Source organism: Microbulbifer aggregans (assembly GCF_001750105.1).
Taxonomy (GTDB): domain Bacteria; phylum Pseudomonadota; class Gammaproteobacteria; order Pseudomonadales; family Cellvibrionaceae; genus Microbulbifer; species Microbulbifer aggregans.
The window spans coordinates 3,713,944-3,771,614 of the sequence record NZ_CP014143.1; the positions used below are offsets into that span (position 1 = coordinate 3,713,944).

51 protein-coding genes (2 of these 51 only partly in view) are annotated in these 57,671 nt (G+C 58.3%); 23 read left to right on the top strand and 28 right to left on the bottom strand.

Annotation, left to right across the window (positions count from 1 at the left end):
- From AUP74_RS16270 to AUP74_RS16285, 4 genes are all read right to left on the bottom strand, one after another.
- Positions 1-447: the beginning of a cellulase family glycosylhydrolase gene (locus tag AUP74_RS16270; RefSeq protein WP_145924434.1), read on the bottom strand. The gene continues 1,188 nt to the left of window position 1, outside the view; the window shows 447 of its 1,635 coding nt (coding positions 1-447); its start codon is at positions 445-447; its stop codon lies beyond the left edge, outside the window.
- The gene (locus tag AUP74_RS16275; RefSeq protein WP_226999826.1) at positions 431-1,774 is read right to left on the bottom strand and encodes an AGE family epimerase/isomerase; all 1,344 of its coding nucleotides are present in this window, start codon (positions 1,772-1,774) and stop codon (positions 431-433) included. Before AUP74_RS16275 ends, AUP74_RS16270 begins: the two co-directional genes overlap by 17 nt.
- Complete coding sequence (locus AUP74_RS16280) at positions 1,774-2,949, bottom strand: glycoside hydrolase family 130 protein (RefSeq protein WP_069948480.1); 1,176 nt, start codon at positions 2,947-2,949, stop codon at positions 1,774-1,776. Before AUP74_RS16280 ends, AUP74_RS16275 begins: the two co-directional genes overlap by 1 nt.
- Positions 2,950-3,043: 94 nt before the next feature.
- Complete coding sequence (locus tag AUP74_RS16285) at positions 3,044-4,924, bottom strand: sodium:solute symporter family protein (protein ID WP_069948481.1); 1,881 nt, start codon at positions 4,922-4,924, stop codon at positions 3,044-3,046.
- A gap of 227 nt (positions 4,925-5,151) precedes the next feature.
- Between AUP74_RS16285 and AUP74_RS16290 the strand changes: the two genes are divergently transcribed.
- The gene (locus AUP74_RS16290) at positions 5,152-6,147 is read left to right on the top strand and encodes a LacI family DNA-binding transcriptional regulator (RefSeq protein WP_069948482.1); all 996 of its coding nucleotides are present in this window, start codon (positions 5,152-5,154) and stop codon (positions 6,145-6,147) included.
- Positions 6,148-6,406: 259 nt separating this feature from the next.
- Positions 6,407-7,549: an AGE family epimerase/isomerase gene (locus tag AUP74_RS16295; RefSeq protein WP_226999827.1), complete on the top strand. Its 1,143-nt coding sequence runs from the start codon at positions 6,407-6,409 to the stop codon at positions 7,547-7,549.
- Between the two features lie 430 nt (positions 7,550-7,979).
- Here the strand turns inward: AUP74_RS16295 and AUP74_RS16300 are convergent, their stop codons facing one another.
- A complete protein-coding gene (locus AUP74_RS16300) occupies positions 7,980-8,564 on the bottom strand; it encodes an NUDIX domain-containing protein (RefSeq protein WP_069948974.1) in 585 nt (194 codons plus the stop codon).
- A 272-nt stretch (positions 8,565-8,836) separates the two neighbouring features.
- On the opposite strand from AUP74_RS16300, the gene AUP74_RS16310 reads away from it, so the two are divergent.
- Positions 8,837-9,766: a hypothetical protein gene (locus tag AUP74_RS16310; protein WP_145924435.1), complete on the top strand. Its 930-nt coding sequence runs from the start codon at positions 8,837-8,839 to the stop codon at positions 9,764-9,766.
- An 11-nt stretch (positions 9,767-9,777) separates the two neighbouring features.
- Here AUP74_RS16310 and AUP74_RS16315 read toward each other — a convergent pair whose 3' ends face one another.
- Entirely contained in the window at positions 9,778-10,455 is a 678-nt protein-coding gene (locus tag AUP74_RS16315) for a spermine/spermidine synthase domain-containing protein (RefSeq protein WP_069948486.1), read from the bottom strand.
- A gap of 221 nt (positions 10,456-10,676) precedes the next feature.
- On the opposite strand from AUP74_RS16315, the gene AUP74_RS16320 reads away from it, so the two are divergent.
- Together AUP74_RS16320 and AUP74_RS16325 are read left to right on the top strand one after the other, a co-directional pair.
- Positions 10,677-11,555, top strand: a complete 879-nt coding sequence (locus tag AUP74_RS16320; RefSeq protein WP_069948487.1) for a DMT family transporter — start codon at positions 10,677-10,679, stop codon at positions 11,553-11,555.
- A gap of 262 nt (positions 11,556-11,817) precedes the next feature.
- Positions 11,818-12,339 carry a nucleoside deaminase gene (locus AUP74_RS16325; protein WP_226999828.1) on the top strand — a complete coding sequence of 174 codons (522 nt, stop codon included), beginning with the start codon at positions 11,818-11,820 and terminating at the stop codon, positions 12,337-12,339.
- A gap of 103 nt (positions 12,340-12,442) precedes the next feature.
- On the opposite strand, the gene AUP74_RS16330 is transcribed toward AUP74_RS16325, so the two are convergent.
- Positions 12,443-14,311, bottom strand: a complete 1,869-nt coding sequence (locus AUP74_RS16330; protein ID WP_069948489.1) for a cation:proton antiporter — start codon at positions 14,309-14,311, stop codon at positions 12,443-12,445.
- Positions 14,312-14,468: 157 nt separating this feature from the next.
- On the bottom strand, positions 14,469-15,434 hold the full coding sequence (locus tag AUP74_RS16335) for a DUF4862 family protein (protein ID WP_226999829.1): 966 nt from the start codon (positions 15,432-15,434) through the stop codon (positions 14,469-14,471).
- 275 nt (positions 15,435-15,709) lie between these two features.
- On the opposite strand from AUP74_RS16335, the gene AUP74_RS16340 reads away from it, so the two are divergent.
- From AUP74_RS16340 to AUP74_RS16360, 6 genes are all read left to right on the top strand, one after another.
- Positions 15,710-17,098 carry a glutamine synthetase family protein gene (locus AUP74_RS16340; RefSeq protein ID WP_069948490.1) on the top strand — a complete coding sequence of 463 codons (1,389 nt, stop codon included), beginning with the start codon at positions 15,710-15,712 and terminating at the stop codon, positions 17,096-17,098.
- A gap of 91 nt (positions 17,099-17,189) precedes the next feature.
- Positions 17,190-17,906 (top strand): nitroreductase, encoded by a 717-nt coding sequence (locus AUP74_RS16345; RefSeq protein WP_226999830.1) that lies wholly within the window; start codon positions 17,190-17,192, stop codon positions 17,904-17,906.
- Positions 17,907-18,192: 286 nt separating this feature from the next.
- Complete coding sequence (locus tag AUP74_RS17115; RefSeq protein WP_083261064.1) at positions 18,193-18,369, top strand: PLDc N-terminal domain-containing protein; 177 nt, start codon at positions 18,193-18,195, stop codon at positions 18,367-18,369.
- 98 nt (positions 18,370-18,467) lie between these two features.
- Positions 18,468-19,154, top strand: a complete 687-nt coding sequence (locus AUP74_RS16350) for a DUF6512 family protein (protein WP_145924436.1) — start codon at positions 18,468-18,470, stop codon at positions 19,152-19,154.
- A gap of 192 nt (positions 19,155-19,346) precedes the next feature.
- Positions 19,347-19,886, top strand: coding sequence for an NlpC/P60 family protein (locus tag AUP74_RS16355; RefSeq protein WP_069948492.1), 540 nt, complete (start codon positions 19,347-19,349; stop codon positions 19,884-19,886).
- Positions 19,887-19,978: 92 nt separating this feature from the next.
- Positions 19,979-20,365 (top strand): DUF2750 domain-containing protein, encoded by a 387-nt coding sequence (locus tag AUP74_RS16360; RefSeq protein ID WP_069948493.1) that lies wholly within the window; start codon positions 19,979-19,981, stop codon positions 20,363-20,365.
- A 39-nt stretch (positions 20,366-20,404) separates the two neighbouring features.
- Here AUP74_RS16360 and AUP74_RS16365 read toward each other — a convergent pair whose 3' ends face one another.
- Entirely contained in the window at positions 20,405-22,756 is a 2,352-nt protein-coding gene (locus AUP74_RS16365; protein WP_226999831.1) for a DUF305 domain-containing protein, read from the bottom strand.
- A gap of 620 nt (positions 22,757-23,376) precedes the next feature.
- Here AUP74_RS16365 and AUP74_RS16370 point away from each other — a divergent pair.
- The gene (locus AUP74_RS16370) at positions 23,377-23,853 is read left to right on the top strand and encodes a TrmH family RNA methyltransferase (RefSeq protein WP_069948495.1); all 477 of its coding nucleotides are present in this window, start codon (positions 23,377-23,379) and stop codon (positions 23,851-23,853) included.
- Between the two features lie 51 nt (positions 23,854-23,904).
- Here AUP74_RS16370 and AUP74_RS16375 read toward each other — a convergent pair whose 3' ends face one another.
- Together AUP74_RS16375 and AUP74_RS16380 are read right to left on the bottom strand one after the other, a co-directional pair.
- Positions 23,905-24,525 (bottom strand): flavin reductase family protein, encoded by a 621-nt coding sequence (locus tag AUP74_RS16375; RefSeq protein WP_069948496.1) that lies wholly within the window; start codon positions 24,523-24,525, stop codon positions 23,905-23,907.
- Positions 24,526-24,687: 162 nt separating this feature from the next.
- Positions 24,688-25,575, bottom strand: coding sequence for a dienelactone hydrolase family protein (locus AUP74_RS16380; protein ID WP_069948497.1), 888 nt, complete (start codon positions 25,573-25,575; stop codon positions 24,688-24,690).
- Between the two features lie 196 nt (positions 25,576-25,771).
- Between AUP74_RS16380 and AUP74_RS16385 the strand changes: the two genes are divergently transcribed.
- The 3 genes from AUP74_RS16385 (at position 25,772) to AUP74_RS16395 (ending at position 29,177) form a co-directional block, all read left to right on the top strand.
- Positions 25,772-27,229, top strand: a complete 1,458-nt coding sequence (locus AUP74_RS16385) for an amidohydrolase (RefSeq protein ID WP_069948498.1) — start codon at positions 25,772-25,774, stop codon at positions 27,227-27,229.
- Between the two features lie 149 nt (positions 27,230-27,378).
- Entirely contained in the window at positions 27,379-28,344 is a 966-nt protein-coding gene (locus AUP74_RS16390; protein WP_083261066.1) for a transporter, read from the top strand.
- A gap of 218 nt (positions 28,345-28,562) precedes the next feature.
- A complete protein-coding gene (locus AUP74_RS16395) occupies positions 28,563-29,177 on the top strand; it encodes an SOUL family heme-binding protein (protein ID WP_069948499.1) in 615 nt (204 codons plus the stop codon).
- Between the two features lie 162 nt (positions 29,178-29,339).
- Here AUP74_RS16395 and AUP74_RS16400 read toward each other — a convergent pair whose 3' ends face one another.
- From AUP74_RS16400 to AUP74_RS16415, 4 genes are all read right to left on the bottom strand, one after another.
- On the bottom strand, positions 29,340-30,914 hold the full coding sequence (locus AUP74_RS16400) for an AMP-binding protein (protein WP_069948500.1): 1,575 nt from the start codon (positions 30,912-30,914) through the stop codon (positions 29,340-29,342).
- 107 nt (positions 30,915-31,021) lie between these two features.
- Entirely contained in the window at positions 31,022-31,858 is an 837-nt protein-coding gene (locus AUP74_RS16405; protein WP_069948501.1) for an SDR family NAD(P)-dependent oxidoreductase, read from the bottom strand.
- Between the two features lie 84 nt (positions 31,859-31,942).
- The gene (locus AUP74_RS16410; RefSeq protein WP_069948502.1) at positions 31,943-32,956 is read right to left on the bottom strand and encodes an NAD-dependent epimerase/dehydratase family protein; all 1,014 of its coding nucleotides are present in this window, start codon (positions 32,954-32,956) and stop codon (positions 31,943-31,945) included.
- A 12-nt stretch (positions 32,957-32,968) separates the two neighbouring features.
- A complete protein-coding gene (locus AUP74_RS16415; RefSeq protein ID WP_226999832.1) occupies positions 32,969-33,502 on the bottom strand; it encodes a 2,4'-dihydroxyacetophenone dioxygenase family protein in 534 nt (177 codons plus the stop codon).
- Between the two features lie 148 nt (positions 33,503-33,650).
- On the opposite strand from AUP74_RS16415, the gene AUP74_RS16420 reads away from it, so the two are divergent.
- Entirely contained in the window at positions 33,651-34,661 is a 1,011-nt protein-coding gene (locus AUP74_RS16420) for an AraC family transcriptional regulator (protein ID WP_069948503.1), read from the top strand.
- Between the two features lie 10 nt (positions 34,662-34,671).
- Here the strand turns inward: AUP74_RS16420 and AUP74_RS16425 are convergent, their stop codons facing one another.
- From AUP74_RS16425 to AUP74_RS16435, 3 genes are all read right to left on the bottom strand, one after another.
- Complete coding sequence (locus AUP74_RS16425) at positions 34,672-35,580, bottom strand: hypothetical protein (RefSeq protein WP_069948504.1); 909 nt, start codon at positions 35,578-35,580, stop codon at positions 34,672-34,674.
- Between the two features lie 137 nt (positions 35,581-35,717).
- Entirely contained in the window at positions 35,718-36,179 is a 462-nt protein-coding gene (locus AUP74_RS16430; RefSeq protein ID WP_069948505.1) for a Spy/CpxP family protein refolding chaperone, read from the bottom strand.
- Between the two features lie 107 nt (positions 36,180-36,286).
- A complete protein-coding gene (locus tag AUP74_RS16435; protein WP_069948506.1) occupies positions 36,287-36,955 on the bottom strand; it encodes a DNA-3-methyladenine glycosylase I in 669 nt (222 codons plus the stop codon).
- A gap of 233 nt (positions 36,956-37,188) precedes the next feature.
- On the opposite strand from AUP74_RS16435, the gene AUP74_RS16440 reads away from it, so the two are divergent.
- Together AUP74_RS16440 and AUP74_RS16445 are read left to right on the top strand one after the other, a co-directional pair.
- Positions 37,189-38,472: an acetyl-CoA C-acetyltransferase gene (locus tag AUP74_RS16440; RefSeq protein WP_069948507.1), complete on the top strand. Its 1,284-nt coding sequence runs from the start codon at positions 37,189-37,191 to the stop codon at positions 38,470-38,472.
- Positions 38,473-38,495: 23 nt separating this feature from the next.
- Positions 38,496-39,854: a 3-oxoacyl-ACP reductase gene (locus AUP74_RS16445; protein WP_069948508.1), complete on the top strand. Its 1,359-nt coding sequence runs from the start codon at positions 38,496-38,498 to the stop codon at positions 39,852-39,854.
- 11 nt (positions 39,855-39,865) lie between these two features.
- On the opposite strand, the gene AUP74_RS16450 is transcribed toward AUP74_RS16445, so the two are convergent.
- The 3 genes from AUP74_RS16450 to AUP74_RS16460 form a co-directional block, all read right to left on the bottom strand.
- Complete coding sequence (locus tag AUP74_RS16450; protein ID WP_069948509.1) at positions 39,866-40,678, bottom strand: metallophosphoesterase; 813 nt, start codon at positions 40,676-40,678, stop codon at positions 39,866-39,868.
- A gap of 182 nt (positions 40,679-40,860) precedes the next feature.
- The gene (locus tag AUP74_RS16455) at positions 40,861-41,517 is read right to left on the bottom strand and encodes a hypothetical protein (RefSeq protein ID WP_069948510.1); all 657 of its coding nucleotides are present in this window, start codon (positions 41,515-41,517) and stop codon (positions 40,861-40,863) included.
- A gap of 95 nt (positions 41,518-41,612) precedes the next feature.
- Positions 41,613-42,989, bottom strand: coding sequence for an SLC13 family permease (locus AUP74_RS16460; RefSeq protein ID WP_069948511.1), 1,377 nt, complete (start codon positions 42,987-42,989; stop codon positions 41,613-41,615).
- Between the two features lie 275 nt (positions 42,990-43,264).
- Here AUP74_RS16460 and AUP74_RS16465 point away from each other — a divergent pair, with 275 nt between their 5' ends.
- The 4 genes from AUP74_RS16465 (at position 43,265) to rrtA (ending at position 46,851) form a co-directional block, all read left to right on the top strand.
- Positions 43,265-43,891, top strand: a complete 627-nt coding sequence (locus tag AUP74_RS16465) for an MliC family protein (RefSeq protein WP_069948512.1) — start codon at positions 43,265-43,267, stop codon at positions 43,889-43,891.
- A 115-nt stretch (positions 43,892-44,006) separates the two neighbouring features.
- On the top strand, positions 44,007-45,353 hold the full coding sequence (locus AUP74_RS16470; RefSeq protein ID WP_069948513.1) for a Na+/H+ antiporter NhaC family protein: 1,347 nt from the start codon (positions 44,007-44,009) through the stop codon (positions 45,351-45,353).
- Between the two features lie 149 nt (positions 45,354-45,502).
- Positions 45,503-46,159 carry an SLATT domain-containing protein gene (locus AUP74_RS16475; RefSeq protein WP_158514577.1) on the top strand — a complete coding sequence of 219 codons (657 nt, stop codon included), beginning with the start codon at positions 45,503-45,505 and terminating at the stop codon, positions 46,157-46,159.
- A gap of 62 nt (positions 46,160-46,221) precedes the next feature.
- Positions 46,222-46,851, top strand: coding sequence for a rhombosortase (gene rrtA / locus AUP74_RS16480; RefSeq protein WP_069948515.1), 630 nt, complete (start codon positions 46,222-46,224; stop codon positions 46,849-46,851).
- 44 nt (positions 46,852-46,895) lie between these two features.
- Here rrtA and AUP74_RS16485 read toward each other — a convergent pair whose 3' ends face one another.
- The 7 genes from AUP74_RS16485 to purL form a co-directional block, all read right to left on the bottom strand.
- Entirely contained in the window at positions 46,896-47,774 is an 879-nt protein-coding gene (locus AUP74_RS16485; RefSeq protein WP_069948516.1) for an aldo/keto reductase, read from the bottom strand.
- Between the two features lie 95 nt (positions 47,775-47,869).
- The gene (locus AUP74_RS16490; RefSeq protein ID WP_069948517.1) at positions 47,870-49,303 is read right to left on the bottom strand and encodes an RtcB family protein; all 1,434 of its coding nucleotides are present in this window, start codon (positions 49,301-49,303) and stop codon (positions 47,870-47,872) included.
- Positions 49,304-49,309: 6 nt separating this feature from the next.
- Positions 49,310-49,729, bottom strand: a complete 420-nt coding sequence (locus AUP74_RS16495) for an archease (protein WP_226999833.1) — start codon at positions 49,727-49,729, stop codon at positions 49,310-49,312.
- 228 nt (positions 49,730-49,957) lie between these two features.
- Entirely contained in the window at positions 49,958-50,281 is a 324-nt protein-coding gene (locus AUP74_RS16500; protein WP_069948518.1) for a TfoX/Sxy family protein, read from the bottom strand.
- Positions 50,282-50,306: 25 nt separating this feature from the next.
- Entirely contained in the window at positions 50,307-50,657 is a 351-nt protein-coding gene (locus AUP74_RS16505; RefSeq protein ID WP_069948519.1) for an iron chaperone, read from the bottom strand.
- A gap of 201 nt (positions 50,658-50,858) precedes the next feature.
- Entirely contained in the window at positions 50,859-51,629 is a 771-nt protein-coding gene (locus AUP74_RS16510) for a carbonic anhydrase family protein (RefSeq protein WP_069948520.1), read from the bottom strand.
- A 268-nt stretch (positions 51,630-51,897) separates the two neighbouring features.
- Complete coding sequence (gene purL / locus AUP74_RS16515; RefSeq protein WP_069948521.1) at positions 51,898-55,761, bottom strand: phosphoribosylformylglycinamidine synthase; 3,864 nt, start codon at positions 55,759-55,761, stop codon at positions 51,898-51,900.
- Positions 55,762-56,214: 453 nt separating this feature from the next.
- Here purL and mltF point away from each other — a divergent pair, with 453 nt between their 5' ends.
- Positions 56,215-57,671, top strand: the 5' portion of a protein-coding gene (gene mltF / locus AUP74_RS16520; protein ID WP_069948522.1) for a membrane-bound lytic murein transglycosylase MltF. 25 nt of this gene lie beyond the right edge of the window; 1,457 of the gene's 1,482 nt are visible here — the first part of the coding sequence; its start codon is at positions 56,215-56,217; its stop codon lies beyond the right edge, outside the window.

A 57,671-nucleotide genomic window follows, 5' to 3' on the forward strand; every position in this document is an offset into this window, starting at 1 on the left:
TCCGGTTTCCGGGCTCTGCACAATATGAGCTGGCATATTAGCCCGCACGGACTCGGGCAAGGTTATGTCATCAACGGATAAAGTGTAAATCCTGGAAACTGTATGACCGCTGTAGACCAGTGCCTGAATCCAGTTATTCTGCTCCCTGGCGGTGGGCCAGCGGAAGTGATCCGCCTTTCCAATGCTGCTACCTGCAGAGGCTACATCATCTTCAATACGATGGAGCTCCGTGGCGTGCAGCCCGATAAATCGTAGCGGCCGATCGCCGTCCAGCAGCCGGATGCCATCGCGCGTGACGAAATGCTGAAACCCTGAAAATGGCTCCACATTAGGATTTGCTGCAGGGACCAGACAATGGTCCGGCAACGAGTGGGAATCAGCAAGTTCGCAGCCCCCCAGAAGCAGGACGCCAGTGAAAACCATTAAAGTGTTATGCAGTCGCCGCACTTCCTTTCAGCTCCTGTGATTCAGTTGTCGTTGCCGTGCCGATACTCTCGAGACGTCGCAGTACTTCCATCATGGCGCGCCCATTGTGGTAGGGGCCCTTCCAGAATCCAAGTTTGTAACCCTGATGTGCTTTAACCCGGTCAATAGCGGCGTAATACAGCCACTCACCCTGGCTCCAGTCAATTTGGTGGTTTTTGATAAACGTCCACACATTCTCGAACGCGGTCTTGAAGCGGGCCTCCCCCGTGGTCTGCCACATATTCAGAAAGCCCACCAGCGCTTCGGCCTGAACCCACCATTCAGAGTCCAGGTGTCGGGACCGAGTTTCGAAATCAAAAGTATCGAGCACCTGTCCCAGGCAACCGATGCCCTCTTCTACACAGGATCGTCCCAGCGCCTCTACTGTCGCACGGTATTTTTCTGAGTATGAGGTGTCGCCCAGAACCTCCAGTGCTTCCGCCAGCAGCCAGCTTGCTTCAATATCGTGGCCATAGGAATAGCTCGCGGAGACATCTCGCCAGTCATGCTCTAAAAACAGCCGCAGGTGGCCATTCTCTTGATTGAAGATTCTCCCGCAGAACCAGTCGATGCTGTTTTTCAGGGCTATGGCAACCTCTTCATTAGGAGAGATGCGATATAGCGCGGTATAGGCCTCGAGAACATGAAGATGATTATTCATGGTCTTCGGGACGTTCAGGTCCTTGTCGCTGAGCCGGTAGTCAGTTACCGGTTTCCACTCCCTCGTCACAGCCTCCAGGTATCCTCCCAGCTCGCGGTCTACACAGTGCTGTTCAATCAAGCGGAAGTAAGACAACGCAAGATCCAGCGCGCGCGTGTCACCGGTCAGGCGGTAGTAGCTGGCATAGGCATAAATGCTGAATGCCTGTGCGTAAGTCTGCTTTTTACCTTCCTTCACTTTACCGGTGCAATCAAGTGACCAGAACGCACCACCGCAAGTCAGGTCGTTGAACCTTGTTGCAAGATAGTCATACGCGCGAGTCGCCAGAGTACGATACTCCTCGATCGAGGAGCGATCGGCTTCCGGGTCTTCATTTAACTGCAGGCACAGTTCGCTGAAGAACCAGAGAATACGCGCATTGAGCACAATGCCTTTGTCTGCTTGTGGAACCGGACTGCAGGCAGCACACACCTCACCGAGAAAACCACCATGCACCTCATCGACGGAGTGGCTTTTCCACCACTCCCCAATGAGGATCAACTGCCGACGAAACTCCGGCAAATACTTCGTCAGGCCAGTATCCGACTGCGCGACGCGAGTAACTTGCATTGGGGTGATGCCTCCCATGTTATTTAGCGAAAGCGCCATCACAGATCCCTTAGTATCGCGGCGTTACGTTCAATCAGTTCGATGCGAGTTGCCACCGAAGTCGCAGAGCGCATGCCGTCTTCCGGTGTATTCATGCAGTAGTCCACAAGCTTCTCGACTGTGGAAGTGGCGACGTGCATGCGGGTATCAGACGATGCGTAGTAGATGAACACCTTCCCTTTGTCCTCAATCCAGCCGTTCGCAAAGGCGACATTGGATACATCGCCAACACGCTCTCTGCCCTCAGGTGCAATGAAGTGACCTCCCGGCAAGTGCGTGATTTCCCATGGGCGGTCGGGATGGGTCATAAACATGTAGAGCACGTAACGCAGGCCCGCTGCGGTATTGCGTACCCCGTGAGCCAGGTGCAGCCAACCTCGATCAGTCTTGATTGGAGCAGGCCCCTGACCATTTTTTACTTCCTTGATGGTGTGATACTTCTTGCTGTCTACCAGCACTTCTTCCCGTATCTCCGCTTTCTCCATGGAGTCGGTCAACCCCCAGCCGATACCACCACCGCTGCCCACACTGATAAACCCATCCTGTGGGCGGGTATAAAGCGCATATTTTCCGGCGACAAATTCCGGGTGCAAAACCACATTGCGCTGCTGGCCACTGTGGGTCACCAGATCCGGCAAGCGCTCCCAGACTTGTAGATCGCGGGTACGGGCGATTCCACACTGGGCAACTGCTGCCGTAGTGTCGTGTGGCGCTGAAGTATCCTTGCGCTCGGTGCAGAACAGACCGTAAATCCAGTCATCTTCATGCCGGGTCAGCCGCATGTCATAGACGTTGGTATCCGGGTCTTCGGTTTCCGGCATTAGCACCGGCTTGTCCCAAAAGCGAAAGTTGTCCACGCCGCTATAACTCTCTGCCACCGCAAAGAAGGATTTTCGGTCCACACCTTCCACGCGAACAACCAGCACAAATCTGTCATCCAGCTTAATGGCTCCGGAGTTCAGGGTGGCATTCACACCGAGGCGCTCCATCAGGAATGGATTGCTGGCCTCATTCAGGTCATATCGCCAGCTAACAGGTGCATGGTGGCGGGTGATAATGGGGTTCTTCCAGCGCTGGTAAATGCCATTCCCACCTGCCAGCGGTTCATTCTTAATGGTCAACCGGGCTTCCTGCTGTGCAATCAGAGCGCGGACTCTTTCCAGATGGCTAGACATAATTCACTCGGCAAATTGTAATTTTCGATGATGGTTTGTTGTCACAGATAACACCTGGGCGGCAAATCATTTCCATGCAGGCGATGTAAGCGGCTTAAACCGTGGCAGCTACCGGACCGCGCCCTGAGCTCGATCCCGACATTTGGATTTGCTCGCCCAGTTCTGCATCGGGATCATCTCGCATCAGCCGGTACCAGTTTCTCCACAGCAGATAACTGGTCAACGCAATCACGGCCAACGCGATGGTGAACTCTGACCACTGCTTTATGACCATAAAGATTGGTGCGGCAGTCAGTGCGGTGTGCCATACAAGACCGACCGCACAGTTGATCAAATCACGTTTGCAGTCGTTGTTACGCTTGAGGTCGGGTCGCTCAGCCAGCAAGGCCTGGTGCACGGGACCCCAGAAGCCCCAGGGACGAGTTTTAAAGTAAAAGGCCTTCAGGGTTTCCATGTCATCCGCCTTCGTCAACAAGGAGCCGGCGATGCTCGCGGTCATACATAGAGCAAACAATGCAGGGAATGCATAGAGAGGTGAAATATTGGTGAACATCATGGGGATAGCAGTCAGCAGGCCGGCAAGCATGCCATAAAAGTATCCGAAGCCGTTCATGCGCCACCAATACCATTTGAGGATGTTCGCCGCGGTGTATCCACCGTACAGAGCACTTACAATCCAGAGGATGATAGAGTTCAGAGACGGTGCAAACAGGCCGATACCAGTGCCCAAAATCACAAAGGTAATAGACACCAGGTAGCTCATCCGAACATAGGTCTTTTCATCGGCGTCTTTGTTGAAATAGCGCTTGTAAATATCGTTGACCACGTAGGCAGGTGCCGAGTTTGTGGTTGCGGCAAAAGTCGACATGAAGGTGGCTAACAGCCCTGCCACCACTAACCCGAGTAGTCCTGCAGGCACATAATTGGCGAGCGCAAAGGGCAAAATCTGCTCAAAGTCCACACTATCACCCATCGCCCGCAGATCGCCGACAAAAAACACCAGGGCTAAAATAGTCAGGCCTGTGATCATCATGTAACGCGGAAAGAGGAGCACCAGATTTACCAGCCAGCTCATCTTCGCTGCTTCAACCGGGGTGCGGGCAGACAGAATACGTTGCATATCATAGTTGGGTGCCGGCCCAGCCATACTCTGCAGAATCCCTTTCAGCAGAACCAGCATGAAGAATACGGAGAACAGGGACCAGCCATCGTCAACGATACGCTGGTTGGCGCTGTCGAGAATGCCACTCCAGTCCAAGTCTAGGGTGTGCCCGAAGCCCATGCTGAACCAGCCTTCCGGTACTGCAGCGCGAAGCATCTCCGGAGAAACCTGATACATGGCAATCAGACCAATAGCTACACACGCAAGAGTCATGATGACGAACTGCATCACCTCGGTGAGCACCACCCCGAACATACCGCCTTTCACGACATACACTGCAGTGATCGCGGTCAGGATCAGGCCATAGAAAATCTCGTTGTTGTGTGCATCTGCCGAAAGCTGCCAGGGCATGAACGCGGCAGCAAATTTTCCAATACCGACGAAGCCGTAGGCGAGATAGCCGAGCACCACCAAAAGCGCGAACCCGACAATGACCAAATGAGAAAGCTCGGCGCCGCGCCCCTCGCCAAACCGAAAGCGAATCCAGGCAGCACCAGTCATGACGCCGGAGCGGCGTAGCCAGATGGACAGGAAAACCATCAAGAAAACCTGGTTAAATGCCGGCCACAGCCAAGGGATATAGATACTTTTCAGGCCATAAATGAACAGCAGGTACACCATCCACATGGTGCCCGAGATATCGAACTGCCCGGACGCGTTGGAAAGCCCCAGGTAGTACCAGGGCAGTTTGTTACCACCAAGAAAGTAGCTCTGAATGTTTTCCGAAGCCTTACGGGACACCCAGAACCCGATAAACAGCGACGCCAACAAATACAGCCCGATAACCAGCAGGTCTATTGGTGCAAGGCTCATAGGCAACTCTTCTCATCTATCATCGCTTGGCGCGGCAATGAGCCAGCGCTCTTTATTATTAAGGGCGACCCGAAGTAACCCCATAGCAGGCCGCCTGAAACACCAATGTAACCGGTTACACCCAAATTTGCTAGAGCTTTGTTACTTTTTCCGGTAACTTTTCAGCGCCCCAGGTGAGCCGGCCCAGGCTCACTTAGCGGCAATCCAGACACCGATGGTCAAAAACTATGTCGAGCATTAGGGAAGTGTCGCGGGTAGCGGGCGTCTCCATCGCCACTGTATCCCGGGCACTCAGCACACCGGAAAAAGTTTCCAAGGAAGCGCTGCGCAAGGTTCATGAGGCCGTTGAAAAGGTGGGTTACCGCCCAAACATGATGGCGCGTAATTTCCGCGCGGCCCGAGCCTATTCGATCGTTGTTCTGGTGCCTAACCTCTCCAACCTCTTCTTCGCCACCGTGATTCGGGGGATTGAAGATGCGGCCCAGCAGAAGGGCTACAGCGTACTGCTCGGCGACACCCGCGACTCGAGTGCGCGCGAAGAGGAGTACACACGGCTGGTAGAGACACGCCAAGCCGATGGCATTCTTCAGCTTCGCCCACATACTCCGGGCAAGTCCCTGCAGCCGAAGGCCGATATCCCGATTGTCTCCGCCGCCGGCTGTGAAGATACCCCCTACCCTTCCGTTCGTATCGACAATGCGGGCGCCGCCGAAGAGGTGGTCAATTACCTCATTGCGCAAGGCCACGAGCGAATTGGCGTGCTGGCGGGGCTTGCGGCTAACCCGCACTCCCGGGATCGCCTGCGGGGATATCGGGCCAGCCTGGAGCGTGCGGGAATCCCGTTTGATGAAGATCTGCTCGTAAATGGCGACTTCACCATGGGCTCTGGCCTGATGGCAGCCAACCATTTTGCACGCATGAAGAACCGTCCCACCGCCATTTTCTCCATGAATGATGAGATGGCGATCGGCTGCATTAAAGGACTGAAAACGGCAGGGATCCGAGTGCCGGAGGAAATGTCCATCACCGGATTCGACGACATCGAATTTGCCCGTTACAGCGACCCGCCCCTGACGACCGTCGCCCAGCCCGCAGAAGAGCTGGGTCGAGCCAGCTTCAACACCCTGCTGGAACTGATTGAGGGTCAGGAACTACAGCAGACTGAAACCGTACTGCCCTACGATTTCGTGGTGCGGAAAAGCACGCCACCCCGCCCACGCTAGCGCGACCATATACGCACCAATGGGCGATGCGCCCCCTGCCCCGGGCAGAAAATCAACCGCCTTAGTTTCAGGGCAATTCTCAGCACGTCCCCAAACCGACATTTGTAACCGGTTACACTATACTGCATAATGCCGACTTAAAACCGGGAGGCAGCACTTGCCAAGACAATGTAACCGGTTACTAACCACAGTACATTGCCAAAAGACCAATCTCATGGCTCTCAATATTAATCATTGGGCACAGCAGCTGGAGAGGTGGATGACAACCGCCGCCCTCCCTCTCTGGGTGGAAAAAGGCTTTGACCGCGCAAGTGGCTGCGCCCACGAACGCCTTAACTTACACGGACTCCCCGACACCGATTGCCCCAAGCGGGTGAGGGTCCAGGCGAGACAGATGTTTGTGCTGTCGTGCGCAAGCCGACGCGGCTGGGTGGCAGGTGCGGACGCTATCGTGGCAGATCTCGATCGCTTCGTTGCCCGCTACGCACAACACCCCAGTGCACCAGATGTTTATGTACACGTACTCAACAGCCAGAATGGTATCCACGACCCGCGTCAGGATGTCTATGATTTAGCCTTTTTTCTTCTGGCCTGTGCCTGGCGATTTCGCGCGTTCAATGACGTCACAGCACTTCGCAAGTCAGAGGCGCTGATTCAGCACCTGGACGAGTACATTAAAGGTCCCAGAGGCGGCTGGCTGGAGGGAGATTACAGCACCGGAACTCGCCGGCAAAATCCCCATATGCATTTACTTGAGGCCTTTATCGCCCTCTACGATGTTACTGGCGATGGCCGCTGGCTGGCCCGTTCCGGTGAAATTTTCGCACTGTTTGAAAACAGTTTTTATGACAGCCATAACGGAGTCCTGCTGGAATATTTCCGTGAAGACTGGAGTCCAATTAGCGAAGACGAAGGCCAGGAAGTCGAACCTGGACATATGCTCGAATGGGTCTGGCTGCTACATCAATACAGCAAGCGCAGTGGCGCACCCGTCGGGCGCTATACCGAAACCCTGTACAGGCGCGCGCTGGAGCTGGGAATGGAACCTGAAACCGGCCTGATTTACGACGCCGTCTCCCCCCAGGGCAGAATACTCAAAGCCAGCAAGCGTTGTTGGCCACTCACCGAGCTAATCAAGGCGAGCCTTTGCCAGGCAAGCAAAGGCGACCAGCAGGCAGAAGCTCATGCCGCGCGTGGCATTTATCTGCTCTTCGAATACTACTTTGACAAGAAAATTCCCGGCCTCTATGTCGACCAGCTTGACACAGAGAACCGGGTGATCAATAACCTGGCTCCAGCCAGCACTCTTTACCATTTAATGGTAGCCACCACCGAAGCCGTGGACTATAGCGCAGCAGCAAAACTCAAGATGCGAGCCGCGTATGGAGCCGTTTCCGGTTGATACCTCAATGCCTGGATCATTCGCGACCGATCGCGAGAAGAACGTAATCAGTCCATCGTCTCGCGGATTGACCACGGCCTTGCAAAGCCACTGAAGGTATGAACCCCTGCGCTCGGCCAAGAGTGCCGGCTAACTCGACCTGCTACCATCGGCACCGCTATGCTTGGAATTATTGCTGCAGGTGCAACACGTTGAATATTTACCAGCGGGATACTGAATGATCTCACTTGAGCGTCTATCCTTATCAACGTGATCGAAGCCGATATCCCACTGATAAAAACAGTGACTGCACTCACTCCAAGCAATCGGCGGGTGCACAAGCTCTCTGCCTGGAGCTGCCCACCCCCAGATGCGGGGTAAGCCGCTCTTTCACGAGTGTAAACGCAGGTATTTCGCTATATTCAAAAATCAGGGGCGACCCGGGGCCTAACTATCCCTCCATTAGCCGAGAAATCTTCAGGTGCTGGAGCAACATAATCGTCTTGGCATCTCGAATTTCACCATTCCCAATCATGCAGAACGCTTGGTCGAATGGTAATTCCATGACCTCGATATATTCCTGTTCTGTATCCAGCCCGCCCCCACCGGAGACTTGATCGTCTTCCTGATACCGCGCGATATAGAAGTAAAGCTTTTCAGTCACCGATCCAGGCGACATATAGACCTCAAACACTTTCTCTACCGCCGATATACTGTAACCGGTCTCTTCTCTGGCCTCACGAATAGCGGACATCTGTGGATCTTCGCCCTCCAGGGCACCAGCACAGGCCTCAATCATAAGTCCCGATTGATTGCCGTTGAGGAAGGTTGGCAGCCTGAATTGCCTGGTAAGCACCACCGATTGCTTATCTGGGTTGTATAGCAAGACCACCGCGCCATCGCCCCGGTCGTAGACCTCTCGCTGCTGGATTTCCCACGTCCCTTCCGGATTCCGAAATTCGAATGTGTATTTTTCAAATCTTGACCAGTCACTGGACAACACCTGACTTTTTAGATTTCTGACGGGATCGGTCATGCGAATCTCCATGGCTACGCTGCTGCTTGGAAAGCATCCAGTGAAAAGCACAGTGCAGAGCAATTTTCACTAACGTTAAAGACTATTAGAAACAAGAAAAAATGAAAGACTGCGACCAGCAGATTTCAATCAAAGTGAAAGCTGAAAAACTTCTGAATCGTGCCAGCATGTGAAAGATTCCGAGCAAGATCAATCTGGCGTCCCCGGGCCGGGCAATCAAGGCGTGGACAAACCGGAGAGCGCCGGCGGTGTCGATTCCGAGGCGCCAAGGAATGTCCAGCAGCAGGGTGACTGCGCCCTCGGGCGACGCACGCAGCTGCCTGTGCACTGCATTGGCAGAGTGGGCTGAGAAAAAGATCACGCCGCCACAGGGCGGCGCAGAGCGGGCCTGGAAGCCAAACATCCTGATGCCGGTGAGTGAACCTGAACGGTTGCGGGGCGCATTCCAGTTCGTCGGTGAGCTGGCCTATCCGGTGGGTTCCATCAAGTTACTGGGCATCGCGCCCGCCGACCGCGCAGAGGAACTCGAGGGACACTTGGTCGATACGCAGCACGCATTCACCCGCGACAATATCTTCACCATCTCGACAGTACTGGTCAGTGAAAGCTTTCCCGACGGTGTGCGCATTGGCATGCAGGCACTGGCGGGTTCTTTCTTCCGGCCCAACCTGCTGTTCCTGCAACTGCCCAGGGGAAAGGAAACCCATGAATCACTGCAGGAATTGATCCGGGAGGCCGGGCGCCAGCGGATGGGCGTCTCTTTGCTGGTGCGGCACGAAACAGCGGGCCTCGGGCGACGCAAGAGAATCAACCTGTGGATTCCGGACCAGGGGCCAGAGTGGAGTATGAAAATGGACTTCCAGGACTTGGACCTGGCCATCCTGCTGGCCTACCGCATGCTGGATAGCTGGGAGGATGCGGAGTTGACCGTGATCGCGGCGGTTGAAAAAGCGGGAGAGAAAGAGAAGGCGAGAAAATTCCTCGACCGTCTGGTGGATCTCGCGAGGCTGCCTGCCAGTACGGCCGCCCATGTCGCCGACGGCGATTTTGACCGCTATGCCAGCAGTGCGCCGAGGGCGGACCTCAATGTGTTTCCCCTTCCTGCGGAGCTGGATGCCGACTTTCTCTGGAGCCTCCGCGATGCCACCGGTTCAACCTGCCTGTTTACGCAGGACAGTGGCGATGAGAGCGCCCTGGCTTAAAATCCCGCGCATCACACTTTCTTTGCCAAGAAGATCGTATGCCGCGCCCCCTTGCCGGGGCGCTCCCGTACGGTCTTGACCTCGACTTTAAAACCGGCTTTCTTCAGCCGATTGACGTAATGAGTATCCTGCCCCGCCGACCACACCGCCAACATGCCGCCCGGTGTCAGGCTCTCGTAGATACAGCTGGTGCCTTCGAGAGAGTACAGCCAGTTGTTGTCGCTGTGAGTCAGCCCCTCGGGGCCGTTGTCCACATCCAGCAGTACCGCGTCGTAGTCACTGTCGCCCTTCTCCAGCAGCTCACCGACATCGCCGATATGCACTTTGCAGCGACTGTCGTCCAGTGGCCGGCCGGCGCAGGCGCCCAGCGGCCCGCGGTTCCATTCCACTACCTCGGGAATGAGGTCGGCGACGATGACCTCGGCACCCGGTGGCAGTACCTCCAGGGCGGCCGCGAGCGTGTAACCCATCCCCATACCGCCCACCACCACACGGGCATTCTTGTGTTTCTTCAGGTGGGCGCAGCCCAGCAATGACAGCTCCCGCTCACTGTTGAAGCGGCGGCTGTTCATCAGTTCGCCACGGGGCCCGGACAGGGAGATGGAGAATTCCTGGTCGCGCTGGCGGAGGGTGAGAATGCCGCCGTTATTGGGAATCTGCGCAGTACCGAGTTCGATCCAGGGTTTCATGGCGTGTGCTCGCGGGAAGGTCAGTGGGGTAAGGGTCGATGATTCTACGTCACCCACTCCCAATCCAATAGGACTTGGGTCATCGAGTGTTCATTCACCGGAAAGCCTCCTAAGTCGGCCCCCCACCTGTGGTATGCCACCAGGGATCAAGCGCTATTGGCTGGGAGTCACCTGGAGTCTGATCTAGTGTGATAGCCACGTTATCGGCAAATGGAGGTCAGGTGGCAAGCGCAGGTGCAGCTCTTGTAGCCCTGGCAGCGCTGTGTTGGGGCCTATCCGGTGGTATTGCGGGCATGCTGATAGCGGGTGGCTGGGACCCGTTCGTCGTGTCGTTCTACCGCGGAGCGATCGGGTTCCTGCTGCTGTTCACCTGGCTACTCCTGCGCCCGCACAAGAGTGGCCTGGGCAATGCCCGGCTGTGGTGCTGGGCCGTGCTTGCCGGTTTCGGCGTTGCCGGCAACTTTGCCTTCTATTTTGTCAGCATCGCCCAGGGTAGCGTGGCGGTTGCCGTGACACTGATGTACAGCGCGCCGGTGATTGTATATCTCGTATCCTTTGCGCTTGGGCTCGAACGCCCCACTCCCGCCAAACTGGTCGCCATCACGCTGGTGATACTTGGCATCCTGTTGCTGACACAGGTGTATGACGCCCGCCTCGATGGCATCACTCCGCTTGGCATGGCCGCAGGGCTGCTGGCGGGGCTCTTCTACGCGGTGTTCATTTTCGGCTTCAAGTATGCGGCGCCCCACGGCAGCCCACAGGCCATCCTTACCATTGCCTTCGCCGTAGTTGCCGCGACCCTTTTCTGGTCCGCTGACCTCAATCGGACCATTGCCGTGCCGGATGCAGCAGAACTGCCATCATTCGTACTGCTGGGTCTGCTGGGCGCAGGCTTGTCGTTCACGCTTTATGTCATCGGGTTAAAGCGCATCACTCCGACGGTGGCCTCGATTGTGGCGATGGTTGAGCCGGTCACTGCCGCGCTATTTGGCGTCATTGTCCTGGGTGAAAACCTGGCTGCTCCACAGGTTCTGGGCATAGCGCTGATCGTGCTCACGGTGAGCATTCTAAGTATGCATTCGCGGGTGTCACCGCCTTGAATACGCCAGCGGATAGTGGGAGGGAAAGATAACTTCTGGCTTCAGAGGCCAATATGGGTGCTTGCCGGGGCTTCGTTGGCTTCCGGGCGCGAGCGGATTACCGTTCGCCATTGCCTGGCTGCTCCTACTGCCGCCGTCTAGCCTGATACAGCCCCCGGTTAGCCGCCGCAGGTACAGGTCGAATCACTGAGAATGGAAAATGAAGCCCCTTTTCAATAGGCAGACAGAGAAAAGTGACAGAGCATTGAGGGCGATAGCCCATATGCCGACCAGGAGTCTGGATATCCTGATGGACGAGGAGTTTGCTCTAGGGTTATCCGATGCCGAGCTTATGCGCATCGCGATATTTCTTGCAGCAAAGAGCTATGACGAGGGAGGCTGCCCGATTGGGGCGGTTATCATCGATAACTCGACCAGAAAAATCCTCGGCAAGGGACACAATACCCTGGTGCAGGAGAACCACCCCTACAACCACGGCGAAACCTCTGCCATCCGGGACGCCGGACGTGTCGACTTCAGCAAGACAACCCTGTTCACCAGCCTGAGTCCGTGTGACATCTGTGCAACGTTGATTCACATGAGAGGGTTCAGTCGTGTGGTTGTAGGCGATGTCACCAATGTCGCCGGCAATGAAAAGCTTCTGCAGCAAAAAGGGATTCCGGTGGATATCCTGGAGGACCAGTATGGCATCGCACTGTACGCCCGATTCAGGGCTGAAAAGCCCGACCAGGAGCTGGAAGACTGGCAGGGTCTAAGGGCCGTGAAACATCGGAACGACAGATAATCGGCTTTTTGGCCACCCAGTGGTAGTAACCCGCTCGCTGCCAATCTGACTCTCTGCGCCCCTTATCCATGCTTTCCAACACGGCGAATAACACACTACCCGCCTAGCCCATCGAAACATCGCCGTCCGGCAATGGCGGGCTGCCCGCAAGTTTTTCCGCTGGCTTTTCTGCCGTCTCCTCCGGCGCGATCAGGCTGACAATCTGCCATTCGTCCTTGAGGGCAAACTCGTGTGAAATCGTATTGATATGCACCCTGCCCTGCGGGTCGATGGCATAGAGTCGCGTAGCGCGGTTGCCGTAGGTTTCCTTGTAGTCCTCGATGGTGAATGTGTCCGTGAGACGCGTGGTGCGGATAGTCGCGCCCTTTGCCACCAGGCTGGCGAGACGGCCGTAAGTGGCGTTCTCGGCAAACAGTTCCAGCTTCCTGGCGTACTCTTCAGAGACCTTGTGGCGTGCCCGCCCCTCCTGGACTCCCTGGCTCAACCCGAACACCGTGCCATCACCCAGGACATGCTCGAAGTGATAGGTCACCAGCGGGTTGAGCTGTTTGTAGGGTGACAGCACCAGCACCTTGCCCACCGAGGACAGGTCCATGGTCATACTCGCGTGTTCGGAGATCGGGTTACCGTAGTAGGTGGGGATGTTGTCCATTCGCGCCTCGCGGATGGCATCCCAGTTGGTATCCGCGATGATGACCGGCACATCCTTTTCCATCAGGTCTTTCGCCAGCATGCGCGCAAACTTGCTGCCGCCGAAGATCAGGTAGCCGTTGGGGTAACGGGCGCGTACACCGAGTAGTTTGGCGATGCCCTTGGAGGTCAGGCTCTGCAGGACGACGGTGGCGATGATCAACAGGAACACCATCGGCACCAGCAGTTCGGATTTTGGCAGGCCGAACTCATCCAGCTTCAGAGCAAACAGGGCGGACACCGCGGCCGCCACAATGCCTCGCGGCGCAATCCAGCTCAACATGGCCAGCTCGCGCCAGCTCAACCCAGACCCGGGCGAGGACAGGAACACGGACAGCGGCCGGGCGACAAACATGATCGCCACCAGCACCAGCAGTGCGCCCCAGCCCAACTGGGTCAGCGTGAACAGCTCCAGCCGCGCCGCCAGCAGGATGAATAGTGCCGAGATCAGCAGCACGCTGAGGGTTTCCTTGAACTCGAGGATGTCATCGACATCCAGGCCCTTCATATTGGCCATCCAGATACCCATCACCGTCACCGTGAGCAGGCCCGATTCATGACTCATCAGGTCAGACGCGGCATAGGCACCGAGCATCAGGGTGAGCACGGCGGTGTTACGCAGGTAGTGGGGCACCCAGTTGTTCCTGAGCAGGAGACCGAGGAAATATCCCATCAATGAGCCCAGCCCGAAGCCGATCGCCACCACCTTGAGAAAAATCACCAGGGTATGCTCGAAGGCGCCTTGTGCGGCCACCACGTACTCGTACACCAGCACCGCCAGCAGGGCGCCGATGGGATCGATGACAATGCCCTCCCAGCGCAGGATGTTGGAGATACGCGCATTGGGGCGCACCGAGCGCAACATCGGCACGATCACGGTGGGCCCGGTAACGGTGACGATGGCGCCAAACAGCGCCGCCAGCTGCATGGGCATGCCGAGGAAGTAATACGCAGCGGGTGTGGCAATGACCCATGTCACCAGAGCACCCAGGGTACACAGGTTGCGCACCATGGTGCCGTGCCCGGCCAGGTCAGAGAATTTGAGCGTCAGCGCGCCTTCAAAGAGGATAATCGCGACGGCGAGGGAAACGAGGGGGAACAGCAAATCGCCGAACAGGGCATCCGGGTCCAGTATACCGGTCATCGGTCCCAGTATGAGGCCGGCCAGCAGCAGCGGCAGGATCGCCGGCAGCTTGAGCATAAAGGCCAGGTACTGACACGCAATCGAGACGATCCCGACCATCACCAGCAGGGCCATCGGATTCGTGAGGATCTGTTCCATAGAGACGGCCAGCCGATTGCGTTATGAATGTAGGCGCGAGTTTATAAATTAGCGGATCGGCCCTGGAATTCAATGAGTCGAACCCGGGGCCATGCGCTATCAACCGGCCCCCTTGCCCCCGATGATCTGGCCTCCCACTTTTTCGGGCGCCCGGAGGCTAACCGTTGATCTGATCCAGGATATGCAGCGCCCCGGCGATATAGGCCAGCCGCTCATCGACACTGAGGGCATCCGGCCGCACCGAAATCTTGACGCCCATAAAGTCGAGCGCGTCCGCATCAGCGACCTGTAGGCAGCGGCGGAATTCCGTTTCGGTCAGCAGTGAGCAGGGCTCGAAGGCCGGGATATCGAAGGCTTGCGCCGGTGGCATATGGGTATCGCGCCAGGCTCCATAGGCACTCTCCTGCCCCGAGACACCGGAAAACATCAGCCCGCGCAAAAGTCCCGCGTCCCGTGCCGCCTGAAGGTGCGCCACAGGCCCATCCACGCTGCGCGCCTCCAGTGCCGAGCGGCCCCAGTTGATGCACAGCCCTATCGGGTTACTGGCCTCGCGGTTGACGGTGGTCACCGCTTCGATTTCCGTTTCGATGTGCATAAAGCCCTTATCGGCGCTCTGCCCCGGTACCTGGGCATCGCAGTGCTCCAGCACCAGTGTGGCGCCGTCCCAGTCCCGGGACGCCAGGGTTTGCAATGACTTGGTCAGCGCCGTCCCGTCGGGCCCGATTTCCGACGTCACCCGCGGCGCGGCGTGGACCAGCAGTGCGGTGACTGCCTTACGGCCGAGGTGGCGGTTGAGTTTGAGAATGGCCTGTCGCGCCTGCTGGTAAAACTCCAGCGCCGCCTGGCGCCCCGCTTCATCAGTGGACGCGAGGCCGAAACTGGCATCGTTGCCCAGCCGCTGCATGACACCCGGCAGTCCGGTAAAGACGAAATCCCAGTCCGGGTCGATGTTTGCCAGGAACCAGTCGTCATCCTCCTGGTGCAGCGTACCGGTAAAGGGATGTTCCAGTCCGCGCACATTCGGCATCGCCTTCAGTCCCTGCAGGTATTCGCCCTGAACGGCGGGATCCCAGGATTCGGTGATCGGAGCAGTGGCGTAGGCCCCAACGAAATAACGCATCATTCTCTTTCCAATGGTACTGATCAAAATTTCGGCCCGACGGCCGTATTGCGGGCTGCGGGACGGTGAAACCCAGGAGCCGGGGATATTAAGGGCAGTCTATCACTGCCGCAGACAAATCTAGTCGCTCTCGATGCCCGCCCTGCTCCTGCCCGATGAAAAGCTTGCTGGCTAGTGCACTGCCGGCGGGCCTTTCTCCCGCCTTCTGTCCAGATCCCCCTCGTGGATATATTTCGTTTACACTGCGGGCTTCGTTTATTTCTGCCGTCGGAGTCACCATGAGTCAGCCTGAAAGCCGTTCCTGGCTGGACGAATTACCCCCAGCCTTCCAGGCCTACCGCAATGGCCGCAGACTGGACGAGGTCGAATGCATTATTCCCGACCTGAACGGCATGTCCCGCGGCAAGGCAATGCCGCTGAAGAAGTTTTCCCCGGATACACCGATCTTCCTGCCGATTTCCATTTTTTATCAGACCATCACCGGCCAGGATGTGGAGATGGACATCGCCAATCAATGGGCCGAGAGCGACATGGTGCTGGTGCCGGATATGTCCACGGCGATGGCCGCACCCTGGGCCAAGCAGCCAACGCTGCAGATTATTCACGACCTGCAGGATTTCGATGGCAAGCCGATTTTCTGTGCACCCCGGAACATTCTCAAGCATGTAATCAGCCTGTATGAACAGCAGGGCTGGAAGCCGGTGATTGCGCCGGAACTGGAATTCTATCTGACCAAGCCCAATGTCGATCCCAACGAGCCGATACAACCGCCTGTGGGCCGCAGCGGGCGTTCCGGTACGGCGCTGCAGTCCTACTCGATGACGGCCGTGGATGAATACGGGCCGGTGATCGACAATATTTACGATTATGCCGAGGCCGCCGGCCTGCATATCGATTCGGTGATTCAGGAAGATGGCGCCGGCCAGGTGGAGTTCAACCTCACCCATGGCGACCCGCTGTTGCTCGCGGACCAGGTGTTTTATTTCAAGCGCATCATCAAGGAAGCGGCACTGAATAACGGTATGTTCGCCACCTTTATGGCCAAGCCTATGCGCGACCAGCCCGGCAGTGCCATGCATGTGCACCAGAGTGTGGTGGACATTGCCAGCGGCAACAATATTTTCTCCGATGCCGAGGGCAATGCGACCGACCTGTTCCGCTATTTTATTGGCGGTACACAGAAGCACCTGATCGAGGTGATGCCGTTGATTGCCCCGAACGTCAATTCATACCGACGCTTCGAATCAGAGGCCAACTCCAGTGCGCCCACCAATACCGCCTGGGGCTACGACAACCGCGCTACCGGTCTGCGCGTACCCCACTCCGGCCCCCAGGATCGCCGCCTGGAAAATCGCGTGATCGGTGTGGACACCAACCCGTATCTGTCGATTGCAGCCAGCCTGGCCTGTGGCTACCTGGGGATGATGAATCAGATTGAACCGGGCGCGCCGGCAGAGGGTGAGCTGGATGACGAGCAACAAGTCCAGTCCTACATCCCCAGCACTTTCGATGAGGCGCTGCGTATCTTCACGGAATCGGTGGAGATCCAGCAGACGCTGGGCAAAGACTTCTGCCATCTGTATGCGGAAGTCAAAATGGAGGAGCTGCGCCAGTTCCACCGGGAAATCTCGCCATGGGAGCGGGAGCACCTGATGCTGAATGTATAACTCATTGGAGGCGACCGGCGTTTCTGTATCAACTCGGAAGCGGGAGCCAGGGCCTTCGGTACCCAATGCAAAAATAACACGAGGTAAAACGATGGATTCTGTAGTCAGTGAGGCAGCTACTGCCAAGACGCCTTTCACCAGTGCAATGAGCCTTGAAGCCGCCATCAAGACGCGCCGCTCGGTGCGTGGTTACCTGAACAAGCCGGTGCCTCAGGAGGTGCTGGAACGCATTTTCAAGCTGGCCCAGCACGCGCCTTCCAACTGCAATATCCAGCCATGGAAAGTATGGGTGGCATCCGGCGAGTTGAAAGACCGGCTGCGCCAACAGCTGGTGGAGAAGGTCATCAAGGGTGTGCCGTTCAATGCAGATTATGAATACCCGGGCAAGTTCGACGGCGAGTACCGCCGCCGCCAGGTGGAATGTGCCATGGAGCTCTATGACAATATGGGCATTGCCCGGACTGACAAGGAGGGCCGCATGCGGGCGTCGCTGAGAAACTTCGAACTGTTCGATGCCCCCCACGTGTGCTTTATCGGCATGGACAAACGCTTTGGCGCGTCGGTGGCGCTCGACGTGGGTATGTATGCCCAGAGCCTGATGCTGGCCATGACTTCACACGGTGTTGCCAGCTGCGCCCAGGGCGCCCTGCGCTACTACCCGGATCTGGTGCGCGAGACGTTCAAAATTGGTGACGACACCAATATCCTGCTGGGCATCTCCTTTGGCTATGAAGACACCGAGGTACCCGCCAACAATACCCGCGTGGGCCGCGATGATATCAGCCAGAGCGTGGTGTTTGCAGAATAGTCCAGCTAAAGACCTATCCCCCAGTGAAAACTGATAAAGCCACCGTCGCGAACCTGGCAGTGGCTTTTCCTTTCCCTTTCCCTTTCCCTTTCCCTTTCCCTTTCCCTTTCCCTAAAAGCAACGATAAAAATTCATACAAAATCAGTCCGCCGCGCTGCTATTACAGAACTTTTAGCGCCATGTCGCTATGCTCATCATTAAACTTCCACGCTGACCTGAGGCCCTGGACTCAGCATCTATAATTGGGCATTCATCACTTTTTACATTCATGTAGGGCGAGACCATCATGGAAGGCATCCTTGGCGTCCTGATTTTCATTGCGGACATCTACGCCATCATCAAGATCCTGCAAAGCTCCGCTTCCGGGCTCAAGAAGCTGGTCTGGGTTCTGATCGTGCTGTTACTGCCGGTCATTGGCCTGATTATCTGGTTCTTCGCCGGACCAGGAAGTAAGGGCCGCTGACCGACGGCGGCCCTCACTCAACCCCTTTGCTACTTACCGGCAACGCTCTCACCGCGCGGCCATCGAGTATTGCAGCCCACGTCTATTCATAATCTTGTATGAAGCAGGCGCCATCATCAGAAAGGCATTTGAATCAACGCCGTAATGGCCACATTCTGGTCTGGGAACTGATGGGCGCTGTATGGATTCTGGTCGCGGGGAGCTTTCTGCACTTTGCATTTGCATGGAGCGGGCACTGGCGACCGATTGCCGCATTCGTTCCGGTGAATGAGAGTGTCTGGGAACACCTGAAGCTGCTCTTCTGGCCGGGCCTGTTCTTTGCGCTTCTGGAGTGGCGCTTTATCCCTGTCGACCTGCGTCAATTCGTTACCGCGAAATGCCTCAGCCTGACTGCCATGCCCGTTGTGCTTATCACTCTGTTTTACACCTATACCGCCATCCTGACTGACAATTATCTGGCGCTCGATCTCCTGTCTTTTATGGTTGCGATCGCCGCCGGGCAATGGATCAGTTATTCGCTCCTCACCCGCCCCTCTGAAGCCCGGAGCTCGTGCATGCCGGGGCTTGTAGGCATGGCATTCTTCCTGATCGCCTTCCCCCTTTTCACCTTTGCTCCACCTCACATCTCCCTGTTTGAACACAAAGAAACCGGGCTGTACGGCATCCCCACGAATAGGTGGCCTCTGAATACCACTCCCACCGGACTCCAGGGTCCCGGATCCACGCCCATGACGTGTGAAGCGCTTTTCCATACCCCACCAGGCAATCTGGCGCGCTATCCGTGACCTGCGTCTTGGCTGTTCAGTAAATGTTCAGGTAAACATTGTACTGTGGTTCCAATTTTCTGCCGGATGGCGGCTGTAGCGTCGCCAGCATGCCTGATGAATCCGCCATCCGCCCTAATCGCCACACAGGCCGGTAGCTGCTTGTCACCCAAGCCACCTGTGGCCAGCCGGGTCTCCCGGAGGGAAGTTCATATGTATAAGAAACTGTTGCCCACCCTTCTTCTGACGGCTATGGCCAGCGGATGTAGCCTCGCGCCATACCAGGGAGCCCCTGTCGAGGACAGTGTTCCCCAGATCGAAGGCAAAGAACTGCAGCCGGGGGCTCCCGATAGCGACCAGCTCAAGCAAAAGCTCTATTCACAACATCAGGAGTGGAAGGGTATTCCCTATCGACTGGGCGGACTCAGCAAGCGGGGCATCGACTGCTCCGGCCTGGTGTATACCACCTACCGGGATCACCTGGGCATTGAGCTGCCCCGCACCACCCGCTATCAGGCTCAGGTGGGCACATCCATTCGCCGCAGCGACCTCCGCACCGGGGACCTGGTCTTCTTCAAGACCGGTCACAAGGTCCGTCATGTGGGCATCTACCTGGAAGACGGCAAGTTCTTTCATGCGTCAACCTCCAAGGGGGTGACCATCTCCAGGCTGGATGGTTATTACTGGCGCGACAGGTACTGGCAGGCACGGCGCGTGGACCTGGATAGCTATGGTCTTGCGATGGGGAAATAGGGCTGCCCAAGAGGGGGTAGTAAGGTAAGCTGTGCGCTTCGGGACCGCGCCAGTCCTGCCCAAAATGCAGTATCCAACCAAAGAAGCACACCATGGATAAAGAAGAACTCGAGGCAATCCTCGGCCTCAGTTGCGAAGACCGCTACGATTACTTTCTCGATCTGGTCGGGGAAGAAAGGGAAGTCTGGATCCTGATCAACAGCGAGGAGCACTTCCTCAAGCTGCACTCCGACGAAAAAGGCGCTCCTGACTACTTGCCAGTCTGGCCCAGTGCTGAATTCGCCACTGCTTACGCCAGTAGTGACACGGACCTGACCCCAAAGAGCATCGCCCTGCCCCAGTTCCTGAAGAAGTGGCTCCCGGGCCTGGATCGGGATGGTATCAAAGTCGGTGTCTTCCCCGGCTCGGACGACAGCGTCTGGATCATGGGGGCGCAGGAACTGGAAAAGGACCTGCGGGAGGAACTCTCCCGCTTCTGACTGCGCGCCAGCTATCGCAAGCTGCCGACATGGACCCGCTTAACGTAGGTCCTTGGCAATTTCCTTCAGGGAGTCGGTAAACGCCCTGGTCATTTCCTCCACTTCGTCATTCTCGTTATTCACGTTGGCCAGTGATGCGAGTATGACCAGCCTACCGGCCACCTTCTGGTCCTTGGCGCGCTGCGCCAGCAGCGAATCCGAGCTATCCAGTGCCTGATACAGCTCCGCCGCCATGGTCTCTGCTATCGCCCCCCGGCGAGTCAGTTGATCCAGGTAAGCCTTGGCGACCACCGGCTTTGATGGCCAGCGCACCGGAAATTGCTGCTGGGGGTTGAACAGCTCGCCCATATCGGCCACTTCTGCTGCCCCCACCTCATTAGCGGTCAGATACTGGCTCGGTTGCAGGGAGAAGACGTCGATTCCCCGGGCGATCTCGGTACCGTAGATCTTGCCGTTGTACCAGTAGACGGACCAGTAGCCGCCCAGCACCATGTTTTCGTCGTCAATAGGCCCGCGGTCGAAGTAACCGATCTCCACCGGATTGACAGAATCGGTGAAGTCGACCAGTGACAGTCCGCCCTGGTACCAGGCCTGAACAAACACATCGCGACCCGGCACCGGCACGATGGAGCCGTTGTGGGCCACGCAATTTTCCTGCTCGCTCTGGGGCGCAGGCAGCTTGTAATGGCTGCGGTATTCCAGCTTGCCATCCACGATGTCGTATATAGCATTCGCGCCCCAGTCCAGCGGATCCTGTGCACGGCAGCGGGGCCGGCCACCACCACCCCACTCGTCGGTGAAAATCACCTTGGTGCCATCGTTGTTGAAGGTGGCGGAATGCCAGTAGGCAAAGCCGGCATCGCTCACCGCGTCAATGCGTTGCGGCTTGAGGGGATTGGAGATATCGAACAGGATGCCATTGCCCGAGCAGGCGCCGGCAGCGATCTTGCGCTCGGGGAAGACAGTAATATCGTGGCAGTGATCGGTGCGTGCGGTTTCCTGGGTATCGTCACCGTGGTCCCCACCGCGCCAGAGACCGGCTACGACTCCGGTCTCGTCATCCGCGAATACAGCCGGACTATCGACGATACGCGCCTTGGACGGCTCTGCCACCGGAATCTCGATCACGTCGATACGGAACAGCGCGGTGCGGTTATCGCCCGGGGTGCTGTCCACACAGGCCGGCATCTCCTCCTCATCCCGTATCGGCGCGGTACCGGAGTTATAAACAATAATCTTGCCGTCCTCGCCCGGCCCGGAAACGACAGAATGCGTGTGGGATCCGCGACAGGTCTGTACCGCACCCACCTGTACCGGCCGCTTCAGGTCACTGATATCGAAAATGCGCAGACCACGGAAGCGCTCCGGACTGGCATCCTCACTGACCCCCTGCAGGCCACAGTCCAGGCGGGCACGGGTCTGCTCCACGGACATGATCAACAGGTCACCGACCACGGAGACATCGCCCTGTCCGCCGGGGCACACCACTGAACTCACCTGTTGCGGCAGGCCGTTCTTCTGCAAGCGGTAGATATTGAAGCCGTGGTAGCTGCCGGCAACCATGACGTCACCAGAGAAGGCAATATCAGTATTCGCGAAATCCATGAACGGAGAACGCTCCCACTCGTCCTCGTTTTCCTTACCTTCCTCTTCGCCCTCGCCCTTGTTCTTTTTCGGCATCTCCGGTGGCAGGCCCGCCACATTGTCAGGATCGAAGAAGCCTGCGGGCTTGGATAGGAGTCCTTCGTGATTGAGGTTCAGGATGGCCTTACCGGCATCGTGATAGCCGGCAGCCAGTCCCGCGCGAGGGTCCTGTGAGAGTCCGGCGAGGAGCTTGCCCATGCGCTCTACCTCCGCCGTCTGGTCATTGGTGATATCCGAGATGAACTCGAACAACACAGGATCATAGGCCGAGCCCGGCTGCTCCTGTAGTTCTTCCACCATGGTGACCGCCCCCTCGTGGTGGGCGATCATTAACTCCAGGAAAAGGCGATCAAAATCACTGGCTTTGGACTGCGCCAGCTCCTCCATTTGCTCCTGCGTGGCCATGCCGGCCATTTTATGGTCCATCTGCATGTGCTGGTGATGTTCGGGTTTGGGCACACTTTCGCCGCGCTCACGCAGCCAGTTCTGCATAAACTGGATTTCGTCCTCCTGCGACGCGTTAATGCGCCCGGCCAGATCGACGATCTCCGGTGTGTTGGTGCGTTCACCGACGAGCTCAGCCATCTGCAGCGCCTGGTGATGATGGTGGATCATGTCCTGCATAAACCGCACGTCATCCGGCGAATAGCTGGTAACGGCAACTTGAATGGCTTCTTCCGCACTCAGTTCCCGTATAGGCTCGCCTGGCGCACCCGGCTGGATAATTGTCACCTCATCGGCAGGCACGGCTGCTGCGCCTAAGGTAAGACAGCTACAAATCGCTGTAGCGAGAATTGAACGACTGGAACATCCCTTAAACTTGGTCATTGATATCCCCTGAATTGAGTGATGCCCTGCACTAGCTACAGTCAGTCCCAAGCCAATATTGATCAGGCACATCCAACGCTTGGAGTTATCAGGAAGGGCAATTGAGATCTTTTATTTTTAAACCCGGGAAATTTATACAAATTTGCATCAGGACAATCAACCACACCGAGACAGCTTAAGATCAGCTCAAAGCCCATTTCCAGCACCAGAATGACGAGCAACTTATCCTTTCACGCCAAACGTGCCGGTTCTGCGGATATGCTCTTAATCAAGAAAGAAATGTATCTAATTGATATACAAAAGATTTATAGGAGCCCAAGGGCTATCTCCTAACTCTGTCGCATAAGACACTCAAAAAAAACCCTCTTCAAATAGCTCGCAGTGAATGACTATGGACTTATGCTAAAAGACTCAATAGGACGCTATCGTACCGATCATCCTCAACATTCTGTGGTTTAATTGGAAATCCTCAAGAAATCAGCCCCAACTGCTTGCGAACCCTGATAGCGCAATTCAGGCCTTTAGAGTACGACCCGACAGTGAACACCTTTCCCTTGTGCTATCTGGCAGTGGACTTCAGAACCCCATCCAATGTGGGGGCACTCTTCCGGCTCGCCGATGCACTGGGCATCGAGAAAATCTACCTGACCGGCACCTCCATCACCCCGCCCAACCCCAAACTCAAGCGGCTCTCACGCTCTACGGAGCAGTCGGTTCCGTTCGATTACCGGGAGAGTGCGGTGGGAACCGCCGCTGATTTACGTGAGCAGGGCTACAGGCTTATATGCCTGGAGATTGGCGTGGACAGTATCGAGCTGGATGCACTGGAAATCCGCCCATCCGAAAAAATCTGCCTGATCCTCGGCTCGGAACGGGAAGGCGTACCGATCGAGCTGCTGGAGATGGCCGATGTGGTGGCACATATCCCCATGCGGGGGATCAATGCTTCCATGAATGTGGTTACCGCCTGCGCGATTGCCAGCTACGAGATCACCCGCCAGTTACAGGGTGTCTGACCGGTATTGGCCACACCCAGCAAACTTTTTAATCCCGACAAAAGATTCAGGTTATTGCGGCCGGAACATCTGAAAACGCTGAGCGGCGTCGATGGAAAAATAATCCCCGGCTCCGCCGGCGCGGAGGATGGGCTCGGCGACCGCAGTATCATAGACACCGTCTTTTAACAGGTGCTGGGCAATATGCACCCCGACCACTTCCCCAAACACCATCCAGGTTTCCACCTTTGTCCCATCGGCCGCTGCCAGCTGCAAAATCTGACTGACTTTACATTCCATCGCCACCGGGCTCTCGGCAACACGGGGTACGTTGATCAGGGAGGAGGGCTCCCCAGACAAGCCCGCCAGGGCAAATTCATCCACACCGGGCGCCACCGCAGCGGAGGTCTGGTTCATGGCTTCGGCAAGCTCTCGGGTAACCAGATTCCAGCAGAACTCGCCCGTCGCCTCGATATTGCGCACAGAGTCTTTGTGGCCGACACTGGCAAAACCGATGATCGGCGGATGGTAGTTGAAGGCGTTGAAAAAACTATAGGGAGCGAGATTAAGATTCCCCTCTTGATCCCTGGAAGAGATCCAGCCGATCGGTCTGGGTGCGATAAGCGCATTGAACGGATCATGGGCCAGGCCATGCCCCTTGCCCGGCTCGTAGAAATACATCGGTTCAGACATCAGGAAACCTTTTTCTAGCTTTTACTGTCTGCCTGAGGGAGGGCCACAACATGAAAAGTCGCACTCCAGTTTGCTATTTGCGGTAACGGGCAGACGTGATCGATATTCGCGCAGGCTGAGCGCTGGCTCGGCTGCATTTTTACCGCAGCCGGCGCCACGCCATCAGATCAGGTTCCTCTCAAACAGGACCAGCAACTCACGCCAGGCCCGCTCCGCCTGCTTGGGGTTATGGGCCATGGAGTCCGGCGGGCACCATCCGTGCAATGTGCCTTCGTACACTTCGATTTCCGCCGGCACGCCAGTCTGGTCAAAAGCCTTGCGCAATTCCACTTTGGCCTCCGGATCGCGCTCATCATCATTCTCTGCAATGGCCACCAGGAAGCCGGCCTGGATTTTGGGAACCAGGCGGTGCGGGCTGTCGGGTTTATCGGTGACGAGCCCGCCACCATGGAATGATGCTCCGGCGCCGATCCGCTCAGGCATATCTGCGGCCAGGCGGAAGGCATAGGATCCCGTCATACAGTAGCCCAGGGTACCGGCGGGCTTGGAGGTATCCACAGCGGGCTGCTGGTCGAGAAATTTAATGAAGGCGCGGCCGTCGGTGACGCAGGTCTCGGGGGACAGGGTGCCCGCCTGCTCACGAGCCTTGGGCCAGATTGCCTTGCGTAATTCCGGGCCGATCAACTGTGCATCGTCCGGTACCAGCTGGCCCTTCATGGTGCGGTAGTAAGGGTTGACCACCAGTACTGCATAACCGGATTCCGCCAGCCGCTTTCCCATCTGCCGGAAAGCCGGACGCAATCCAAAGATATCCGGCCACAGGACCACAGCCGGGTGCTGCCCCTTGCTCGGGTGGACGAAGTAGGCATTGGCCTCACCATCCGGGGTCGGCACCGTGACGGTAGACTCTTTCACCGCCAGTGCATTGGCTGTGACCGGCATCATGCTCGCCAGTGCAGCGCCCAGGCCAAGCCTGCCGAAATCGCGGCGACTGAGGCCACGACGGAAAAAGTACGCCTCAGCGGCCCTGCTCGTCAGTTCATCACACATGGTCACAGCTCTCCTTAGTGATTATGTTGTTCTCCTGCTTACTACGCCGGTATGACTGGCCTGGTTTGCCACGCTCAGCAATCACTCAGCCGTCGCTCGCCGTGAAACCGAACGCCACATTGTGCACAATGGCAGCAGGCTCTTACTGTGTCAGCAAAGCGCGACAACCACAAATAGCATAAAAACAGGAACCACCATGATCCGAAAACTCTTTGTCTCTGTGGCGCTCGCCGGTGCCATCCCCGCGGCCCACGCCTATGACAAGGCATCTCTCGCCAGCGATGCCAGCTGGGTCGACGCCCAGTCCGAACGTATTGCCCCCCAGGCCACGGGCCTCGCCGACAACCTGTGGAATTGGGCCGAGGTAGGCTACCAGGAGACCCTCAGCAGCGCGGCGATCCAGGATCACCTGAAAGAGGCTGGCTTCACGATCGAGACCGGTATCGCGGAAATACCCACGGCCTTCGTCGCCAGCTATCGCCAGGGCCGCGGCGGACCGGTCATTGGCCTGTTGGCGGAGATGGACGCCCTCCCGGGCGTTGCCCAGAAGGCAGTGCCTGAACACAGTCCCATCGAAGGACAGGCAGCCGGCCATGCCTGCGGCCACCACCTGTTCGGCGCCGGCTCCACCGCCGCGGCGATCATGCTGAGCCGCTGGCTCGAGGAAACCGGCACTTCCGGGGAAGTCCGCCTGTACGGCACTCCGGCCGAAGAAGGCGGTTCCGGCAAGGTGTATATGGTCCGTGCCGGCGCCTTTGAGGGCACGGACGTGGTGCTGCAGTGGCATCCGGGCGACCGCAACGACGCCCTGCCCCGCTCCACCCTGGCCAATCGCTCAGCCAAGTTCCGCTTCAAGGGGGTGGCCAGCCATGCGGCTGCGGCACCGGAGCGCGGTCGCTCGGCGCTGGACGGCGTGGAGGCGATGAACTTTATGGTGAATATGCTGCGTGAACACGTGCCGGACAGCACCCGCATTCACTACGTCATCACCAACGGTGGCGGCGCTCCCAACGTGGTCCCGGCGGATGCCGAAGTGTTTTACTACGTACGGGACAACACTGCCGCTGACCTGGAGCCGATCTGGGAGCGTGTGGAACAGATTGCCCGTGCGGCGGCGCAGGGCACCGGCACCAGCGTGGAGTGGGAGGTGATTCACGGCAACCACAGCCTGCTGCCCAACCAGACCCTGAACCGCTTGCTGGACGCCAGCATGCGCCAGTTTGGCGGTCTCGAGTATTCCGCCCAGGAACTTAAGTTCGCCAAGAGCCTGGACGGGCTGGCCAATCGCCCCGGCCACGAGATTGGCGACCAGGAAACCATTGCCCCCTACGATCCCAGCGAGGCGCCTCTGTCCGGCTCCACCGACGTGGGCGATGTCAGCTGGAATGTGGCCACCGGTGGCTTCGGCACCGCCACCTGGGTACCGGGCACCTCCGCCCACACATGGCAGGCCGTCGCCGCCGGCGGCACCAGCATCGGCCACAAGGGTATGCTGCTGGCGGCGGAAACATTGACCCTCGCCGGTATGCAACTGCTGCGTGACCCCACCCTGGTGGAAAAAGCTCAGCAGGAGTTTGAGCAGAAACGCGGTGACGACTTCAAGTATGTACCGCTGCTTGGTGATCGCGAACCGCCGCTGGATTACCGGAAGTAATTACCTCTTGTTGCCTCAGGGGTCGTCACGCGGCCCCTTCCCCACCTTTCCCCCTCCGAACACCAGACGACCCGAGAAGCTCTCGGCAGCGCCATAAAGCCAGCCACGCGGCTACCCTGTAACTATTCACCGCGGCTGTGCCTGCTGAAATGAACACCAAAGGACTATCCATCAACCATCAGGGACGCGCAGGCCGTCGGCCGATTACTCTGGTCTTACTCATCACTTTTGCGGCCGCTCTGCAGGCACCACTTTCCTGCAACGCCCTGGACCCGGAGCCCAGGCGGTGGAGCCATCTGCCAATCGATGAAAACTATCTTACGCTGGCACTGGTCAAGACCAACGCCGACATCTACTTCAACCCGACACTGCTGCTGGAAGATGTTGAACAGCATCTGGATACACAGGCGGCGCAATACGTTCGTACTTTCGAGTGGATGAACAAGTCCTACCGATTTGAGCTCCTGCAGGCTCACCAGAGCGCAAAGTGGGCCGGCCTACTGGATGGCATCGCGGCGACAACGGCACGGGAGGGAGCCTCGGACACCTTTGTGCGAGTCGCAATGAACCTCTATGGGGCACCACCTTTACGGGGCGAAGCATTCAGGGAGTACCGCGCCAGCGAAACCACTGAAACGATCGTCGGGGTTGCACTGAATGCTCGGCTTCCCACCGGGCACTACCAGAAAGACAGGCTGCTCAACCTGGGACAGAACCGGTTTGTGTTGAGGCCCCAGCTGGGAGTCGTGCACTCCAGAAGGCAGTGGTCCGTCGAACTCACCGGTGAAATTGCCCTGCACGGCGAGAATGATGAATTCGTCCGTTCCAATACGCTCAAGCAACGACCGCTCTACATCCTCCATAGCCACTTGATCTACGCATTCTCCGCGGGCCAGTGGGTATCGATCAGTCTCGGCTTCGACTACGGCGGTGAAAACCAGTTGAATGGTATCGCTCAAGACGACAAGCAGCAGAACGTTGGCTGGAAGCTGAGTTATGCCCACCCGCTCACTCCTACACTGGGGCTCAAAGCTTCGTACCTTGGCTCACAGACCCGGCGCCAGACAGGCCTCGACTCGGAGACTTTTGCCCTTAGCGTCTCCTTTACCTGGTGAGCCGCTTGATGAAAAAGGCGCCGTTTTCCCTGAACACGCAACCACAAAATGCTTCCACCGAGAAAGCCGGCTCATCAAGAGGATTTCACTGGGGCTTGTATCTGCCTGCCATGCCAAATGGCGGCGCAAAGGGGCTCACCACCAGACAATCTGCAACGGGCAATGATCCTTGCCACCTATACTCTGCGTAACACCGGTGAGAGTGGAGCACGATATTTATGCAATTTTTACTGGGATTATTGCTGTCACTGTTTGCAGGTGTTGCCATGGCGATCGAGGAGCCGGAATACGCGATTATCGAGAAAGCCAAGCCTTTCGAGCTGCGCGCCTATAAGCCAAGGATTGTTGCCGAGGTTCAGGTAACCGGCTCGATGGATGAAGCTTCAGGCAGGGGCTTCAAACTGCTGGCCAATTATATCTTCGGCAACAACACGGCCCGTGCCGGTGGCAGTGAAAAGATTGAAATGACTGCCCCTGTGGCAATGCAACCCCGCTCCGAAAAAATCAGCATGACGGCACCAGTCAGCATGGAGCAGTCCGGTGGCCAATGGCGGGTCTCTTTCGTCATGCCCAGTCAGTACACCATGGAAACCCTGCCACGTCCCAACAACCAGGCCGTCACACTGCGACAAATACCGCAACGTACTTACGCAGTAATCCGCTTTTCCGGCCTTGCGGGCGAGGACAAGGTGGCAGAGAAGACAGCTGAGCTGGTGAGGTGGATGGACAACAAGGGGCTCAAAGCCTCGGGCCAACCAGAACTGGCCCGCTACAACCCGCCCTGGACGCTACCATTCCTGCGCCGCAATGAAGTGATGATTGCTTACGACTAGTCCTACAGAGCCACTGCCACCAACAGGCAAGGCAAAATGGCGGGCTACTTGTGTGGGCGGGCTGCTTGTGTGGACTGCCAGCTGCAGGGGACAAACTTCGGTTTGCGTGAAGCAGTCTGTGACAAAGGTAGCCCGCCACTGAACGTGGCGGGCCGGAGCCTATCAGGCAGGTTCGGTCCGCAGTTCGCGCCGCAGAATCTTACCGACAGTGGACTTGGGCAGTTCGCTGTGGAAATGGATATGTTTCGGAACCTTGTAGGCTGTCAGCTGCTCGCGACAAAAGGCAATGATCGCAGCCTCGTCCAGTTCACCATCCACCACCAAATGGGCATTGACGGCCTCACCGGTCTTGTCGCAGGGGGACCCCACGACAGCGGCTTCGACAATTTGCGGGTGGCGGCACAGCACATCCTCCACCTCATTGGGGTACACGTTGAAGCCGGACACGATAATCATGTCCTTGAGTCGATCCACGATGCGGATATTGCCATTCTCCTGTACCAGACCTACATCGCCAGTACGGAAAAAACCATCCTGCATCACCTCTGCCGTTGCAGCGGGGCGCTGCCAGTAGCCCGCCATGACCTGCGGTCCGCGCACTACCAGCTCGCCACTTTCACCCGGCACTACAGGTCGGCCCTCGCTATCCCAAACCTGGACCTCTGTATCGGCCAGAGGTGTACCAACGGTACCGATCTCCTGAGCGCCGAATTCATTGAGGGTGATCACCGGTGAGGTCTCAGAAAGCCCCCACCCCTCGGTGACCCGGCACCCGGTGACCGATTCCCACAGGTCGGCGGCGGCACTGGTAAGCGCGGTACCGCCGGAAAAGGTCACTTTCAGGTTGCTGAAATCCAACGCCTTGAATTCCGGGTGGCGACACAGCCCGACAAACAGAGTGTTGATACCTGCAAAGCCACTGAACGGAAATGGTTCGATTGCTTTGACGAAGCTATCGAGATCGCGCGGATTGGGGATCAATACATTCATCGCGCCCCAGCTGAACAGGGTCAGCATGTTCACGGTAAATGCGTAGATGTGATAAAGCGGCAGCGGGCACACAAAGGTTTCCCTGCCCTCTTCCGTGCACTGCTCGAGACGCTGGAATACCTGGGCGGCGTTGGCGAGCAAGTTGGTATGCGTCAGACAGGCGCCCTTGGCCACACCGGTAGTACCACCGGTGTACTGCAGCACAGCGATGTCATCCGGTCTGGCCTGACTTCTTTCCAACGCTGGCAGTTCACGGCCGCGTTCAATGGCGCCGACCAGGCTCTGGTAGCCCGCAGGTGCATTCACCGGGCTACCGAGCAGATCGGCCGCACCGGTTACCAGTACCTGTTCGATAGTGGTATCGGCTCTGATCGCCTCAAACTTGTCGAGGAAGTCAGCCAGGATTACCAGGGCACGGGCACCGGAGTCAGAGAATTGATGCTGCATTTCCCGTGGGGTATAGAGCGGGTTTGTATTCACGATCACGAGGCCGGCACGCAGGGCCGCATATGCCGCAATCGGATACTGGCTGATATTAGGCAGCTGTATGGCAATGCGATCGCCGGCCTTGAGGCCCGCTTCGTGCTGGAGCCACTGGGCCAGACAGCGGGATTTTTCCTCGATCTCGGCATACGTCAGCGTCTGCCCAAGGCAGTGAAAGGCCGGCAGGTCGGCGAATCGATCGAAGCCCTTTTCAATAAATTGGGCGAGGTTCTCGAATTCCAGATTAAGGCCGGGATTATTCATGTTATTGGTCTCCGGTTTTTCTCTCAAAAGCTGTTTTTCAATATTGAGCTGGTACCGGGTGCCTACGTCCGCAGAACAAGGTCGCCCGCACCAGATAACAGTTAGTTTTATTCAGTTGCGGTGAGCTGCCTCTCCGCAGCCAGTCCCGCACGAACTTTTCCGTCAACAATACGATGGAAGAGTGTGGTTGTCTTGCGGGCCAGTGCCCGGGTCAGTCGGGCCCGGAATCCCGGGGTGATCATGTACTGGCGCCTGCGGAGTCCCGCAAGTATGCCAGCCACGGCCTTATCGACAGGCATGACTCCGGCAAACTCATTGACCACCTCAGCCACGACACGGCCCACCCGGCGCTCCTCCTCCAGCATCGGGGTCTGGATTTCCCCCGGGCAAACAACGGACACGTGGATGCCCTTCGGGGTAAGTTCGGTCCGCAGTACTTCTGCCAGGCCCACAACACCAAATTTGGATGCGGAGTAGGCGGCGTGGGTATAACTGCCGCAGATGCCTGCCAGAGAGGCCACCAGCGCCAGATGCCCTCCTGACTGCATATGGCGAAGTGCGCCAGCGGCGAAATTACGGCTACCAATCAGGTTGACTCGGATCGTCTGCTCGAAAATTTCATAGGGAAGCTCGGTGAACTCGGCGGTGCGCAGGATACCCGCACAGTTAATGGCAAACTCCGGTGCACCGATTTCAGCGGCAGCGAGATCCATTGTGATATCGATCGCGTCGGGATCTGTAATATCGACGGTGTAGCTTTCCACCCAGCCGCCATTGCTCGCCTGTTTGCGCAGGTCAGCCAGCACAGCGTCATCGACATACAAGTCGAAGATCGCCACCTTGACACCTTCCTGCACAAGCTCATGAGCAAGCCTCAGACCCAGACCGCTTCCACCGCCAGAGATAAATGCCACCCTGGGGGCGCCATGTTTCCACTTGCTCATCGCTCGTCACCTTCTAAATACTCAAATTTACATTGCTCTCTCGAGCTGGTGCAGGGATCGCTGGTACTAACCGTCGCCCCCGGGTCAGGCCGGCCGCAGAGACCGGACCGGTGCACTGTCAAAATGCTCCGCCAGCTCCGCCATTGCCTCATCGAAAGTCACCACCGGACGGTATCCCAGCAGGCGTTTTGCCTTCATTGAGGAAAATTCGTTTGGACCACCCATCAAACGGTAGGATTGTCGCGTTACCACCGGGCGCTCCTGTTGTCGGCGAAGACGACCCATCCACTCGAGCACCGGAGCCAGTCCCCGCGCCAGCCAATTCGGTACAGAAGTCGGGCCAGGCGCCCCTGCCACTTCGGCCAGGTTTCCGAGATACGTTTTCCAGGTGATACCGAAACCATCGGCAGCAACAAAAATGTCGCCGTTGGACCAGTTCGAGCGAGCTGCTGCGATAAGTAGAGCGACCAGGTTTTTTACGTTTACGAGCCCCGCATCCCAGTCGCCACGACCAAGAAGGCAGGCTTGTTCCTGATGAAGCATATCGACCATCAGGTTTACCCAGGGACCGCTACCAACACCAAACACATTCCCAGGGCGCACGATCGTCGCCCGGAGGCTACGCTTCTGCACTGCCTCAAGAGTGACTCGCTCCTGCTCCTGCTTTGCAAACTCGTAGGGGGAAGTCGGCCGGCCTACCGGGCTGTCTTCATCCAGTGCACCTTTTGCCAGCGCACTCGCATAAGCACAAACGCTGGTGGTCACTACAAAATGCGCGTCCCAGTCCAACGCGAGGTCAATCGCCTGACGGGTGCCACCAACGGTGATGTCCACATGGGTCTGCTGCGCGCCCCAGTCACTGACCACCGCTGCCAGGTGAAAAATCACATCGACTTTGCCGATTTCCGAACCCAAGCCGCGGAGCTCGCGAACATCACCGGTGACTACACGGACCCGTTCGCCCCACTCGGAGGGGATCGGTTCTCCCGGCATCATCAGTGCGACGACCGATATATCGTCCTCAAGTAACGCCCGCACGAGGTGACGACCGATAAACCCACCAGCACCGGTAACAAACGCAGAATCCAGAATGCTCACATGCGGGCTCCGTTATTCGCCAACCACGATCATGTTGTCACAGTTCTTACCTTCCGCCTCACACAAGGCGCGATAGAGATTCATTACAGTCTTTGCGTCCAGCACGCTGGTGACATTGCCGTCGTCGTCGATGTTGACATTACTACCGAAGATCGCGAACCAGACATCCGCCTCTTCGGTCGCGTCATCGGCCACGGTCAGGGTGTGTACAGAGTGAGCCGGCTCGAAGAGGTAGGAGCCCGCCTTGTTGATCTTGTCCGGGTATTCCTTGTAGAACCACTCGCCGGACTTGGTAAAGGCAAATACCGGACCTGTGTGATAGTGGGTATCCACACAGAAGCCGGGCTTGAAGCGGCTACGAATCACCCACAGATTCTGGTTCAGGTCGATATGCAGCACCTGCAAAAATGAACCATCCGGCAGGCTCACCCAGGGAAGGTCTGCCTCCTGCAACAGAACGGCTTCGCGGGCATCATCGCGGGATACCACACCACCTGACTGCATCGCCGCCAGCATTTCCAAAACAGGGGTCTTTGCTTCACTCATCGCCTTGCCTCTCTCATCGGTGGGACTGTGTTCGTCCCTAATTCTGAGCAGCCAGTCTAGGTAATCTGGCGTCGGTCTAACTTGACTTTTTGCGAACCAAAGTTGATATTTTACGAACCTCCGATACACGCAGGCTCCCCTATTCACGATGTTTCTGATTCGCAGCGGTGCTATCGAACGCTACGAGCAACTGGTCAGCCAGCTGGGACACAACCCCAACGAACTGCTCGCCAGAGTCGGCCTGACAGCGGCGCAGATACGCCAGCCCAATAGCTATATCTCCTACCCCCGCCTCGCCGACCTGCTGGACCTGACGGCGCAGCGCTGTGGTGAGCCCCTGTTCGGCTTACGGCTCGCTGCCGGGCAAAGTATGCTGGCATTGGGAGAGATGGCTTTGTCATCCTCGCAGCAGGCAACGATCGAAAGTGTTGTCGCCTACGCACAGCAGCATATCGGGCTACATGCTTACGGCGTCGACGTAACCCAGAAGATCAATGGAGAGCAGCTGGAGTTACAGCTGAGTTTCAACTTCAGTAATGAAAGTGGTCTTCTGCAACTGATGCAGCTCAGTGCCGGGCAGGCTTTCAATATCCTGTGGCAATTGGTGCAGGGGGCGGGGACATCGCTGAAGATCCATCTATTGCAGGCCGAGCCGGAGGGCGAATACTGGCAGTCGGAGAGATATGCCGAGCGGCTGGTTTTCAGCAGTCACTTTTGCGGAATCAGCTTTCCCGCCAGCTGGCTGCCCCGCAAGCCCACTCCCAACGAAGATCTGATTCGTGAACATTTCCGCGAGCGAATCCATCAGCTCGAATCACTTTACCCGGATAACCTGGAAGCCCAGGTACGCCATGTGATCAGTAACTTACTGGCGAGTGGAGAGTGCGATATCGAGCGGGTAGCGGCCACGCTGGACCTGCACCCGCGTGTTTTGCAGAAGAAGCTTCAAACCCGTGGAGTAACCTTCCGGGAACTTCTGCAGGAGACCCGCATGGAAATTGCGGAACTGAACCTCCGATTTGGGCAACAGTCCATCACCGATCTGGCTCTGAACCTGGGCTACGCCGATGTGTCCATTTTCAGTCGCAACTTCAAGCGCTGGACCGGCCTGTCGCCACGTCAGTGGCAACAGCAAAACCGGGAGAATGGCGACAGCTGACAGTGCACAGTTAGTGGCTCCGGTGCGCGGCTGCACCTCGCCCGCTCTTCGTAACAACTGCATATTCGTGCATTGCCGACGCTATGGCATCAAACAAGGGACCGGCCCATTGCCGTCCGGCCTCGATGGAACCTGCCTGCTCAACAATATCGATCGCCCGGGAAACCTCCATGATGGTAACGGCAGGCCCGTACTCCGCCGCACGCTCGATGAGGGGATGCCAGGCCGCCGACGAACCCTCTACATCCGAATGCCCTCCTCGAACCCGCGCACCGCGATTGCCCAAATTCACCTTTTTGTAAAAAGGCGCGACGTGTCGCTGGATAATCGCTTCCCAGTTCTCATCACGAGGATTGGTTCCCGTCACCAGCATCTGCGCACCGGGCAGCGGGTTCTGGATATTGGGATTGTGAGCATCAGCGGTCAGTAGCACCGTCTGAATATTGCGGTTGCCCTTGTGCAGCCCGGCAATGAAGTGCTCAAACGCCTGATAACCATCCAGGTTCTCGCCGTAATCACTGATCGACGGGGTAAAAACCACAAACCCCAGTTTGCAGAGTCTCCTGGCCATCTCTGCCTGGGTAATCAGGTTCCACTGCTGTCCGATCAACTGGTCATCGACCTGGGCCCCGGGCATCATCCCGCCTGGCCTGGTGTACTGCATAGGCAGCACCGCAATGGGTCGGCTGGTTTTCACCTCGATCGCGGCGACATCGGCATGGGTCCAGTTATCACCCGTATAGTTGAACCGGACCTGATAGTGTCCTTTCCCTTTGGTGTAAGTGAACTCTCGTTCCTCATCGACAATGCGCGTCGGTGGTAAGGCTCCACCACAGGCACTGTCATCAGGAAAAGCGATCGCAGAAAAGGCGGGTAGCAGGCTGCACAGCAGCGAAGCGAGGCAGAGTGATTTTCTCATGGGTTCCCTGTCAGCTACGGAAACGGGTGGGTACAGCTCAGGGTAAAAGAAAAGTCTACCAGCAGTTATATGACCGCTGGTAGATAGAATTTATCGCAATGGCCGATGGGCAGTGTATTTTTTGACCACGAGGGGCTCTAGCCTATTTGCCGACGCTCTCTGCGCTGCTGCCGCTTTTCCTTGCGCTCCGCTCTCAGCTGTTCCAGCTCTGCCCGCTGTTCCTGCGTCAGGATTGCCGCCAACGCCTCCCGCTGTTCATGCTTCAATTGTGCCCGGGCAATCTGGACCTGCCCCAGCTGCTCCGCCAGACGGGCCAGCGTAGCTTCATCTGCGCCAGCGGCGATCGCATCACTGATCTGCCCGCGCAACTGTCGATACTCGCCGCGCAAATCCTGATAATCCTCTCGATGCTCCTGGCGATGGGCTTTGATCCGGGCAATTTGCTCGTCAGTGAGATCGAGCTCACTGGCCAGATGGACAAAAGCCCGATGCTTTGAGTGATGCTGGCCGGCCTTCTCTGCAAAGGCAAAGCCGGAAACCGGAATTGCGATGGTCGCTGCCAGGACGACTGAACCTGCGAATTGTTGCCAGTTCTTCATAGGGCATTCCCCTGTGTTTGCTTTTGGTAGGAGAATGCTAGGCCAGCTCCGGGTAAAGAGGGGTAAGCACGGGTAAGCAACCATCAAGAAGAGTAAGCCGCTCTCTTTTAGCCCACGGAGTAGGCGAGTATCTGGCTGATCTCATTGAGGCTGCGCTTGGACTCACTCTGCCATTGGGTTAGTGCCTCCTGCACAGCGGTCAGATCCTTTTTAGACGAGGGTGACTTCAATACCACCCCTTCTCGTACCAGTGCCAGAACCATATCTGGAGAGAATATCGGCGAGTCCACCCCCATGCGCCGCAAAAAAATCTGTCCGGTGCGACCGCCGAGCCGCGAGCCGCCCTTCTGCAACGCTCGAAGATTCTCCACATAACTGGTCGGTTCCCAGCTCGCAAAGTAGTTGCCCAGTCCATTGTGGGACCGCGAAAGCTCGAAAAAAAAAGTCGCGTTGTCACGGATAGCTTTGGTTTTTGCCCAATGGCGGATCATGCCATCTTGCTTCATGACATCCTCCAGCCCCTCATCCGGCATAAAGGCGCAATGGTGCAGGTCAAAGCCATGAAAAATTTCCTCAATGCGGGACCACTTTTTTCGAACCACCGTCCAGTTGAACCCCGCTTGCATCACCGCCCGGGACGCTTCCGACAGCCAGCGATCGTCGGGAACCTTGCGTAACACAGCTTTGGATTTGGGTTTGGCTAACTCGGCATCCAGCGCCTTGCGGCTGCCAAAGCGCTCGATTACCGGTGCCTCTATATCATCGAATGACCGCATTCGTCGCTCCCTATTCCGTACTCAGTTCCTCAACGGATTATGCCGCAAAGCGGCCCCGGTAGGCCCGCCGAAAAGACCGCCATTCCGGCTAACCGGGCCCACGGGAGCTGTAGGAATCAGGATTGAGCGAATCAGCCAGCGGCCCTGTCTCACTTTAACCTGCCCCGCGAGAGCCACAGCATATAACCTACGCTGAATTCAGTAGTCCAGGTAACTAGCAGAGGGACGCTCTCATGCAGATCGGTGAACCCAGACGCGTCGCCATTGTCGGCGCCAACCGCATTCCGTTTGCACGCTCCAATACGGCCTATGCCGATCTCAGCAACCAGACCATGCTCACCGACACCCTGCGCGGGCTCATCGAGAAATGCGGCCTGAAGGGCGAGAAGCTCGGCGAGGTAGCTGGCGGTGCGGTGCAGAAACACGCCAGCGACTGGAATCTGGTGCGGGAATCGGTACTTGGCTGCGGACTGGACCCGCATACGCCCGCGTATGATATCCAGCAGGCCTGCGGCACCAGCCTCGAAGCCACCATTCTGGTCGCGAACAAGATTGCCCTCGGGCAGATCGATTGCGGCATTGCCTGCGGCACGGATACAACCTCAGATATTCCCATGGGGGCCAGCCACGACCTTCGTCGCGCGCTGGTAAAACTCAACGCCGCCCGCACCACCGGAGACCGGCTCAAAGCCGCCCTCAAACTGCTGAACCCGAAACACCTGGTGCCCGAAATGCCCACCGGGGCCGAACCCCGCACCGGCAAGACCATGGGCCAGCACGCCCAGATCACAGCGAAGAAATTCGGTATCAGCCGTGAGGCCCAGGACGAGCTGGCACTGGCCAGCCACCAGAACCTGGCCGAGGCCTATGACGCGGGTTTCTTCGATGATCTGGTGATGCCCTACCACGGGCTGAAAAGGGATAACAACCTGCGTGCAGATGCGACGCTGGAGAAGATGGCCAAACTGAAACCCGCCTTCGACCGCGAACACGGCACCATTACCGCCGCCAATGCCACCCCCTTCACCGATGGTGCTTCCGCGGTGCTGCTGGCGAGCGAGGACTGGGCCAGGGAGCGGGACCTTCCCATTCTCGCTTACATCACTTCCGGCGAGGTTGCCGCCGTTGACTACGTAGACGGCAACGAGGGGTTGCTGATGGGGGGCGCCTACGCCATTCCGCGCATGCTGGCCAAGCGCGGCCTCTCCCTGCAGGACTTCGATTACTACGAGATTCACGAGGCTTTCGCCGCGGTGGTGCTGTGCACACTGGCGGCGCTGGAATCCGATGAATTCTGCCGTGAAAAGCTCGGGCTCGAGCAGGCTCTCGGCAGCATCGACCGCAGCAAGCTCAATGTGAAAGGCAGCTCCATCGCCACCGGTCACCCCTTTGCTGCCACCGGCGGACGAATCGTTGCCACCCTGGCAAAGATTCTCAATGAAAAGGGCTCCGGCCGTGGGCTGATCTCCGTCTGTGCCGCCGGCGGCCAGGCGGTGACCGCCATCCTTGAAAAATAACCAGTGAACAATAAAAAAGTTTTATGTCCGACCTGTTGAAACAACTGAACAGCAACCCGATGACCGGCTGGCTGGCAAAATCGATCGGCCTGCCGAACCCCGTCACCCTCGCCCGTGAAAATGGTCCCTACCAGCCACAGCCGTTCAGCGGTAAACGTGCGCTGCTGGTAAGCACTACGAATGGCTACCTGGAGGCACCCCTGCGTGAGCTGCTCGAGGCTGCCGATGCCGAGATTCTGCGTGCCGACGAGTTAGCAGAACAGGAGCGCATCGACATGCTGGTCGTGGATGGCAGTGGTTGTCAGTCCCCCGGGGATTACACGGCGCTTTACGAAAGGCTGCACCCCATCGTGCGCCGCATTGCCACCAATGGCCGGGTTTTACTGCTGGCACCACATCCAGAAGAGGCAGCAAATGCAGTCGCCTCCGGGGTTGCGCGGGGCCTGGAGGGCTTCAGCCGCTCTCTCGGCAAGGAACTGGGCCCCAGAGGCATCACCGTCAACCTGGCCTATGTGGCCCGCAACGCCGGCGATCGGCTCGATATGCTGTTGCGTTTTTTCTGCGGTCCCCAGACTGCATATGTGTCCGGCCAGGCGATCACCGTAACCGCACACACCAAGTCCCCGGCGGAGCTACCCTGCGAGCAATTGCTGGCCGGCAAGGTTGCCCTGGTAACCGGTGCCGCCCGAGGTATCGGCCTGTCGACAGCACAGCGCTTGCGCCAGGAAGGTGCCCAGGTGATCTGCCTGGATATTCCCGCCGCCTCAGAGGAACTGGAGAGGGTCGCCCGGGAGATGGGTGCCGAGGCGCTGGCGCTGGATATCTCGGCCGCTGATGCACCGGCAAAGCTGCTGGAGTTTGTCCGCGAGCAATTTGGTGGAGTGGATATCCTGGTCCATAACGCCGGTATTACCCGCGATAAGACGCTCGGCAAAATGCCGGAGCATTTCTGGCAGCAGGTTATGCAGGTCAACCTGGAGGCGATCGTTGCTATCGACCAGGCACTACTGGATGCGCAATTGATCCGGGAGCACGGGCGACTGGTCTATCTGTCCTCCATGAGTGGGGTGGCGGGCAACTTCGGCCAGACCAACTACGCCACCACCAAGGCCGCACTGATTGGCTACGTGGCTGCGCTGGGGCCGGCGCTGGCCGAACGCGGCATCTGTGCCAATGCGGTGGCGCCAGGCTTTATCGAAACCGCCATGACAGATGCCATGCCGTTTGTTACCCGAGAAGCCGGCCGGCGTCTCAACTCCCTCAAACAGGGCGGCCAGCCACGGGATGTGGCCGAATTGGTCTGTTTTCTCTCCTCACCGGGTGCTTACGGGGTTAACGGCAATACGATCCGCGTATGCGGTCAGGGATTGATCGGGGCCTGACGGCCGATCACTTAAGTAGCGTTGAGGCAGAGTATGCCCAACGCTTCTCCCGGCTCCCCGCGGTAGGTGTCGAGGAAATGGCACCTGCCCACCTGAATCGGCATGGGCACATAGGTGTGCCCCATGTAAACACCGCTGATTCCCTCGATCTCGAACGGCGCCAACTGCCTCGCGGTACCCTGTGCGATCCACTCATTAATATGCGGAGATTGCCGCTGGGCAAAAATCTGCTGCTTGTTGTCTTCGGACTCCAGAAACTCGCTGTAGAGCCTCAGCACCAGCGTCCGGTTCCACAGCAGATTCTGCGCCGCGTATTCAACCGCGTGACTGGTAAGTGGTGCGCCGGAGAGCCATTCCCCTTCCATTGCCAATAGCTGATCAGTCACTTGGTCCCAGCTGCCCCTCGGCACATTGGCGTGCACCAGGCCAACCCGCCCGTGTGGCGTCTCGATTTCGATCGCCCAGGGCCATTTACGTGCCAGGTCTACGTACTGTTTCCGCAATGACGGGGCCGACTCGTAGAACCAGTGGCCGCCATTCGACAAGTGCAGATCGGCATCCGCCGGATCCTCAAACCCTGCAATCATCATCGCTTCGTGGTTACCGAGCACGCTAAAACAGCTCTGCTGGTCCACCAGACCGAGCATCGTCTCACTCTCGGGGCCACGATCCACGATATCGCCGACGCAGAACAGCCTGTCTACGGCAGAGTCAAAACCCAGTCGATTCAGCTGCCGTTGCAGCTGGGAATAGTGTCCGTGCACATCACCGACGACAAAGTCCCTGCCACTGGTGTTCGCACCTACTTGCAGGAGCGTACCCATCGGGCGCCCTCATATAACGGTCAATAACTAGGGCAAGCCTAGTTGTGGCCAGGGGTACGGGGAGGGAGCGGGCGCCCCCAGCGATCATTGAGCTGTCAGGAAAGCGGCAACCGCGATACTTCTGAGTCGGCTCGAAGTCCGCCAGGTTCGAACCGACTGCAGCATTCTTTTTTCGCCGGCAGCTAGTCGCCTTGAGGCTCGGTGTGCATTCGACGCTCGATCTGGCCGTCATCGAGCGGCGGGATTTTTCGTTTGAGGTGCTTATATTCTGTATGAGCCTCGATGATCCTGTCCGCATAATTCTCATGGGTGAACAGAATCCTATGGCCATTTGGAGTGCCCACTAATCGATTGATACTGCTATAGCTACCGTGCATCTGTGCCTTGATCCAGGTGACCACCGCCACATTCGGGTCAATCTCGTCAGCAGAAGCAACCACAGAGGGATCATAAACTTTTCCCCGTTGTACTCTACTGCCCGGATAGCGCCTTGTTGCCAGACGCTGATTATGGCGCGCGAAGATGTAATTCAGGTATTCGGGAAAGGGGGCGTCATACAAAGTGAAATCGGTGATGGAGAAATAACGCTGCTCGTCAAAAGCGAAATACTGGCCACCGATATTGATAGGTTGCAGACCGTACTTACGCATGAAGGCATCGACCTGCCGACCATCCATCGCCGCAGCAAACTCAATATAAAAGCTGCGCTGTGCCTCAGGCTGATTTCTCAGTGCGGCTTGCAGCTCAGCAATATCGTCCGGTTTTTCCAGCGTGGCAGCGGTGGATCGCAGTGAAAAAGCCAGCAGTAAAAAATACAGAATCACCTTCAGACTTTTCATCAAGACAGCTCCTTCTGCCTATGGAATCTCACAAGGTTAACAGCTGGCCCCCGGGGCCAGCCAAACCGGCTTCAACATTCCGGTCGAAATCCCTATCAGGTCAGCAGCAACCAACTCATCCCGGCAATAATCAACGAGGCCAGCACGCTGAGTACCGCACCCTCGCGCACCATATCCTGCATCCTCACCACACCGGTGCCGTAGGCAATGGCGTTCGGGGCCGTGGCGACCGGCAACATGAATGCACAGCTGGCGCACATGGCGGCCGGGATCATCAGTACCATGGGATCGAAACCCGCAGATTCCGCGGCGACGGCAAGGATCGGCATCAGCAGCGTGGCGGTAGCGGTATTGCTGGTGATCTCGGTCAGGAAAGTAACCGAAAGGCACAGCAGGACCAGCATCAGCCACAGGGGCATGGCGGTGAGGAAGGAGAGCCCATTGCCCAACATGTCACTGAGACCTGAGGCGGCAAAGCCCTTGGCGATTGCGATACCACCAGCGAACAGCAGCAACATGCCCCAGGGAATGTTCTCTGCGGTCTGCCAGTCCATCAACCGTCCGCCCCTGCCATCGGGTACCAGGAATAGCAGTACCACTGCGCCCAGAGCCACGGTGCTGTCTCCGGCACCCTCAATGCCCAGCCAGCCGCTCCAGCCACCGAAGGGTTCACTGCGGGTAACCCAGGCGAGAATGGCAATACCGAATACTGCGAGTGTCCGTACCTCTTCCGGACGCCAGTCCCCCACGGTAGGCGGCTCGATGGTCTTGTCGAGGTGGACGCTGCGAGTGAGCCACAGGGCCATAATGGGCAGCGTCACCAGCACTACCGGCACACCGATAAACAGCCATTGCAGAAAACTGAAGCCCCGCCCGGTGACCTCCTCATATATACCCATAAAGATCACATTTGGCGGAGTACCGATAGGGCTCCCCACTCCACCGAGACTGGCGGCGTAGGCAATGCCGAGTACCAGCGCGACCGTCAGTTTGCGGTTTTCCACCCGCGACAGAATCGCGAGGGCTATGGGCAGCATCATCAGGGTGGTGGCGGTGTTGGAAATCCACATGCTGAGCAGCCCAGCTGCGAGCATAAACCCCAGCACCAGCCGCCGCCCGCTGGACACCCCCACAATGCGCAGCATGTAGAGCGCGAGACGCTCGTGGGCGCCACTCTTTTCCAGCGCCTTGGACAGCATAAAGGCGCCCATCAACAGCAGAATGACATGGCTGCCCAGAGAAGAGGCCACCAGTTTGTGGTCCGCCACACCAAAGAGCGGCAGCAGCACAAAAGGCACCAACGAGGTGGCAGGAATCGGCAGTGCCTCGGTGATCCACCAGACCACGGTCAGCAGGGTAATCGCGGCTGTCACGGCCGGCAGATAGGGCATGCCCACAGCATCGAGTAACCAGAAGAAAGCAAAAGCCAAAACCGGACCGATAACAATGAAGTGCTGCCGCGATAATGCCATTGGAGATTCCTTTGCTGCCGTGGAGCCGGCCTTCTTATATTTCTTTAACGACTGCCGGGAGGTGATGCACTCGACGCCCCGCGCGCCCGAGATACCGGAGGTCGCAGCCCAAATGGGCCCATAGGGTAACGCAATTCAGCACGGGAGTTCTCCCTGCGTGAGGGCATTCAGGTCTCTCAAAGCACGCGACGGGCGTCCTGAATCTCCGCCTACCTTGGTGCAGCTATCCTTATACAGAAGTACCTATATCAGTATCCTCAGGGAGCACGAAGACAATGCGTAGCAGCTCTGCCCATACCGGCTATCGGCTTCTTGTTGCACTTACCGGCCTCATTGTATCCGCAGGCATTGCGGTGGCGGACATGACCGGCCCGTCTTTTGACTGCAGCGAGGTGGAAGCGGGCAGCATGGAAGCCATGGTCTGCCAGGACGAGGCACTGGCAGAGCTGGATCGCAAACTTGCACAGGTCTACGCTGCGGCCAGTGAGAAGGCGGAGAACGAACACCCCCCGATTCTCAGGGCCGAGCAGCGCGGTTGGATCAAAGGTCGCAACGAGTGCTGGAAGAGTGACGACAAGCGTGCCTGTGTGGAGGAGAGCTACCGTCAGCGCATCGCCGAGCTGCAGGCGCGCTACCGCCTGGTGCCCTCAAGGGGGCCCGTGGCCTTTGCCTGCGACGGTAACCCGGCCAACGAACTGGTGGTGACCTATTTCGAGACAGATCCGCCCACGCTGATTGCCGAGCGCGGGGATAGAGTTTCACTGATGTATCTGCAGCCAGAAGCCGATGGGACCAGATACCAGGGCCGCAATGAAACCCTGTGGGAGGAGCAGGAAAAGTTGCGCATCACCTGGGGATTTGGGGCGGAAGAGATTCGCTGTGAGCCAAAAACGGAGCAATAACTCCCGCAACCCGTTATAACCGGAAAGCCAGCGCCCCAACCGGAGAATTATTGGTCAAATTACAGCCTACCTTTATAATCGCCGCCCTTCTCCGCTGTCCGTCAAAGCTGTATCCATGACCAAACCCTCCGCGCTGGCCCTTCTGCCCCTCGCCGTTTTTCTCGCCCTGTTCGTCGGCACAGGCCTCTGGTTCCAGGCCCAGGGGGTGGAGTTTGCCTTCTACCAGGTGTCGGCACCGGTGGCGATCCTGCCTGCCATTGCCCTGGCCATCTGGCTGGCCCGGGGATCACTGAACGAGCGTATCGAGACTTTTGTCCGCGGCGTGGGCGATCACACCATTGTGACCATGGTCCTGATCTACCTGCTGGCAGGTGGATTTGCCAGTGTGGCCAAGGCGGTTGGCGGGGTGGATGCAACGGTCAACTTCGGCCTCAGCGTGATCCCTCCGGCAATGGTACTGCCGGGGCTGTTCGTCATCACCGCCTTCGTGGCCACCGCCATGGGCACTTCCATGGGCACCGTTGCCGCCATTGCGCCCATCGCCGTAGGCGTTGCGGACGCCACGGACCTGCCGCTGTTACTGACCGTCGGCACGGTGGTGGGCGGAGCCATGTTCGGCGACAACCTGTCGATCATCAGCGACACCACCATTGCCGCCACCCGCACCCAGAATGTCGACATGCGGGACAAGTTCCGCATGAACTTCCGCATCGCGCTGCCGGCAGCACTGCTGGCAATGATCTGGCTCTACTCCCAGAGCTCCACCGCCGTGGTGGAAGCCCCTGGCGATTATGAACTGCTGCGGGTATTGCCTTACGTCGCCGTCCTGACCATGGCGATCCTGGGTGTCAACGTGCTGCTGGTGCTGTTCGCCGGCATCCTCCTGGCAGGGGCCGTCGGCCTGGGTCTGCAGCCCGATTACACCCTGGTGAGCCTGTCCAAGGACGTGTATGCGGGCTACACCAATATGCAGGAAATTCTCATCCTGTCCCTGTTGATCGGTGGCCTCGGGGCCATGATGAAATCCGGCGGCGGGCTGATCTGGCTTGCTGGAGTCATCGACCGCATCACTCGCCTGGGCGGCCGAGAGGCCCACGGGCCCCGCACCGGTGAACTGAGTATCGGGCTCGCGGTGGCAGCCACCAATGTGTGCGTTGCCAACAATACCGTTGCCATCCTGCTGAATGGTGAGCTGGCAAAGGATATCGCCGCCCGCTACGGTGTTGACCCGCGCCGCAGCGCCAGCCTGCTGGATATCTTTTCCTGCGCCGTGCAGGGGCTGCTGCCCTGGGGCGCGCAGATACTGCTGGCCTCCTCACTGGCAAAGGTCTCTCCCCTCTCGCTGGTAGCCTCCATTCAGTACTGCTGGCTGCTGGGGCTGGCAGCGCTGGTGTCGATTTTCCTGAGGCGGGCAAAGCGTGTACGCACCCAGCAACCTGTGACCGCTGTAGAGTCCTCCTGATCGCCAATACCCGGGGACGCGGGTTGCCCTTACAGCAATCCGCCCCAACCACGCAGCCGTGCCGCTACCTTTCCCGCTGAAAAAACGCCATCATGCAGGCACAATGACTTCTCAGCCTGTAGCCAAAAGGACCCGGTCGATCGATGGCGATGTCTCAATCCTGCACCCAGACCTCCACACCCGTTGCCGCACAGGGCACCATCCCCAATACAGTTGAGGTGCTGGACAAACTCCGCTGGAACGCCCACCTGTGTAAGCACAGTCACTTTCGTGCATCCATGCGCGGCCGCAACCTGCATGTGCTCTGCGGGGTGCCGATCGTGGTGATCAACCTGTTCCTCGGCTCCCTGTTTTTCTCCCTGATCAATGCAGAGCTGCCGGACTGGACCAAGTGGGCAGGCGCCGCACTGGCACTGCTCACGGCCCTGCTGGGTGGTGTGCAAACCTTTTTCAACTTCAAGAAAAACTACGAGGGCCACCGTGAGGTGGGTAACGAATACCTGGCCATTGCCCGCGAGTGTGAACGCCTGATTGCCCTGTACTTTGATGGCATTCTGGATCTTGAGCATCTGTCGATGAAGATTGCTGAACTGAATGCCCGTTACAGCGAGATCAACCAGCGGGCCGAAGAATATATCGTCTCGGACAAGGTATACCGTGAGGCACTGCGGGTGCAGAACCTGAAAGCGGAGCGGGAGCCCTCACTGCTGCAGCTCGCGCGACGCGGCAAGCTTGAAGCGACAGTCGCCTGCCCCACTAGCTCCGATGCTTCGCATACAGGAAATTCCGCTGCAGTCATGACTTGAAGTTGGCAACCTTGACTGCCCCAAATGCGACCTAAAACAAAAAAACAAAAGCGTCTATTGCCATGGTTCAAGCTCTCCGAAATGCCATCAGCCACTGGGCCGTGCCGGGCCTCGCTATCGCACTCGCCTGTGGGGTTTCCTTCGCCCCCCAGCATCTTGAAGAGCTGCTGCGCTACGAACGAGGACTGATACTGGGTGGGGATTACTGGCGTATTCTCAGTGGACATTTCGTTCACGCCAACCTGAATCACCTGCTGGTGAACTGCCTTGCGCTGCTGCTGTGCTGGACACTGTTCACCAACCGTCAACCACAGCACTACGTACTGATTGGACTGGTCACCCTGAGTGCGATGACAGGTCTTAGCCTGCTGGTTTTTGCCCACCGTCTGGATGAGTTTCAGGGTTTGTCGGGCCTGATTCACGCCCTGCTGGCCATGGGGGCCACCATGGAAATCAGCGAGCGCTCATCTCGCTGGCGGGGCCTTTTCCTGCTTGTGCTGCTCTCCGTCAAGGTCTATTCGGAGTGGTTCGGTACCACGGGCGCGGTGGTCGAGCGCTGGACCGGTGTGCCGGTTATTTTTGAGACGCACTTCTGGGGTGTGGCCAGCGGCATCGCTGTTGGGATTACTGTAGCAATCGGTATCCGGCTCGGGCAGCTATTCACGAGCGGTACAGGTGCGCTGCGCCGTTGAATTTCCAAGCAGGTGAACTCTCACTGACCCTGCTTTAATACTCATCAATCGGGCACTGCGACGTTCTTGTTGCTCTCGTGGGCAGTATCCGGGTCCGCGCCAAACCGGTGATCCCGGTTTAGGGCATTGATCGACTGGATTTCCTCGTCGCTCAGCTCGAAGTCCCAGAGGGAGAAGTTCGCAGTAATGTGTTCCAGCTTCTCGGATTTGGGGATGACTATTCGCCCCTGCTGCACATCCCATTTGAGAATGATCTGGCCGGCGCTGACATCGTACTTGTCCGCCAGCGCGACAATCACCGGATCGACGATGGGCTTGTCCTTCGTCTCCACACCACTCCAACTCCCCGAGCCGAGGGGCGACCAGCAGGAAACCGCAATCTTGTGAAACTGGCAGTAATCCACCATTTCCTGCTGCACCAGGTAGGGATGCAGTTCCAGCTGGTTATAGGTGGGCTTGATGCGGGCAAAGGTGGCGATCTGCTCGATATCTGACTTGCGGAAGTTGGACAGGCCCAGTGCGCGGATTTTCCTGGCGTCATGGAGAGATTCCATCGCCTCCCAGGTCTCTCTTGTGTAAGCCGGCACAGGCCAGTGCACCAGGTAGAGATCCAGATAGTCCAGTTGCAGCCGCTCCAGGCTGCGCTCGAAGGCCTCTGTGGTCTTTGGTCCCTGCTCTGTATCCCAAACCTTGCTGACCACAAACAGTTCTTGGCGGGGGATACCGGACTGGAGGATCGCGCGGCCCAGCGCCCGCTCGTTGCCATACACAGAGGCGGTATCGAAATGGCGGTAGCCAACGGCCATGGCCTTGAGGATGGTGTCGGTGACGAAGCTGTCGTCCTGCTGCCATTCACCGATGGCAGCGGTACCGAAACCGATCTGGGGAATTTCAACGCCGTTGTTCAACGTCAGTGTGGTCATGATTCTTCCGTCTTCCAATTACCTGCTTTTGCAGCTGCTGCTCTGTGCGCCAGTGATCCAGGATGTCTGTCTCTCAGTGTAGCGGCCGGCGGCCATCATCCCTTGATACAGACCAGTGGCTCCACGCGGGCCACCTTCCGCGCCAGGCCGGCGGATTGCGCCGCATCGACGACCGCGCGCACATCCTTGTAGGCGCCAGGTGCCTCCTCCGCCACACCGCGCATGGAGGGACTGCGGATGACGATGCCCCGCGCCCCCAGCTCATCGACTACCGAGCGCCCTTTCCACAACTTTGTCGCCTGATGCCGGCTCATCGCGCGACCGGCGCCGTGACAGGCGGAGTTGAATGACAGCGTCTCGCCCTGGCTGGAACCGGCGAGGATATGGGATTCGGTGCCCATGGAACCGCCGATCAGTACCGGCTGGCCGACTGCCCGCAGGACCTCGGGAATATCGGGGTGGCCGGGGCCAAACGCGCGGGTAGCGCCCTTGCGGTGCACATACAGCTTTCGCTTACGACCCTCGACCGTGTGCGTTTCCAGCTTGCAGGTGTTGTGGGAGACATCGAACAGCAGCGTCAGGTCCGCCTCGGGTAGTACCTCGGCAAAAACCTGTCGGGTGAGATGGGTGATGATCTGACGGTTGGCGAGAGCGCAATTGATGCCCGCCCGCATTGCACCAAGATAGGCCTGCCCAAGCTCGGAGTTGATCGGCGCACAGGCGAGTTCTCGATCCGGCAGCTCGAGATGATGACTGCTGGCCGCGAGCACCATGTATTTCAGAAACTCGGTACCGATCTGGTGGCCGAGCCCGCGGGAACCGCAGTGGATAAACACCACCGCATCGTTTTCCTGTAGACCAAAGGCGGTGGCGATCTTGGAGTCATAGATCTCCGCCACCCGCTGTACCTCCAGATAATGATTGCCGGAGCCCAGCGTGCCCATCTCGTCCTGCTGACGCTTGCGCGCACGGGCGGAAATCTCGCCCGGATCCGCACCGCGCATACAACCGCGCTCCTCGATATGGTCCAGGTCGGCTGGATCGCCGTAACCCTGCTCCACCGCCCAGCGCGCGCCGCCCAGCAGCATGGCATTCATGCCCTTTTCGTTCAGATGGATGCGACCGGTACTGCCAACCCCCACCGGGACCTCCCGATAGAGAGCATCCGCCAGTTGTGTTTTGCGGGACTCGATCTCGTCGACGGTGAGACCGGTCCGCAGCGCGCGCACACCGCAGGAGATATCAAAACCCACGCCTCCCGCCGAGACCACCCCGCCCTCGTCGGCATCGAATGCTGCCACACCACCGATGGGAAAGCCGTAGCCCCAGTGGGCATCCGGCATCGCGTAGGCCGCCTGCACAATGCCCGGTAACGTCGCCACGTTGCAGAGCTGTTCAAATACCTTGTCGTCCATGGCCTCTATCAGCTGTTCATCGGCATAGACGATGCCAGGTACCCGCATCTTGCCGAACGGGTCGATACGCCAGCTGAATTCCGACTGCCGCTTCAGGGGATAATCACTCGACATCTTGCTTCACACATCGACGACGCACTGGGCGAGCCAACTGCCGTCTTTCCGTTGCTTTACCCGCAGAGCGGTATAGGTGGCCCCTTTCACCTCGACGGTGGGACGATGCCGCTCGCGGTCCACTGGTTCCCCCAAGGCAGTACCTGTCAGGCGATCGTCTTCAATCTTCAGTTGAAAGCGGGAGAACAGCATGTTGCGACAGGCCATTTCGTAAACCAGGGCATTCAGCCAGTCCACCAACAAGAGTTCCTGGTCAGGACATTCACAGTGAATGGGCACCCGCTCGGCTGGCCGCACTGCTGGCGGGTCAACGATGATCGCGGTCATCGCCAGGGCGGCCTGCTCGAATGCCTGCGCCAAGGAGTTGCCAATGCCGCGCACTCCCATGTCCGCATCGTGGCTGAAATGTTCCCAGTGCGGAGACAACGCGGGCTCCTCGATGCAGTTTCGGTAAGCATAGCCAAGCACCCCCATCACCGAGGACGAGAAGCTATAAGCAGGCGTTCAGCTGTGACGAGGAAGAGCAAGGGAGGGAAATCTTATGAGCGCCGGGCAGCGCTCGGATGGAAGCTGAGTCAGTCCGGCTGCCTCATATTGCGCGTTCAGGCTGGCGCGCCACGATACTCCGTGACCGCCAGTAGCGCATTATGGTTTTTATTTAGGCGGCAGGGAGCCGGCGAACTCGACACCCCGGGTGACCCACTGATCCAGATCCGCGGCAATGGCATCTTCCTCCACATAGACCATGCCCTTCAGTGGACGGCCGGTGTAATCCATCGGTCGCGTGTAGCGCTCGCCCAGTGCATCCTGATAGTTGTCAGGCCCTACGCGGACCATCAACTCTTCCCCGACGACGCCACAGGCCATATTGCCATTCAACATGAACGCGAGACCGCCAAACATCTGCTTTTCGGTGAGCCCGTCATTCTCCTGTAGTAGTTCACGTACCTTTTCTACCAGTTCTTCGTTGTAAGCCATAGCAACCTCCTTTGATTGGTCCTTGCTAGTGGTCCTTGCTGAAAGCGGAGAGCAGCACTGGTTTCAGTGCTGGCCAGTCAATGTCGTCGCCATCACGAAAATTCAGGCAGCCCTTGCCGTATTTCACTGTCGGATGGCGATCGATATACGGTTGGATGTGTTCCCGGGCACAGGTGTAAAGGGATACATATTGTTTCTGGCTGGCGATGGATACCCAGCCATTGCCCTGGTGATAGGTGGGCATTTTGTACTGGAGGGAGACTTGCACCTCGGGATACTGTGCAAGAATAAAGCGATGCAGGGCCTTCACACGCTGCTGGCGCATCGGGTCCAGCGAGTTGATGTATTCGTCGATGAGTTCTTTGACCTGCACCATGCGCTAAATTTTATTGTCAGTCCATCTTTCAGTGTAGCAGGAAATCTGCACTTTGCAGTTTCGGATAGAACGCTGTTGCGCAGCGGAAAGATGTGGTGGGTATGGCTGGACCAAGCCCCCCTGGTGGCGGGAAAGAAAAAAGGCGCGACAGTGTCGCGCCCAAGCCCCGATTAATTGCCAAATAAACCCACGACGAGCGCCTCAACTCAGCATTTCAAGGCGGCCATCATTGAGGTGGTAGAGCGAGCCGACAACTTTGATCTTTCCCTCATTCTCCAGTTCGGACAGCACCTGACTGCGGCGGCGAATCTCATCCATGGCGCGCCGGACATTGGTGACTGCTACGAGATTGACGAACTCGTCATTGTTGCTGGTCCGGTCGCCATCGTACTCGGTAGCCTCAATGGCAGGCTCGATTTGCTTGAGCAGCCCGGTCAGTTTGCCCATCTCGACTTCATCGATTGCACCTTTCACTGCGCCACAGGCCGTATGTCCCATCACCAGGACAACCTTTGAGCCGGCGGCGGCACAGGCAAACTCGAGACTGCCGACAATGTCATCGTTGACAATATTGCCCGCTACCCGGGCATTGAATGCCTCACCGAGGCCCTGGTCCAGCAGAATCTCAGCGGGTGTACGGGAATCGATGCAACTTAAAATTGCCGCCGCTGGATACTGGCCAGTCGCACTGGCCCGTTTCTGCGCGATGAAATCGTGGTCCGCCATCTTGCCTTCACGGAAGCGCTTGTTACCGGCATTCAGACTCTCAATCACATCATCCGGTGTCATTTTGTCGCGCTCTTCCTTGGTCAGCGCTTCGGCAAAGCTGAGTCCGGAAAAACCTGTGAGCCCCGCCGTACCGACAAGACTCAGTGCACCCGTTCCGAGCGCGCCCTTCAGCCACTGTCGACGCGAACAACAGTTTGTGTCGACAGTAACGGATTCCTTCAGGTTCACTTTCCTATCGGTCATCACGCTGCCTCTCTGTCATGGATAAATCGACAATTAAGATACGTCGGTGGAGTTTGGGCAGTTTGTCATCGACGGATATTTTGTCGGCAAAGACCACGCGGTATTTATTCCTTGGCCGACCGGGCAGTTTGCGGGTGGGGAACGGCGCCACGTGTTATCGGAAGTCAGATCCTGAAGCCGCGAAACCGATGGCGAAACAGACCAGTGAGCACACACAAAAAAGCCCGCAACAAGTGCGGGCTTTTTTGGGGTCGCGGCGTGGTCGCAATCAATCGACAAACACGCGTGCGTTGCGGAACAGACGCATCCAGCCAGAATCCTCCTGCCAGTCGTCCGGGTGCCAGCTGTTGCTGACAGCACGGGCGACCCGCTCCGGGTGCGGCATCATGATGGTCACGCGGCCGTCTTCAGAGCAGAGGGAGGTAATACCGTTGACCGAGCCATTCGGGTTGGCCGGGTAAGTCTCGGTGATCTGCTGGTGATTATTCAGGTAGCGCATGGCAATGGTGCCGGATTGCTCACAGGCTTCCAGCGCCTTCTGGTCAGGGAATTCCACCCGGCCTTCACCGTGCGCCACTGCCACTGGCATCCAGGAACCGGCCATGCCTTTGAACAACACGGACGGCGAATCCTCGACACCCACAAGCGCAAAGCGCGCCTCATACTGTTCGGACAGGTTGCGTACAAAGCGCGGCCAGTGGCCGGCGCCCGGGATCAGTTCCTTGATCACGGAGAACATCTGGCAACCGTTACAAACGCCGAGACCAAAGGTGTCCTGACGATTGAAGAACGCTTCGAACTGGTCACGGGCGCGGTCGTTGAACAGGATGGTCTTGGCCCAGCCCTCACCGGCACCCAGTACGTCACCGTAGGAGAAGCCACCACAGCCCACCAGGCCCTTGAAGTCTTCCAGGGTGACACGACCGGCGAGGATATCGCTCATGTGGATATCGACGGCATTGAAGCCGGCGCGGTGGAAAGAGTGCGCCATTTCCACCTGACTATTGACGCCCTGCTCACGCAGGATGGCCACTTTCGGTCGCTCACCCTTCTTGATGTAGGGCGCAGCGATGTCTTCGTTGATGTCGTAGGTCAGGTTGACCGACAAGCCCGGATCCTTTTTGGTGATGGCCGCAAATTCCTGCGCCGCACAGTCAGCATTGTCGCGCTGCGCCTGGATACGGTAGCTGGTCTCGGACCAGATCTGCTGCAGCTCGGCACGGGAGCGGCTGAAGATTTCGTTGCCCCCTCGGGTGATACGCAGGGTCTCATCCCGGTTCAGGTAACCGATCTGGTGTGCGGGTACGCCCAGCTCGCCCAGGCGCTGCACCAGCATTTCCGCATCATTAGCCGGTACTTGCAGTACCGCGCCCAGCTCCTCACTGAACAGCGCGGCGATGGCATCTTCACCCAGCTCGTAGATATCCACATCCACGCCCACACGACCGGCAAAGCACATCTCGGCCAGGGTCACGAACAGGCCGCCGTCGGAGCGGTCGTGGTAAGCGAGGATGATGTCGTCTTCCAGTGCATTCTGGATGACTTCGAAGAAACCCCGCAGGCGCTTGGCATCATCCAGGTCCGCCGGCTTGTCACCCAGCTGGTTGTAAACCTGCGCCAGGCAGGAGCCACCCAGGCGGTTCTTGCCAGCACCCAGGTCAACCAGGATGAGCTCGCTGTCCATACCCGGCTTCAGCTGCGGCGTCACAGTCTTGCGCACATCGGTGACCGGGGAGAACGCGGAAATGATCAGGGACAGCGGTGCAGTAACGGATTTCTCCAGGCCGTTGTCATCCCACGCGGTGCGCATGGACATGGAGTCCTTGCCCACGGGGATAGTGATGCCCAGCTCCGGGCACAGGTCCATGCCCACCGCTTCCACGGTGCGATAGAGTTTTTCCTCTTCGCCCGGGTGGCCAGCGGCACACATCCAGTTTGCGGACAGTTTGATGTCCGACAGCTGGCGAATGCGGGTGCTGGCAATATTGGTGATCGCTTCACCCACCGCCAGGCGGCCGGAAGCGGGGGCATCGAGCAGCGCCACGGGGGTACGCTCGCCCATGGCCATGGCCTCACCGGCGTAGCTGTCATAAGCCACGGTGGTTACCGCGCAGTCGGCCACCGGTACCTGCCACGGGCCCACCATCTGGTCGCGCGCGACCTGGCCGGTCACCGTGCGGTCGCCGATGGTGATCAGGAAGTTCTTGCTGGCCACCGTGGGCAGGCGCAGTACCCGCTCGGCCGCTTCATTGAGGTCGATACCCGCAGTCTTGAACTCGGTGGTGGCCACTTCGTGCTTTTTGGCCTCGCGATGCATCTTCGGCGGCTTGCCGAACAGCACGGACATGGGCAGGTCGACCGGCTTGCTGTCGAATTTCTTGTCGTTCAGCAGCAGATGCTTGTCTTCAGTGGCCTCGCCCACCACCGCAAACGGGCAGCGCTCGCGGGCACAGATCTGCTCAAAGCGCTTCAGGTCGTCCGGCATCACTGCCATCACGTAGCGCTCCTGGGATTCGTTACACCAGATTTCCAGCGGGCTCATACCCGGCTCGTCCGAGGGCACATTGCGCAGCTCGAACTTGCCACCAGTGCCGCCGTCCTTGACCAGCTCAGGGAAAGCATTGGACAGGCCGCCAGCACCCACGTCGTGGATAAAGGCGATGGGGTTCTTGTCGCCAAGCTGCCAGCACTGGTCGATGACTTCCTGGCAGCGGCGCTCGATTTCCGGGTTCTGGCGCTGCACGGACGCGAAGTCCAGATCCTCGGAACTGGTGCCGCTTGCCATACTGGACGCCGCACCGCCGCCGAGGCCGATCAGCATCGCCGGGCCACCCAGTACTACCAGTTTGGCGCCGGGCTGGAACTCCGGCTTGTCGATATGTTCTTCACGGATATTGCCGTAGCCGCCGGCGATCATGATCGGCTTGTGGTAACCACGACGCTCGCCGTCAAAGTCCTCTTCAAAGGTACGGAAATAACCGCAGATGTTGGGACGGCCAAACTCGTTGTTGAACGCGGCACCACCGATCGGCCCCTCGATCATGATGTCGAGTGCGGTCACGATACGCTCGGGCTTGCCGTAATTCACTTCCCACGGCTGCAGGTAGTCGGGGATCTGCAGGTTGGAGACGGTAAAGCCGGTCAGGCCGACCTTGGGCTTGGAGCCGCGGCCCACGGCGCCCTCGTCGCGGATCTCACCGCCGGCACCGGTGCCCGCGCCCGGGAAAGGCGCGATCGCAGTGGGGTGGTTGTGAGTCTCCACCTTCATCAGCATGTGGATCGGCTCAGCACTGAAGCCGTACTCTTTGGTCTCCGGATCCGGGTAGAAGCGGCCGGCCTCGGAGCCCACCACCACCGCGGCGTTGTCCGAATAGGCGGACAACACATTGTCGCCACCCTTTTGATAGGTGTTGCGGATCATGCCGAACAGGGAATGCGGCATATCCTCGCCGTCAATGGTCCAGCTGGCATTGAAAATCTTGTGGCGGCAGTGCTCGGAGTTCGCCTGGGCGAACATCATCAGCTCCACATCGGTGGGATTGCGCTCCAGCTCCTCGAAGCTCTTCAGCAGGTAGTCGATCTCATCATCGGCCAGAGCCAGACCAAGGCTCACATTGGCCTCTTCCAGGGCGCTGCGGCCGCCATCGAGCACATCGACGGAGGTCATCTGGCGGGCTTTCTCTTCTTTGAAGAGCTGTTCGGCGTCATTCAGGTCAAAGAAGACGCTCTCCACCATACGGTCGTGCAGCTGGGAGGCCAGATCCAAGCGTTCAGCTTCGGTTAACTCAACGCCGGTAAGGTAGTAGGCAACACCCCGCTCCAGACGGTGGATCTGCGTGAGGCCGGCGTTGTGCGCGATGTCGGTCGCCTTGGAGGACCAGGGAGAGATGGTGCCCGGGCGCGGCACGATCAGCAGCAACTCCCCCTGCGGTTCGTGCTTCTCCTCGGTGGGACCGTATTGCAGCAGCCGCTCCAGCAGCGCGTGCTCCTTCTTGTTGAGCTTGTCGCTGTCGGCGAAATGCACGAACTCGGCGTAGACATCTTCGATGGCAGGCTGCAGGGCGCGCAGCTGGCTGAGTAACTTTTGGTGGCGGAATTTCGACAGTGCGGGAGCACCACGCAGAACTAGCATCGCGGGAGTTTGCCTCTTGTCTGAATTTGAGGAGACCGCGCCGCAGAAGTATCGCGCAGCCCCCGGGAGTTGGAGAGGGCGCAATTGTACCCGAAGCCACGCCGCTCCAACACTGCCCCACGCGCCCCGAGGCACGGTTAATTTTTCGACAGGCCGGCAAGCGACGAAAAAGGCGAAACTGGCGCGCATTTCATGCTGCCGCCCTTTCAGTCTAGCGGGCCCTACTAAACTTGACCTAGGGACAAGAGCCCTCACATCACACAGTAGCGGATCAGTTCACCCCGCCATCCCGCCGATTAGGCAGGGCTGGCACCTTAAGGTAGAATTGGCCACCTTTTGACCGGTACCCCCCATGAACCCGGGGGAATCTTGCTCAGGATGAGCCCGTACCGGTCCCCGCCGCGCTAGACCGCAGGCATAAAAGTAACAACTAAGGGACTAGAGGGGACGCGTATGATCATGAAAAGCCGCATGCTGCGCTATAGCCGCCGCCTGGCCAAAGGCCTGGCCCTGGCTTGCTGTGCGTCGCTGCTGGTGGCCAGCAAGGCGCCCACGACCCTGGAGCGCATCAAGGCTTCCGGCAAGCTGGTCGTATTGTCCCAGAACGGCCCCACCACCTACTACGAGGATGCCAGCGGCAATCACACCGGCTTCGAATACGGCATGCTGAAAGCGTTTGCCGAAGAACTCGGCGTGCAGCTCAAGATCCGCGACGTCCACGATCTCGACCAGATGTTCAGCCGCCTGACCGATGCCCGGGAAGGAGCTCACCTGGCGGCTGCGGGCCTGACCGTGACCCAGGCGCGGCGCGAGCAGGTCCGCTTCACTCCCTCATACTTCGAGATCCGCCAGCAGGTGATCTACCGCCTGGGCGAAGAGCGCCCGCGCAGTGTCGCTGACCTGGAGGGCAAAACGGTTGCAGTCGTGGCCGGCAGCGCCCACGCGGAGGAGCTCAAGCGGCTGGCCAAGCGCTATCCCAGCCTGCGCTGGGAGGAAATCAGCGACGTCGATGCCGTGGAGCTGATGGAAAAGGTGGACCAGGGAGAGTTCGACTACGCAGTAGTGGATTCCAATGCCTACGCGGTCCACCGCGGCCTGTTTGCCAACACCCACGTGGCCTTCGACCTGACCCGGTTTCAGCCAGTAGCCTGGGCCTTCCCCCAGGGTGACGATGACAGCCTCTACCGGGCGGCGCGACGCTTTATGGTGCGTGCCAACACCAGCGGGCTGGTGGCTGAGCTGCGGGAGAAGTTCTTCGGTCACGTCAGCCAGTTGAACCCGGGCGGCGCCAAGGCTTTTGCCAAGAGCACGCGCGAGCGCCTGCCCCAGTGGCGTGACGCGATGCAGGATGTCGCCGATCAGTACGAACTGGACTGGCACCTGCTGGCCGCCCTTAGCTATCAGGAGTCCCACTGGAACCCCCGCGCCAAGTCACGCACCGGCGTGCGCGGCCTAATGATGCTGACCCGCAGCACAGCCAAGGAGCTCGGGGTAAACCGCCTCGACCCGCAGGAAAGTATCGAGGGCGGTGCCCGCTACATTGTCCAGATCCGGGAAAAACTCCCGGAACGTATCCGCGAGCCCGACCGCACCTGGATGGCGCTGGCCGCTTACAACGTGGGCTACGGTCACCTGGAGGACGCCCGCGTACTGACCGAGAAAACCGGCGGTAATCCCGACCGCTGGACCGATGTCCGCGATCGCCTGCCCTTACTGGCCAAGCGCCAGTACTACAAGCAGACCAAGCACGGCTACGCCCGCGGCTGGGAACCGGTCACCTATGTACAGAACATCCGCCACTACCAGGCGCTGCTGAGCTGGAGCAGCCGCATCGAGGAACAGCGCCTGGCCGAAGCTGAAGCCGAGCGCAGCGCTGAGGAGGCCCTGGCCGAAAACCAGCCGGCAGTCGA

Bases quoted from the DNA above. Each gene is read 5' to 3' on its own strand.
- AUP74_RS16330 (WP_069948489.1), bottom strand. From the start codon at position 14,311: ATGGAACAGATCCTCACGAATCCGATGGCCCTGCTGGTGATGGTCGGG.
- AUP74_RS16280 (WP_069948480.1), bottom strand. From the start codon at position 2,949: ATGTCTAGCCATCTGGAAAGAGTCCGCGCTCTGATTGCACAGCAGGAA.
- AUP74_RS16450 (WP_069948509.1), bottom strand. From the start codon at position 40,678: ATGGGTACGCTCCTGCAAGTAGGTGCGAACACCAGTGGCAGGGACTTT.
- AUP74_RS16295 (WP_226999827.1), top strand. From the start codon at position 6,407: ATGACAACCGCCGCCCTCCCTCTCTGGGTGGAAAAAGGCTTTGACCGC.
- AUP74_RS16485 (WP_069948516.1), bottom strand. From the start codon at position 47,774: ATGACCACACTGACGTTGAACAACGGCGTTGAAATTCCCCAGATCGGT.
- AUP74_RS16335 (WP_226999829.1), bottom strand. From the start codon at position 15,434: ATGATGCGTTATTTCGTTGGGGCCTACGCCACTGCTCCGATCACCGAA.
- AUP74_RS16465 (WP_069948512.1), top strand. From the start codon at position 43,265: ATGCGTAGCAGCTCTGCCCATACCGGCTATCGGCTTCTTGTTGCACTT.
- AUP74_RS16345 (WP_226999830.1), top strand. From the start codon at position 17,190: ATGGATTCTGTAGTCAGTGAGGCAGCTACTGCCAAGACGCCTTTCACC.
- AUP74_RS16275 (WP_226999826.1), bottom strand. From the start codon at position 1,774: ATGGCGCTTTCGCTAAATAACATGGGAGGCATCACCCCAATGCAAGTT.
- AUP74_RS16285 (WP_069948481.1), bottom strand. From the start codon at position 4,924: ATGAGCCTTGCACCAATAGACCTGCTGGTTATCGGGCTGTATTTGTTG.
- AUP74_RS16390 (WP_083261066.1), top strand. From the start codon at position 27,379: ATGAACACCAAAGGACTATCCATCAACCATCAGGGACGCGCAGGCCGT.
- AUP74_RS16490 (WP_069948517.1), bottom strand. From the start codon at position 49,303: ATGTCGAGTGATTATCCCCTGAAGCGGCAGTCGGAATTCAGCTGGCGT.
- AUP74_RS16340 (WP_069948490.1), top strand. From the start codon at position 15,710: ATGAGTCAGCCTGAAAGCCGTTCCTGGCTGGACGAATTACCCCCAGCC.
- AUP74_RS16510 (WP_069948520.1), bottom strand. From the start codon at position 51,629: ATGACCGATAGGAAAGTGAACCTGAAGGAATCCGTTACTGTCGACACA.
- rrtA (WP_069948515.1), top strand. From the start codon at position 46,222: ATGGTTCAAGCTCTCCGAAATGCCATCAGCCACTGGGCCGTGCCGGGC.
- AUP74_RS16380 (WP_069948497.1), bottom strand. From the start codon at position 25,575: ATGTGTGATGAACTGACGAGCAGGGCCGCTGAGGCGTACTTTTTCCGT.
- AUP74_RS16355 (WP_069948492.1), top strand. From the start codon at position 19,347: ATGTATAAGAAACTGTTGCCCACCCTTCTTCTGACGGCTATGGCCAGC.
- AUP74_RS16445 (WP_069948508.1), top strand. From the start codon at position 38,496: ATGTCCGACCTGTTGAAACAACTGAACAGCAACCCGATGACCGGCTGG.
- AUP74_RS16385 (WP_069948498.1), top strand. From the start codon at position 25,772: ATGATCCGAAAACTCTTTGTCTCTGTGGCGCTCGCCGGTGCCATCCCC.
- AUP74_RS16400 (WP_069948500.1), bottom strand. From the start codon at position 30,914: ATGAATAATCCCGGCCTTAATCTGGAATTCGAGAACCTCGCCCAATTT.
- AUP74_RS17115 (WP_083261064.1), top strand. From the start codon at position 18,193: ATGGAAGGCATCCTTGGCGTCCTGATTTTCATTGCGGACATCTACGCC.
- AUP74_RS16475 (WP_158514577.1), top strand. From the start codon at position 45,503: ATGTCTCAATCCTGCACCCAGACCTCCACACCCGTTGCCGCACAGGGC.
- AUP74_RS16415 (WP_226999832.1), bottom strand. From the start codon at position 33,502: ATGAGTGAAGCAAAGACCCCTGTTTTGGAAATGCTGGCGGCGATGCAG.
- AUP74_RS16360 (WP_069948493.1), top strand. From the start codon at position 19,979: ATGGATAAAGAAGAACTCGAGGCAATCCTCGGCCTCAGTTGCGAAGAC.
- AUP74_RS16315 (WP_069948486.1), bottom strand. From the start codon at position 10,455: ATGAAACCCTGGATCGAACTCGGTACTGCGCAGATTCCCAATAACGGC.
- AUP74_RS16455 (WP_069948510.1), bottom strand. From the start codon at position 41,517: ATGAAAAGTCTGAAGGTGATTCTGTATTTTTTACTGCTGGCTTTTTCA.
- AUP74_RS16470 (WP_069948513.1), top strand. From the start codon at position 44,007: ATGACCAAACCCTCCGCGCTGGCCCTTCTGCCCCTCGCCGTTTTTCTC.
- AUP74_RS16505 (WP_069948519.1), bottom strand. From the start codon at position 50,657: ATGGTGCAGGTCAAAGAACTCATCGACGAATACATCAACTCGCTGGAC.
- AUP74_RS16375 (WP_069948496.1), bottom strand. From the start codon at position 24,525: ATGTCTGAACCGATGTATTTCTACGAGCCGGGCAAGGGGCATGGCCTG.
- AUP74_RS16300 (WP_069948974.1), bottom strand. From the start codon at position 8,564: ATGACCGATCCCGTCAGAAATCTAAAAAGTCAGGTGTTGTCCAGTGAC.
- AUP74_RS16405 (WP_069948501.1), bottom strand. From the start codon at position 31,858: ATGAGCAAGTGGAAACATGGCGCCCCCAGGGTGGCATTTATCTCTGGC.
- AUP74_RS16425 (WP_069948504.1), bottom strand. From the start codon at position 35,580: ATGAGAAAATCACTCTGCCTCGCTTCGCTGCTGTGCAGCCTGCTACCC.
- purL (WP_069948521.1), bottom strand. From the start codon at position 55,761: ATGCTAGTTCTGCGTGGTGCTCCCGCACTGTCGAAATTCCGCCACCAA.
- AUP74_RS16460 (WP_069948511.1), bottom strand. From the start codon at position 42,989: ATGGCATTATCGCGGCAGCACTTCATTGTTATCGGTCCGGTTTTGGCT.
- AUP74_RS16420 (WP_069948503.1), top strand. From the start codon at position 33,651: ATGTTTCTGATTCGCAGCGGTGCTATCGAACGCTACGAGCAACTGGTC.
- AUP74_RS16325 (WP_226999828.1), top strand. From the start codon at position 11,818: ATGCCGACCAGGAGTCTGGATATCCTGATGGACGAGGAGTTTGCTCTA.
- AUP74_RS16310 (WP_145924435.1), top strand. From the start codon at position 8,837: ATGTCCAGCAGCAGGGTGACTGCGCCCTCGGGCGACGCACGCAGCTGC.
- AUP74_RS16435 (WP_069948506.1), bottom strand. From the start codon at position 36,955: ATGCGGTCATTCGATGATATAGAGGCACCGGTAATCGAGCGCTTTGGC.
- AUP74_RS16395 (WP_069948499.1), top strand. From the start codon at position 28,563: ATGCAATTTTTACTGGGATTATTGCTGTCACTGTTTGCAGGTGTTGCC.
- AUP74_RS16350 (WP_145924436.1), top strand. From the start codon at position 18,468: ATGAAGCAGGCGCCATCATCAGAAAGGCATTTGAATCAACGCCGTAAT.
- AUP74_RS16440 (WP_069948507.1), top strand. From the start codon at position 37,189: ATGCAGATCGGTGAACCCAGACGCGTCGCCATTGTCGGCGCCAACCGC.
- AUP74_RS16290 (WP_069948482.1), top strand. From the start codon at position 5,152: ATGTCGAGCATTAGGGAAGTGTCGCGGGTAGCGGGCGTCTCCATCGCC.
- AUP74_RS16430 (WP_069948505.1), bottom strand. From the start codon at position 36,179: ATGAAGAACTGGCAACAATTCGCAGGTTCAGTCGTCCTGGCAGCGACC.
- AUP74_RS16500 (WP_069948518.1), bottom strand. From the start codon at position 50,281: ATGGCTTACAACGAAGAACTGGTAGAAAAGGTACGTGAACTACTACAG.